This is a genomic window from Paenibacillus sp. FSL M8-0334, from assembly GCF_038000405.1.
Classification (GTDB): domain Bacteria; phylum Bacillota; class Bacilli; order Paenibacillales; family Paenibacillaceae; genus Paenibacillus_AQ; species Paenibacillus_AQ campinasensis.
In genome coordinates, this window is the sequence record NZ_JBBOCH010000001.1 from 2305461 (window position 1) to 2363131 (window position 57671).

The following is a 57671-nucleotide window of genomic DNA, read 5'->3' on the forward strand; positions in this document are numbered from 1 at the left end:
GGGGTCTCCATCCAGATGAAGAACCTTTCCAGGCACGTCAAAATAACCTTTATCCACGTTCTGGCCCCATTCATTCCGAAGGCTGGCCAGCTGACGCTCACTCTGTTCCTGCTTATGCTTCTCCAGGCGGCTTAATGACTCGCTGGCCTTAATCCGTGCCTGCTTTGTTCGTTCGCTTACAGCGGGATACGGCGCCTTGACCAGATCATCAGCCGGCGAATCAGCCAGCAGCCTGAATTCTGTCCCTTTAATGATGATGTTCTCCCGCCGTACATCCTCCACCCGGAACGTGATATCGCCGCCGTAGGATTTACGAACGACCAAATCTCCCAAGTTCATCAACATCACCCCTACCCTATGGTATGGGCATAAGCGGTGATTGGTTCATGCCGGATTCAAATTAACTGCGTTAACGGATGCCAGCCTCGTACAGAACGCGGCTAAGCCGCGCGTACTCCTCAATGCTGAGTGTCTCCCCGCGCCGGGACGGCTCGATCTCTGCTTCAGCCAGAAGCTGCTCCAGCCGCTCTCGCCCTTTCTCCGGGAAGAAGCGGCTCTTCAGATTGTTCGCAATCGTCTTGCGCCGTTGGGCGAATGAAGCCTGTACCACTTCGAAAAAGAACCCTTCATCCGGCACCGATACCGGCGGCTCCTCGCGGACTTCAAGCCGAATCACCGCTGACTCCACATTCGGCTGTGGAATGAATACGGTATGCGGAACCGTACAGACGAGCTTCGGCACGCTGTAATACTGAACCGCGATGCTCAGGCTCCCGTAATCCTTGCTTCCCGGAGAGGCAGCCATTCGCTCTGCGACCTCCTTCTGGATCATGATGACGATATTCTCCAGCGGGAGCTTCTCCTCCAGCAGCTTCATCAGAATCGGGGTAGTCACATAATACGGCAGATTGGCCACCACACTGACCTTGGCCTTGTCCGCAAAATCCGTACGAAACAGTTCGTGCAGATCCACCTTGAGCACATCGCCGTGATGGACACGAACGTTGCCGTACGGCTCCAGCACTTCCTTCAGGATCGGAATGAGACGCTGGTCGATTTCGACCGCGGTGACCGCGCCAGCGGTTTGCGCCAGCTTCTCTGTCAGCGCCCCGATCCCCGGTCCGATCTCCAGCGCCCCTTTCGTTTCATCGAGCTCGGCAGCCTCCACGATCTTGTGCAGAATGTTCTGGTCGATCAGAAAGTTCTGCCCGAGGCTCTTCTTGAAGGAAAAGCCGTGGCGCTGAATGATCTCCTTCGTTCGCCTTGGTGTTGAAATATCTTCGATTCGCGTCATGATGACTCCAAGCCTCCTTCATCCAGCTTCGCCAGCGCAGCTGCAAATTCCTCACGTGTAATCTGGAACATCCCGAGCCGCTTGTAAAACTGCTTGCTATTGCAATAGCCGATCCCCAGCAGATTGCCCATCTGCATGCGCCGCTGGGCTGCATCCGGATGAACCGTTAACCCGGCGTCAATCAGGTCGTCCATACTGATCTGGCTCTCTCTGCCTTCAAATGACGTATGCACACGTTCAAGCGCCCTTCTAATAGCCTCCGGCGATGCGTTCTCCACCCCGATGTCCCCTTTGCGGGTCGCATCTTCCTCCGGGATGAAGGCATGCTTGCAGCCAGGCACATGCCGATCTATAATCTTCCGGATTCTCTCGCCTGCATGATCGGGGTCAGTCAGAATAATGACGCCTCTCCGCTCCTTGGCAAGCGCGATCCGGCGCAGCGTATGCTGGTTAATGGCCGAGCCGCCGGTTTCAATCGTGTCGGCTTCAACCGCCCGCTTGATCGCAACCGTATCATCCCGGCCTTCCACCACGATAACTTCCTTGATCATACGATACAATCTTCCTTCCTCTTTCGCATCCGCCAGATGGCGTTCCGGCACATCGTTCATTCCAGCCGGTGCCAAGCTGTCCAAATCACAAAATAAAAGAAGAGGATGATCATCCTCTTCTTATCGTCAATGTATATTATAAGCTACATAGTATAGCATTATCATGGCAAAGTAAATTGGAATTATGGCTGGTCCAGGTTAATTGACATTCGGTTTTACCGGGCCGATGACATAGACGGTACGCCCGTTTTTGCGCCCGAAATTAATGGCTGCATTCAGCGAATCATAATAGACGTCGATTTTGTTGCCTTTGATCGCGCCGCCAGTATCTTCAGCGCGGCGGAAGCCCAGTCCTTCGATGTATACCCACCAGCCGATCGGAATGACGTTAGGGTCAACTGCAATCGTACGGCCCTCGGTCACTCGGGTTCCCGAAGCGGTACGTGTCCCGATGCCCGGCTGTTCCGAGGAATAGGCGGTCATGGATACATTGTTCAACACCTTGGTATATTTAAAATCAACACCGGCTTTGGAGACGACATTATTGTTATTCTCCGCTGCCTTGGCTTCTGGCGCCTTCTTCGCGGTGGCCAGCTTCGCAGATGTAGCCTTAACATTCACAGCAGCCGTCTGAACGGTCTGCTCCTCGACGATCTCCGGCTCCGGAGCCTTCTTGGTGCCGACTGCAATAATCTTATCCTTCGTTCTCCGTTCTACCTCTTGACCGATCTTCGTCTTGGAAACGAGCTTTCCGTCATGGTATACCTTCTCGTAATGATGAATCAGCACCCCGTTCTCGCCGCGTTGAATGACGCGGTTATCGCCTTTGACCAGAGAAGGGTCCGCCGTCTTGATCACGCGGAAGGTGCGGCTTTCCGGCTCCTGAACGGTTTGTTTCGTGACGCGGATGACACGGATATCCATGTTACCGGACAAATTCGTGTCTTCGGATGGCACAACTTTATCATCTACCCCGACCGTGATGCGAGCTTCCTTGAGCACATCAGCGACCGTATTCTGGGTGGTGAACAGCGTTTGAGTTTTGCTGTCAACTGTAATTTGGATTGGAACCGCACGCTCGATAATGATCCGGTCGCCGTCCTGAATCGCTCCATTCAGGGGCATCGACACCTGATCCTGCGGGTTCAACGTAATCGCCTGCTCATCCAGCACTTCTTGAAGCAGGGAACCACGCGTTTCGACTTTGGTCACTCGACCATCAACCACAAGATGAACTTCCTTACCCGTCTGATCATGAACAACCAGCGACACGAGCAATGAGACGGTGATGGCACCCATGGTGCCAAGCAACACCAATTGACGCAAATTTTCATGCTTCCATCGTAATGCGTAAGACATGCTGGATGATTGTGATTCATGGGTCTTCTCAGATTGAAAAACGCCCACTATTCCATCCTCCTTCATAGTCCCGCCGTCTGACAACGCATGAAATGCATTTGACGTGACTATAGCAAATTTTCCCACAGAGCGAACTGCTACTAAACGCCCTGCGTCAATCCCCGTCTTCCCGTCCATGCTTCGTCACCTCCTGTTTACCAACAGTATGACGATCACCTCTCCAATATTCAAAAACAAAAGAAGCCCTTGAAAGAGTACTAGAGGCTCTAACGTGGCTTCCTGATGACAATAATCATGGAAAAGGTGTGCACGAGAATTCCCCTCTTACTTCGCTTACGGAGTTAGCTGTCGGGTTTGGACGTAAGAGTGACGCCCTATGTCGGGAGCTTCGCTCATGGCGAAGTCCGTTCAATTCACCCCAAAGACTCGAATTACTGAAATCAAATACGGCCCGGCATCCCGCGGATGCATAAAGCTGTATCGGTTCCCCCGTTCCCCAAAAAGCAGGGATTAAGCGAGACGGTTCATGAAATGGTCCGCTGCAGATTCGAAATCTTGGCAGCTTCTTATCACTGAAAAGATGATATCCTGTTTACATGCAGGTTGTAAAGCAACAATCAACCACATTTTTCGAAGTAAATGGTTAAAATATTGTAATATCAACCTCTTTTGTATTAAAAAATCTTTAATTAATCGCAAATACTCTCTTTTTCACCGCTTTTGCTCCGGATTTTGTTTAATGGAAAATCGTTCCATAGCATTTCTCGTGGTAATCTCAGCCAGTTCTTCCACGGTAATTCCTTTCAATTCGGCAGCAGCCTCGGCCACCATCTTAACATATCCGCTCTCATTTCGCTTCCCCCGGAACGGATGCGGTGTCAAATACGGCGAATCCGTCTCGATCAATAAACGATCCATCGGAACCTGAACAAGAACCTCCTTCGGCTGCTTGGCATTCTTGAACGTAATCGGCCCGCCAAAGGAAATATGAAAGCCCATATGGAGGCACAGCTTTGCCGTTTCCCAGCTCCCTGAGAAGGAATGCATCACGCCGCCTACCTCGGACGCCTTCTCCTCCCGCAAAATCTTCACAATATCCTCATGCGCATCCCGGTTATGAATGACAATCGGCATGCCGAGTTCACGCGCAAGGCCAATCTGCCGGCGAAGCACGCGGTGCTGAACCTCCTTCGGGGAGGTGTCCCAGTGATAGTCCAGGCCGATCTCTCCGATCGCAACCACCTTCTCGTGAGCACAGAGCGAGGCGATCCAGTCCAGATCCTCGTCCTTCATCGTAATCGCGTCTACAGGATGCCAGCCAACGGCCGCATAAATAAAGTCATAGGACTCCGCCAGCTTCATCGTTGTCGGAATGGTCTCCCGGTTAAAACCGATATTGATCATTCTTGATACGCCCGCTTCAAGCGCCCGGGCAATGACGGCCTCCCGGTCCTCGTCGAATTGATGCGCATCCAGATGGGTATGTGTGTCGAACAGCATCGCGTCATTTCCACTCCTTTGGGTTGCTTTTTGTCGCAAACTTGCTTTGCCTGCCCCCGATCTGTTTAAAAGTATAAGGGGGAACGCCGAGATTTCTAGCGCAGCCAGAATCTATCTTACAAGCTTTGTCTGAAAATATCTGTGATATGTTTAGGCATGCGGTCAAGCGCATCCTTCACTTTTTCCGCCGGGAAATACAGATGATAACGCCCTTGGTGAATCCCGCTTATAGAGCGCACAATCTCCGATACCTCCGAGATTTCCCGCAATTGATCATGACGATCAAGCAGCAGGATCTGCTTCTCGCTCGAAGGCATGCCCGAATGAAACCTATCATAAGGAAGATCGGTCGGAAAATCAATGGCAAGGTCATATTCCGGATGAAGGCCTGCTTGCCGGAATGCCTCGCGAATATCGTCGATGAAAGACTCGTCCATCATGTCAAATTCCACGTATTTATACAGTTTCCGGTGCATGAATCGACCGCATAATTCGCTAAGCTGCTTGTCCTCCTCGGCGGTCCATTGCAGAAATGCCGTTTGGATCAACGCTTCATCCAATTGCAAATACTGGCGGACGGATAGCGAACCTTCAAAGAGGGACGGCAGCGGCTCGATCATGAACTTAAATCGGTATCCCTGGCTATGCAGCTCCTTCGCTCTGCGGAAGATCTGTCGCAAAATAATTTCGGAGCTTCGCGTCACCGGATGGAAGTATACCTGCCAGTACATCTGATACCGGGACATCAGGTAATCCTCTACAGCGTGCATCCCTGATTCCTTGACGACGATGCGATCACGAAACGGACGCAGCAGCCGCAAAATCCGGTCAATATCAATCGTGCCATAATTAACCCCGGTATAATACGCATCGCGGAGCAAATAATCCATACGATCCGCATCCAGCGGGCTTGTCACGAGATTCATTACGATCGGCTTGTCATACGTCTTGCGAATGACGGAGGCTACCTTCTCTGGAAAGTCATCGCCAGCCTCCCGCAACACCTCGTTCACACAAGTATCTCCGAGCACAATTCTGCATGTCCAATCTTCGTGATCCATATCAAACGCTTCTTCCACCGAGTGGGAAAAGGGACCGTGACCTAGATCATGGAGAAGAGCCGCGCATAATGCTACCATACGCTCGTCCATCGGCCAATCCGTATACCCTCTGCGCTCGAACTGCGAAATAATTTTCCGTGTAATTTCATATACCCCAAGCGAATGCGAAAATCGGCTATGCTCTGCCCCGTGAAAGGTCAGATACGACGTCCCGAGCTGACGCACCCGGCGCAGCCGCTGAAACTCCGGCGTATTGATGAGACGCCAGATCATATCATCCTGGACATGAATATAATTGTGAACCGGGTCTTTAAATACTTTTTCTTCCGATATTGGAGACAGCATCCTTCCTCAACTCCTTCTCATTTATCGTTCATTTTGGCCGATAAGCACTTTTTTTGACACTTAATGTCGAATAGTGTCGAAATAAGTAAAATCACGCCTTCCAAATCGACATCCAGGAAATCAGGCGCTTTTCAGGTCCTGTAATAGTAACTTTGTCGTAAGTACAAGGGTTCAGTACACTATATTTTCGTAAACAGGTTCCGATTTTTCAAAAATATAGGTTGACTGTTTTGGGAATCGTTGGTACTATAAATAACATAAAAGATAGAACTATGTCGAATTATGACTTTTTTAAATTATGGCGAGAGGGGCTATTATAAGTTATGATGAAATCAACAGGAATTGTAAGAAAAGTCGATGAGCTGGGACGGGTTGTTATTCCGATTGAATTGCGCCGCACACTCGGAATCGGCGAGAAGGACGCTCTTGAAATTTATGTAGACGGTGAGCGGATCATGCTCAAGAAATACGAGCCTGCTTGCATCTTCTGCGGAAATGCTGAGAACGTGACTTATTTCAAAGGAAAAATTGTATGTCACGAATGTATTTCTGAGATCCCTACACCTGTGACAAATTAAAAATAATAGTATATAATAAGTATATTCACTTTGTTAATTCTAACCTTTTTCATATCTCCTTGTGCCTTCCTCGGCTATGAACCCGGCCGCAGGAAGGTTTTTTTTGATCATGCCGGACAAACCGGCGCTTCTCCGCTTTTTCTGTCTGTTGAGCCCCTTCCACCGCTTGTTCCGGAGCCTCTGGCGCTGCCGGTTGTCAGACCCCGGAAACGAATAATATTCTTGGAAAAATTGGATTTCTTCTATTATAAATACCCCTTATGTCCTTGCGCTACGCTGCGGCCTGTTCTGCTGACCGTCCCTGCCCATGACCCATTCGTCTTCCGACTTGAGTCATGCAGCGAGACACCGCGCACGGGGAGCTGCGCGCGATGCAAAAAACGATGCCCTCCACGCTTACAACACCATGCTACAACAATGCGTTGTACACATCCCGCTTTGATACGCCCCGGTCGCCGGCAGTCCGTTTCATCGCATCCTTGCGGCTCATGCCCTCCTGCTCATAGCGGGCGACATGCTCTTCAAGCGACAGCTCCTGCCACCAGGCATTTTGTTCACGCAGCTCATCCTCGATGGATGCGCCCTGCACGACGATGCAATATTCGCCGAGCGGCGGGTGCTCCTCGAGCCATTGCTGACACTCGCTTACCGTCCCCCGGACAAATTCTTCGTAACGCTTGGTCAATTCCCGGGCCAGCGCAATGCTGCGGTCGCCCAGCGCCTCCTTAAGCAGTTCCAATGTTCGTTTGACCCGGTGCGGAGATTCATAAAAAATCAATGTCCCACTCGCGGCCCCCAGCCCCTGCAGCTGCTCCATCACATCCTTTCGTTCACGGGGCAGAAACCCGATAAACGTGAATCTTTCGGTCGGCAATCCCGATGCGATCAAAGCCGAAAGCGCAGCGTTCGCGCCGGGGATCGGAATGACCGGAATTCCGTCTGCAATCGCCAGTCTGACAAGGTCGGAACCGGGGTCGGAAATGGCTGGCAGACCGGCATCGCTGACCAGCGCCACATTTTTTCCTTCTATTATATAGCGTATGATTTCAGGACCGCTGGCAGCCTTGTTATGCTCATGATAACTGAACAGCTGCTTGGCCGGAATATCAAAATGCGTGAGCAGCTTTCGCGTCTGCCGCGTATCCTCCGCCGCAATAATATCACACTCCCGCAGCGTCCGAATCGCCCGATATGTCATATCCTCCAGATTGCCGATCGGCGTGGCCACCAAATACAGGCTGCCGCCCGGATGCTGCCCTTGATTGGCTTGAGCAAAGCTCGTTTGAACGATTGGTTTCATTCCTCTTCATCATCCTTATACGATCCAAAATAAATATCCATAAATTCGTCGCAGTATTGGCCCTCTTCGTTGTACACGATCAGCGGCGGCTTCAGTCGAACCTCCGGCTTGCCATCCCGTATGCCCTCGATCAGCACCATGTTGGCCTCCATATTCGCCCTAGGATGCACGAAGCGGATCACCTTCGGCTCAACTCGATACCGGCTCATCAGCGTAATAATCTCCGCAAGACGGAGCGGCTTGTGAACCATGCTCATTTTGCCGCCTTGCTTCAGCAGACGTGAACCTGCCTCAATCACTTCCTCCAATGTGCAGTGAATCTCATGTCTGGCTATGGCCTGGTATGGATTCAATTTCACATCACTGCCGTTCATCGGCATATAAGGCGGATTGACGGTAATCGCATCATAGGCGCCATAGCCGGTTTCCTTATACAGCTCCCTTAAATCGCCCTCGCGGATCGTAATTTGCTGCTCTAGCCCATTCATCTCCACGCTTCGCCGTGCCATATCCGCCAGCCTCGGCTGAATCTCAATGGCCTCGATCGGCGCTGAGGTGCGGGTGGAGAGCAGAATGGGAATGACCCCATTGCCTGTGCACATATCCAGGATTCGGCCGCGGCGAGGGATGCTGGCAAAGCGGGCGAGCAAAACCGCGTCCATGGAGAAGCTGAACACTTCTTCACTTTGAATGATGCCCAGCTCATGGGTGAGCAGATCGTCGATGCGCTCGGACGGCTGGAGGCTGATTTGTTTCAGTTTCATAATTTCATTCCTTTTTAGCATTGATAGTTCCGGCACCTCGGCCAGGAGGAAGGCGCTAGGTACACGCAGGTGATCTGGAGTGATGGAGCAGCTGCCTGCTTCAGCATCCATATAGCATCCATACAGTATAACCTTGCAACCTGAGAAAAAAACCGTAGGCGTTTTTCTCCTACGGCTTTCTCATTTATTCAGAAAAGACAGGCAGAACAGGCAATCCCCTTCCGTACGCAAATGCCCGTAATAGACATTGCATATATGGAAGCCTTCGTGGTACAGCCGGGCCAGGTTATCATAACCTTCCCCGACCACATCTTCCCCATGCTCCTCAGCCTTGTTCGGCTGCGGATGGTTCGGAGCAATCGGATGGGTCGCTTCTGCCGGATCAGCTTCCCTTTTTAATATCTTTCGGAGCTGTTCATTTTCAAAGCTGAGGCGATGGTTCTCTTCCAGCAGTTCCTTGATGACCAGCTTGAGTCCACCGAGTTCACTGTGCATATGTCCCATCTGTGTTTCCATCTCTTGAATGAGCGCAAAAATGTTTTTCTTCTCCAAGACTACACCCCGAAAACAAACATTGTATTTGTCTATTTGACTACAACGTCATCCATTGGAAGTTCCTTGACCTTACCGATCTCAAACAGCTGAACATGAACGGTTCGTTTATCCGCATTGAGTCCGACCACTTTGCCGTCCCCAAGCGAGGTGACAACCAATTTCCCGACGGATGGAAGCTCTTCCTTGACACTTTCATAATTATCATGCTCAAACTTCAGGCAGCACATCAATCTTCCGCATAGCCCGGAAATTTTGGTAGGGTTCAGCGACAAGCTTTGATCCTTCGCCATCTTGATCGATACCGGTTCAAAATCTCCGAGCCATGAAGAACAGCACAGTACGCGTCCACAAGGTCCAAGGCCGCCAAGCATTTTGGCCTCATCCCGTACGCCGATTTGTCGCAGCTCGATTCTTGTCCGGAATATGCTGGCCAGATCCTTGACCAGCTCACGGAAGTCCACACGGCCTTCTGCTGTGAAGTAAAAAATGATTTTGTTGCGGTCAAACGTGAACTCCACGTCCACCAGCTTCATTTTTAATCCGTGATCCCGAATTTTATTTAAACAGGTTGTAAATGCATCCTTAGCCGCCTGCTTGTTCTCTTCAACCACACGGGCATCAGAATCGCCGGCAATGCGGATGACCTTCTTCAGCGGAAGGACGACATCGGATTCACCCACCTGCTTCTTACCAATAACAACCTGACCATATTCAATGCCGCGAGCCGTCTCTACGATGACGGATTGCTCTTTCTCCACCGGAAGATCGAGTGGATCAAAGTAATATATCTTGCCCGCTTTCTTAAAGCGGACACCTACTACACTGTACAAAAATAAACCCCCTTGTGCCTGTACATCTAGGCCCGTATTCGCGCGCCTGGGGGTTTCGCTCACGCCGGAGTGTTACCGCCCAAGCCGATCAACAGCTGCTCCAAACAGAGCTGTCCATTGACATTATAGCGTAACTTCTTCTGACACTCTGCGGCCAAATCCATACAGGATACCCACTGTGCTGTGCTGCGGGCTGACGCATGACCAGAGATATACTCCGCCTGATCTATGAAAACGAGAGACTCTTTCCTTCCGTATTGGACATGGATCATGTCCTTACACCATAAATGGAACAAACTGAACATCATATCCAGATGCTCCGAGAGTTCGGTTTTGAACACCTTCTGACTCGCGGTAATGATCGCAGAGCCGCTTCGGTTCAAAGACTCCTTCCCTAATTGTAACACTACGTTTCTAATTTCTGCAAACCAATTCTCGTTCAATATTTTCCTGCACCCCTCAAGTCCGGATGCAAGCTGAACCGCGCAGCGCACAAGCGCGTGAGGGTACCCCTCGCCCACCAGCATCTGCTCCATCATTTGCGGTGGAAGCGCCCGGAAAGGCACCTTCTGTACCCGCGACTGGATGGTCGGCAGCAGTGCCTGTCCATTCTCGGCGATCAGAATGGCGACGACCGGAACCTGCGGCTCCTCCAGAAACTTCAGCAAGCTGTTGGCCGCCTGCGTTGTCATCTTCTCCGCCTGCTCAATAATATACACTTTCGGGTTGCGATGCTCCGAGCGATACGAGAATAAGCGCTGAAGCTCACGGATTTGGTCGATCTTAATGCTGGCGCCATCCGGACCGATCATCGTCAGATCGGGATGGTTGCCATGCTCGACCTTGCGGCATTCAAGACATTGCCCGCAGGCATCGTCTTCAAGCTCCGTGCAGAACAACGCTTTGGCAAAAGCGACAGCCATATCCGCCTGTCCCGCTCCCTTCGGGCCGCTGAACAGATAGGCGTGACTGACCGCCTGACGGCGAAGAGCGCTTTGCAGCAGCTGCTTGGCAGCCTCTTGACCTAATATATCATTAAAAGACATAAGTCCTCTCACTTTCTATGTTCAATACCTGTTCTTGTTTCTGATTCTAGAGCTTGTTCATATCTTTGTCCGAGCCAAGGAACGCGAACCCGGTATAATGGTTCTATCAAAATGCGTATGTTGTCAAAATACCAGATTAATCAATATGCCGCGAATTTCGCCGACCTTGTTAAGCAAATCAATTCTTCCCTGCTCCGTATCCAGAAGCTCGTCCGCCATGGAGAGCAGAACCGAATCAATCTCATCAATAATATTGTAACGCTTGCCTCGTCCTCTGCGGTCCCAGCCTCGCGTCTCTTTCATTTTGACCCCGCGACGGACGGTCTCTTCCAGGAATCGGCGCACCATTTGCTTATAAGCCTTCAGTTCCCGGACATTCATCGATTTCAGCAGGCGATCGCCCTGCAGGGCAATCTCCCGCATCTGGCGGGTCAGTTCCTCATGGGATGCCCTCTCCCCCTGCTGACGCATCATATCCGAGAAGGATTTCTGCTGCACGGGTTTAGCGGTATTATCCGGGACGGTTAATTCACTTTTGATGGGCCTGAAGCCCGGATTAATCTTCAACTCAATCCACCGCCTATATAATAAAAAATGCTATATAGACTGAACCAAAGAAAACAATCATCATGCTGGGTGCCCACCTCCCTATACAGGAGGGATGCTGTTATTCCCTAGTTCAATCTATATAGGTCGAACAACAGAACCTAAGAACTTTCTCTTAGAAGTGCTCAAATCTCTCGACAGGGAGGACAAATACTGTTGCGCCGCCCACTTGCACTTCAACCGGAAGCGGCAAGTAGGAATCTGTCGTTCCACTCATCGGGGTAACCGGCGTGACGAGCTGCTCGCGAACTTTACAGCTGGTGCGAATGACGCTCAGTACGCTTTCAACCTGGGAATCATCGACCCCGATCATAAAGGTGGTGTTGCCCGCCTTCAGGAAGCCACCTGTACTTGCGAGTTTGGTTGCCCGGAAATTCGCTTTCACCAGCGCGGCGGAAAGACGGTTGCTGTCCTTATCCTGTACAATCGCAACAATTAATTTCATTGCAAATCCTCCTTATCGTTTTTTGGCAGCTTAAAGCGCCATGCCTTATTATTTGACAAACACCCTCAAAAATCCTTTAAAAACGCGTCCAGATGTCTAATCATCTCCCGTTCGACCTGCTCTGGAGGTCTGGAAGCATCAATCAAACGAATTCGGTCCTTAAACCGCTCGGCCAGCTGAAGATAACCTTCCCTGACCTTTTCATGAAACGCCAGACTCTCCATATCCAGCCGATTCACTTCGCGCTCGGCATTCATCAGAATCCGGGACATGCCTGCCCTTGGCTCGATATCCAGCAGCAGCGTCAAGTCGGGCATCCGCTGATTGATAGCAAAGGCGTTAATGCTCCATACTTCTTCTATACCCAATTCCCGGGCATATCCTTGATATACGAGACTGCTGTCCACAAACCGGTCGCACAGCACCGTGACTCCCTGCTCCAATGCGGGCTCGACTTTCTCTACGAGATGCTGACGCCTGGCTGCAGCATACAACAGGGCCTCCGTCCGTGCGTCCATCGCGGTATGTTCCGGATCTAGGATAATCGATCGGATCTTCTCGGCGATGTCGATGCCGCCCGGCTCGCGGGTAATCAGATACGGCATGGATCGGTTCTGCATATACGCAGACAATCTGCCGATCATCGTCGTTTTTCCTGATCCTTCTCCACCCTCGATGGTGATAAATAACGGTCTGTGCTTGTTCATCGACAATCCTGCTTTCATGATGATTTAGGCTTGAAATGTTAGTCAAGGTGTCTTACGTGACTAGGAATATCTCATCTTAAGGGGCACGCTTAGATGCCTTCTTGGGCGCTTATCCCTCTCTGTGTCTCTGTGTATGCTTCGGTATCTTTTCTATATCTTTCTGACTCTCTACTGTCTCAATGGCTGGTGCTGTCATGTCGAGGGCTTCCCTCCCGGTCTAATCCTTATAGACAACGATCGTGTCCATGTCCGGGTCGGCCGTACCCTGACACTTGACGCCGGCATCTCGAAGACGGATTAATCGCGAGGCCATCGGCCCTGTGATTACCTCGCCCGGATACAGGACCGGGATGCCCGGCGGATAAGGGATGACCATCTCGCCAGCCACGCGTCCTGCGCTTTCTTCCACGCGGATAGCTTCAAGTTTCTGCGGATCGGCAGGCTGGAGAGAGAACGAGACGGGCGATGAATACGAACGCTCGCCGCTTGAAATGTTCCACGTGGAAACATCGGGAGCGGCAGGTGCGGCTCGATCGATGTCATCCAGGTTTAGCTCGGGCTCCTGCTTTACAATATGCACAAGAGCCCATAAGAGGTGATTGACATCTTCCAGTGTCGATCCCAGGGAGAAGAGCAGGACGACGCGCCGCTCGTCGCTCATCTCCGGCACACAGCCGCGCGCTTCGAGTGCGCGCTGGAGTGCGTACCCGCTAAGGGCCCCGGTGCGGTCATATATGACCGCTTTGAAGGGGTCCTGGCGGGTATACGCCGCCGCCCGGGCGCTGCTGGGCCCCGGCGGCGGGGCTGCTCCGCCGGCTGCGGCCGTGCCGGCGGCGGGGGTTGCGGGCTGCGGCGGCTGCAGCAGCCCGAAGCGCGGCAGCTGCGCGAGCCCGCGCTGGAAGGCGTCCACGGCGGCCAGGCCGGCCGTGAAGGCGTCCTGGCCCTGCGCGTGCAGCTGGCGGCGGGCCAGATCCAGCGAGGCCATGAGCGGGTAGGAGGGGCTTGAGCTTTGCACCATGGCCAGCCGCTGCCGCAGCAGCTTGCGGTCCAGCAGCTCGCCCTGCACATGCAGCATCGCCCCCATCGTCATGGCCCCCAGCATTTTGTGCGTGGACTGTACGACAGCGTCAGCGCCGCAGGAGAGCGCACTATCCGGCAGCATCGGATGCAGTCCGAAATGCGCGCCGTGGGCTTCATCCACGAGCAGCGGAACCCCATGCTGATGACAGGCTGCCGCCAGAGGCTTCAAGTCGCTTCCCATGCCGTAATAGTTCGGCATCGTCACCAGCACGCCCTTGGCCTCCGGATAAGCCTCCAGAGCTTGTCTCACCGTCTCCTCCGAAGGAGCCACCGCAAGGCCGCTGCCTGCATCTGTCTCCGGCTGGAGAAATACGACCTGTGCTCCGGCGAGCATCAATCCGTTCAATACCGATTTATGAACATTCCGCTGCACCAGCAGAAGATCCCCCGGTGCTGTGCACACGGTCAGGATCATCGCCAGATTGCCTGACGTGCTGCCGCCTACGAGGAAATAACTCTCCTCAGCCCCAAAGCAATCCGCAGCAAGCTGCTGTGCCTGCCGAATGACACCTTCCGGATGATGCAAATCATCCGTCCCTGTAATTTCCGTAACATCAATCCGCATGACCTCGCGGAGCAGATCCGCCTCTTGTACGCCTGCGTAGGCCTTGCCGTTTTTATGTCCGGGAACATGCAGCGAGACATTCCCTTCTTCTCTATAACGCAGCAGCGCTTCTAGGAGCGGTGCCTGATGCTTGTTCATACTCCCCATTGCGTTTCCCTTCGGATTATAATATCTACCCTATTTTATCGCAAATTGGCATCTGCGCCTATGGCAAAGACCGCAAATGACCCATAGACAGCAAAAAAGGCCTCTTCATCAGGGGCCTATGCACAGGGTCTCACTATTAAACATTTTTCGGAATGACGATTTGCTTTAATTGCCGAATAAAAAAATGATATTTTGCATCGTCCGCACTGGTATGCACAATCTCGGATTCGCAGTCCTCACATACGAATTGCGAAACAATCGTAATGCCTTCCGCTTTAGGTTGGTTGCAAACGATGCAGACTTGTTCGGTCAGCTCTTCCATTGATAACCACCCCACCTTGTTCCTTTTCCTATTAGTATGGCACAGTTTCTATTATTTTAAACCTTTTCATAGGATTTCTTTGTTACGCTTTATGTATATGTCGGTGACATTTCGCTTGTGTCTGTACCTTTTTTGGTGCTTAATAATAATATCGCTTCTACCGATAAAATACATAAAAGCAATGTTTCAAACTAGCTCTACCGGATCATCATAGACAAAGGAGGACAGCTACGCCCGATGGCAGAACAACCGCACGGTCAAGCCACCTTTTATCAATACCGATTATTAAAAAAAATTCCGATGACCAAGACCCTGCTGGCCCTCTATCTGATGCTACCCTTGATCGCGGCTGTGGCAGGGATTATTGCTGTGTCCTGGAGCACGATCCCGTACATGCTGATGGCCATCCCCATCGTATTGTGGATTCAATACTTCATAGGTCACTCGGCGCTGCTTCTGATGGGACGCAATTATACGAAAAGGTGGCGGTTCCAGCTCCGGCTTCCTTGGCCGGGCTATATGCCGGACCAGCACATCAGCCGGCGGGTGTTCCTCACCGTACAGCAGCATACAAGCTGGATTGGCTTGTGCCTGTACGCCCTGGTGGCCCTGTGGACGCCTCCGTTATTTACGCTATCTCTGGTATTCTGGCATCTGTGGCTTCTTTTGCCGCGTTTCTACTTCCTCGTTCGCTTAAGCATGAAGTATAAGGACGGTATGTTAAAATTCAATGCGGAGGATGTTTCCTATTACAAGCAATAGGTCGCTGTCTTCCAACCTTTGAAAACCATGTTGCTCATCTTACAACATATATCCCGGCGAACGCCGGAAGATAAGCCGCATTTCTGAAAACAGCAAAGGGAACTCCTCACCGCGCGGGAGCTCCCTTTTTCATTCTCCGAATGAATCATGAACATAGAAAAAGACCTCATTTCGAAGCCCGAAAGAGGTCTTTTATTTCTTGCTCTCCAAGCCTTGGATGGCTTGCTTCTTCGTCTGACTGGGTACCATGATGATCAGATACCCGTCATGAACCGTGAGATGAACGATACTGTTTCCTTTCTCAAAAACGAGGGAGGCGCCAGAATCATCCTTCCGCTGCTTCCAGCCCCAGGACTCGATTTCGTTCAAATAGGGTTCTGGTATATCGTCTCCTTCCTTTATGCCAGGAAGTGCGTAACGTACGTAATCCAACTCGGTATTGCCTGACGTCTGTTCCGTCTTGTTAGCTTCTCTCGGGACGGGGAACGATTTGACGTTAGCCGCGCCATTGAAGGAATTCCAGCTGGGTTCAGCATGGGTTCCACAGGCAGAGCTGGTCAATAATATCGTACCAGCGCATATAAGACCAGCTACGTGCCGCCGGCTTTTAAGCATCGCAATTTTTCCTCCTCTCCTCATTATACCGTGTGCTGCGTGTAGTTCTTAGGTAATGGTATAAGGAGAATCTCTGCATTCAGGCTACATACCTACTGCTTTTCGCAAACAGGTAAAATACATCAGCCCGCATATGCCCGAATATAACTAATTCTATTATACTGATTTCCTTTGTTATATCGGTAACAAAATCTTCATCTGTTCACACCTTTTGAAGAGCCATGTTATATAACAGTTCGGCTGAATAAATGAAAGTACGGTGATCAAACATATCTTAATAAAAAAATAAAAACCACCGTCGACTACTTCGACAGTGGTTCTTCGCCTGGCAACGTCCTACTCTCCCGGGACCCTTCGGTCCAAGTACCATCGGCGCTGGAGGGCTTAACGGTCGTGTTCGGTATGGGTACGCGTGGAACCCCTCCGCTATCGCCACCAGACATGATTTTTCGAAGCTTCCGCTTCTCAAAATCGCTGCGAGAAAATATCAATCCTTATAAAGGACATGCAGCTTGATTTCAGATGTTTTGATCACCTGAAAACTAGATACGAAACGATTTGCGTTATATTATCCGTAGCATTGCCCCCAAAGTACTCCTCCGATGCAAAGCGTATCGCTTCCGAAGTGAGTTTTCCTCTGGAAAACTTAGCATTTGCTTCCGTAGCGAGCTTTCTTTCAGAAAGCTTTTAGGATAAGCCCTCGACCGATTAGTATTGGTCAGCTCCATGCATTGCTGCACTTCCACCTCCAACCTATCTACCTCGTCGTCTTCAAGGGGTCTTACGAATTGGGAAATCTCATCTTGAGGGGGGCTTCACGCTTAGATGCTTTCAGCGCTTATCCCTTCCGTACGTAGCTACCCAGCCGTGCTCCTGGCGGAACAACTGGTGCACCAGCGGTACGTCCATCCCGGTCCTCTCGTACTAAGGACAGCTCCTCTCAAATTTCCTACGCCCACGACAGATAGGGACCGAACTGTCTCACGACGTTCTGAACCCAGCTCGCGTACCGCTTTAATGGGCGAACAGCCCAACCCTTGGGACCTACTTCAGCCCCAGGATGCGATGAGCCGACATCGAGGTGCCAAACCTCCCCGTCGATGTGGACTCTTGGGGGAGATAAGCCTGTTATCCCCAGGGTAGCTTTTATCCGTTGAGCGATGGCCCTTCCATGCGGTACCACCGGATCACTAAGCCCGACTTTCGTCCCTGCTCGACTTGTGGGTCTCGCAGTCAAGCTCCCTTATGCCTTTGCACTCTTCGAATGATTTCCAACCATTCTGAGGGAACCTTGGGGCGCCTCCGTTACTCTTTAGGAGGCGACCGCCCCAGTCAAACTGCCCACCTGACACGGTCCCTGTACCCGATAAGGGCACCAGGTTAGAACCTAGATACGATCAGGGTGGTATCCCAACGGCGCCTCCACCCAAGCTGGCGCTCAGGTTTCCTAGGCTCCCACCTATCCTGTACAGATCGTACCCAAATTCAATATCAAGCTGCAGTAAAGCTCCATGGGGTCTTTCCGTCTTGTCGCGGGTAACCTGCATCTTCACAGGTATTAAAATTTCACCGGATCTCTCGTTGAGACAGCGCCCAAGTCGTTACGCCATTCGTGCGGGTCAGAATTTACCTGACAAGGAATTTCGCTACCTTAGGACCGTTATAGTTACGGCCGCCGTTTACTGGGGCTTCGGTTCACAGCTTCGGATTGCTCCTAACCGCTCCCCTTAACCTTCCAGCACCGGGCAGGCGTCAGCCCGTATACTTCGCCTTACGGCTTCGCACAGACCTGTGTTTTTGCTAAACAGTCGCTTGGGCCTTTTCACTGCGGCCCCCTCGGGCTATTCACCCTACCGAGGCACCCCTTCTCCCGAAGTTACGGGGTCATTTTGCCGAGTTCCTTAACGAGAGTTCTTCCGCGCGCCTTAGAATTCTCTTCTCGCCTACCTGTGTCGGTTTGCGGTACGGGCACCTTCACCTGACTAGAGGCTTTTCTTGGCAGTGTGAGATCATGACCTTCGCTACTGTAATTTTCACTCCCCATCACAGCCCAGCCTTAACGATGTGCGGATTTGCCTACACATCAGCCTCACTGCTTGGACGGACATCCATCAGTCCGCGTCACTACCCTCCTGCGTCCCCCCATCGTTCATAACGGTTTATGGTGGTACAGGAATTTCAACCTGTTGTCCTTCGACTACGCCTTTCGGCCTCGCCTTAGGTCCCGACTTACCCTGAGCGGACGAGCCTTCCTCAGGAAACCTTGGGCTTTCGGCGGATCAGATTCTCACTGATCTTTTCGTTACTCATACCGGCATTCTCACTTGTATACGCTCCAGCACTCCTTACGGTACACCTTCAATGCTGTATACAACGCTCCCCTACCCCTGATGCAAGCATCAAGCCATAGCTTCGGTGGTGTGTTTAGCCCCGTTACATTTTCGGCGCAGAGTCACTCGACCAGTGAGCTATTACGCACTCTTTAAATGGTGGCTGCTTCTAAGCCAACATCCTGGTTGTCTGTGCAACTCCACATCCTTTCCCACTTAACACACACTTGGGGACCTTAGCTGATGGTCTGGGCTGTTTCCCTTTTGACAATGGATCTTAGCACTCACTGTCTGACTCCCGGACATAAGTCGATGGCATTCGGAGTTTGACTGAGCTTGGTAACCCTTGCGGGCCCCGCACCCAATCAGTGCTCTACCTCCATGACTCTTCATTCCGAGGCTAGCCCTAAAGCTATTTCGGGGAGAACCAGCTATCTCCGAGTTCGATTGGAATTTCTCCGCTACCCCCACCTCATCCCCGCACTTTTCAACGTACGTGGGTTCGGGCCTCCAGTGCGTGTTACCGCACCTTCACCCTGGACAGGGGTAGATCACACGGTTTCGGGTCTACGCCCACATACTCATTCGCCCTATTCAGACTCGCTTTCGCTGCGGCTACGGCTTCTCGCCTTAACCTTGCATGGGAACGTAACTCGCCGGTTCATTCTACAAAAGGCACGCCATCACCCATTGAACGGGCTCTGACTTCTTGTAAGCACACGGTTTCAGGTTCTATTTCACTCCCCTCCCGGGGTGCTTTTCACCTTTCCCTCACGGTACTGCTTCACTATCGGTCGCTAGGGAGTATTTAGCCTTACCAGATGGTCCTGGCAGATTCATACGGGGTTTCACGTGCCCCGCACTACTCGGGATCCGTCTCGGAGGGTTCACATTTTCGACTACAGGGCTTTTACCTTCTATGGCCGGCCTTTCCAGACCTGTTCAACTAATCTAAACCTTTGTAACTCCATGTGAGACGTCCCACAACCCCGAAGAGCAAGCTCTTCGGTTTAGGCTGTTCCGCGTTCGCTCGCCGCTACTGACGGAATCACTCTTGTTTTCTCTTCCTCCAGGTACTTAGATGTTTCAGTTCCCTGGGTATGCCTCTTCACAGCCTATGTATTCAGCTGTGAGTGACTGGTTATTACACCAGCCGGGTTTCCCCATTCGGACATCCCCGGATCAAAGCTTGCTTACAGCTCCCCGAGGCCATTTCGTCGTTCGCCACGTCCTTCATCGGCTCCTAGCGCCTAGGCATCCTCCGTGTGCTCTTAGTAGCTTAACCTTCACTTCATGTTTGCCTGATTCTCTTCCCTTGTTGCCAAAAGTCGTTCATCATGCAAACATTCCGTTCTACTACTTTAGTAACTTGTTGTGACACAAGTTCAGCTAAAAGGATATTTCTAAAACGCAAATTCGTTTCGTTATCTAGTTTTCAAGGATCAACGCAGTTACAATGCAACTGCTGTTTGAGAGTTGAACTCTCAAAACTGATCAACGAGTGGGTGGTGACTTTACGATGTAAAGTCGATCCGGCAGCTTGCGCTGACCGTGTGTTTGAATGCTCTCGTTGCAGAGAGCGATTCTCCATAGAAAGGAGGTGATCCAGCCGCACCTTCCGATACGGCTACCTTGTTACGACTTCACCCCAATCATCTACCCCACCTTCGGCGGCTGGCTCCTTGCGGTTACCCCACCGACTTCGGGTGTTGTAAACTCTCGTGGTGTGACGGGCGGTGTGTACAAGACCCGGGAACGTATTCACCGCGGCATGCTGATCCGCGATTACTAGCAATTCCGACTTCATGCAGGCGAGTTGCAGCCTGCAATCCGAACTGAGACTGGCTTTTTAGGATTGGCTCCACCTCGCGGCTTCGCTTCCCGTTGTACCAGCCATTGTAGTACGTGTGTAGCCCAGGTCATAAGGGGCATGATGATTTGACGTCATCCCCACCTTCCTCCGGTTTGTCACCGGCAGTCACCTTAGAGTGCCCACCATTACGTGCTGGCAACTAAGATCAAGGGTTGCGCTCGTTGCGGGACTTAACCCAACATCTCACGACACGAGCTGACGACAACCATGCACCACCTGTCTCCTCTGTCCCGAAGGAAACCTCTATCTCTAGAGGGGTCAAAGGGATGTCAAGACCTGGTAAGGTTCTTCGCGTTGCTTCGAATTAAACCACATACTCCACTGCTTGTGCGGGTCCCCGTCAATTCCTTTGAGTTTCAGTCTTGCGACCGTACTCCCCAGGCGGAATGCTTAATGTGTTAACTTCGGCACCAAGGGTATCGAAACCCCTAACACCTAGCATTCATCGTTTACGGCGTGGACTACCAGGGTATCTAATCCTGTTTGCTCCCCACGCTTTCGCGCCTCAGCGTCAGTTACAGCCCAGAGAGTCGCCTTCGCCACTGGTGTTCCTCCACATATCTACGCATTTCACCGCTACACGTGGAATTCCACTCTCCTCTTCTGCACTCAAGTTCCCCAGTTTCCAGTGCGTCCCGAAGTTAAGCTCCGGGTTTAAACACCAGACTTAAAGAACCGCCTGCGCGCGCTTTACGCCCAATAATTCCGGACAACGCTTGCCCCCTACGTATTACCGCGGCTGCTGGCACGTAGTTAGCCGGGGCTTTCTTCTCAGGTACCGTCACCCAAAGAGCAGTTACTCTCTCTGGCGTTCTTCCCTGGCAACAGAGCTTTACGATCCGAAAACCTTCATCACTCACGCGGCGTTGCTCCGTCAGACTTTCGTCCATTGCGGAAGATTCCCTACTGCTGCCTCCCGTAGGAGTCTGGGCCGTGTCTCAGTCCCAGTGTGGCCGTTCACCCTCTCAGGTCGGCTACGCATCGTCGCCTTGGTAGGCCATTACCCCACCAACTAGCTAATGCGCCGCAGGCCCATCCTCAAGTGACAGATTGCTCCGCCTTTCCATATTCAGCCATGCAGCCAAATATCCTATCTGGTATTAGCTACCGTTTCCGGTAGTTATCCCAGTCTTGAGGGCAGGTTGCCTACGTGTTACTCACCCGTCCGCCGCTAAATCTCAGGAGTGCAAGCACTCCATCGATTCCGCTCGACTTGCATGTATTAGGCACGCCGCCAGCGTTCGTCCTGAGCCAGGATCAAACTCTCCAATAAAGATCGAACATTTCTGGATTGCTCCAAGAAAGCATTCAACCGATGAGTTTGTAGCTCATTTCAAAACTGACGAGAATTTGTTCAATTCTCTATTCATAACTCCCCGCCGAAGCGGTTCGTTTTACCCACTCGTTGTTCAGTTTTCAAAGATCAACTGCTTCGTTACCGGCGAATCTCGTTCGCATCAGCAACTCTTATAATATATCACAACCAGATTCACATTGCAAGCTTTTTTTTTGAACATTTATTCTGGCGATGATTGCTGCCGTTTAAAGCGGCAAGAAATAATATAACATAGCATTTCCTTCAGGTCAATTCATAAACACTAGTAAATAACTTCCTGTATGAAAAGATGACGCTGCTGAGCCAGATTCACGATCTCCCCGTGTACGGAAACCATCGGTCTTGTTGGATGCTTGCTATCCGTAAATACGATCTCGCCCAGGCTTCCATTGCTGAGGCGTACCCTCATGCCGTGATGGAACGAGGTCAGTCTTTGAATAAAGGTCTGCACCAGCATCGGATCAAGCTTGCCGAAGGATTCAAGATGGAGCTGCTCGAGCACGGCGTAAGATGACTGTGCGTTGCGGTGGAACTTATCGAGAGTCATCGCATGGAACACATCGGTTACGGCGACGATTTTGGCATACATATGAATTCGGCTTCCCTCCAGTTTAAGGGGATAGCCTGTTCCGTCGACTTTCTCATGATGCTGCAGCGCTGCAAGCCGAACTCCTTCATTTACAGCCGCTACATTTTTCAAAATCTGATAACCGTACGTCGTATGCCTGCGCACCTCTTCCTGCTCCTCCTGTGTCAGCTTGGATGGCTTGTTCAGGATAATCGGGTCAATCCTCACGTTCCCGATGTCATGCAGCAGTCCTGCAAATGCAACCTGCATCCATTCCTTCTCCGGAAGACCAACCCACTGCGCCAGCTTGTACGAGGAGAGCGCACATAGAACGGCATGGTGATACCGGTAATCGTGCCTGTTCGTCACGCGGGGAATGAACTTGAGCGCATAATAGTCCTTCTGATGCTCAAGAAGCTGCTGCATTTGTCGCCGTACTTCATACATATGAAGCTCGCCGGTAATGGCAGACTGATAGCATCGTTTAATGAGGGCCAGCATCTTGTCATATTCCTCATGCAGAGATTGTTCCTTCCGGGCTGACGACTCTTCCTCGGCACTCGCTTGAGGCTGCTCACTGAACAGCAAGGACGGCTTCTGTCCCGCTGATTTCACAGTAGGCACTCTCGTGCTGTCCCCTTCGACAGATTCCACCGTCACTTGCTCCACCATAAAAGCTTTAAGCACCTCAATATCACGGGGAAGAAGAACCTTTCCTTTTTGCATTAAAAGGCCGCCCAAAGGCGTGTATACGTCTTCAGCCAGCTTGATACCGATCTGTAAATCACTAACGGTTATGATCGTCATGATTCATTGCCCTCTCCATCTTCTTCGGACTGCCGCGCAGCCTTCATCACCTTATTCCTATTCCATATTATAGTTCTTGTCCCTCGGCCTGCACAATATCGGTTTCCAAGATAGTATCTCGATATCACAATTCCCGAGCTGCTCTTGAGCGAAATCCATCCAGTACGAGAATCCTGCAAAATGCAGCAGCATCCCGGTCATATCTGCCTTGGCACATGACCGGGATGCTGTCTTATGACTGATTGTAACTTCCTCTATTCTCTTCTGAGCCACCCTACAATCGCTTCGGCTTCTATCATCGTTAAGCGTCGAGAAGAAGCTGTCGTTTCACTGAACAGGTTCAGCCCCACATCCTTATGGCTGAACGGAGATGGTGACAACCGACATCGGCGGAAGCTGGACCGCAAGCGCTCCTTGTTCAACTGCAACGCCGGTGAACGGCGCCGGTTGCACAGCATTCGGATGCTCGAACGTATTATGCGCATCCATCCGGTCTGCGGTAATGATGCTGCCCGACACTACCGCTGAATGCAGGGCATCCATGCCGCGGAGCTCCAGCTTCAGGTCCGCCTTCTGTTGATGATCAATATTGCACAAGCTGATATGAATAGCACCTGCGGAATTTCGTGATGCGGATACGGTGACCTGTGGCAGACGGTGCCCCTCATATTCATAGGTGCCGAAGGAAGATGCGACTGGCAGCAGTTCTGCATCCTGATGCACTTTAAACATATTGAACACATGATAGGTAGGCGTCAGCAGCATATCCTGCCCTTCCGTCAGGATCATTGCCTGCAGCACATTGACGGTCTGCGCGATATTGGTCATCTGTACACGATCCGCGTGGTGATGGAAGATGTTCAGATGCAGGCCGGCCACCAGCGCATCGCGGATCGTATTCTGCTGATACAGGAAGCCCGGATTGGTGCCTGGCTCCACATCATACCAGGTTCCCCATTCATCGATAATGAGACCGACCCGCTTCTCCGGATCATACTTGTCCATAATCTCGCTGTGCTTCGTAATCAGCTCATCCATATACAGCGCTTTCTTCATCGTCATGAACCATTCGTCCTCCGGAAACCCTAACGCAGAGCCTTTGCCGAGGAAAAAATCGCCCGGAACCGTGTAATAATGCAAGCTGAGTCCGTCCATATACGCACCGGCATTGCTCATCAGCACTTCCGTCCAGTTGTAATCGTCGGTATTGGCTCCACCGGCGATTTTGTACACCTTGTTGTCCCCGTAGTTCCTTACGTATGTCTGATATTGACGGTACAGATCTGCATAATATTCCGGCCGCATATTGCCGCCGCAGCCCCAGTTCTCGTTGCCTACCCCGAAATATTTCAGCTTCCACGGCTCTGCTCTGCCGTTATCGCGCCGCCAGTCCGCCATCGGAGACTCGCCGTCAAACGTCATATACTCAACCCACTCGGACATTTCCTGCACGGTCCCACTGCCGACATTGCCGCAGATGTAAGGTTCACATTCCAGCAGCTCACACAGCAGCATGAACTCATGCGTACCGAAGTGATTGTTCTCGATCACGCCGCCCCAGTTGGTGTTCACCATCCGTTTGCGCTCATCTCTTGGACCGATGCCGTCCTTCCAGTGATATTCATCAGCGAAACAGCCGCCCGGCCACCGCAATACCGGAATCTGAAGCTGTTTCAGAGCAGCCAGGACATCGTTCCTTATTCCCTTCGTATTGGAGATTGGTGAATCCTCCCCTACCCATATTCCTTCATAAATGCATCTGCCAAGATGTTCGGCAAAATGACCATATATATTTCGATTAATGATGCCTTTAGGCATATCTACATTAATTATTGCTTGATGGGCCATTCTATCAACAACCTCCTAATATGGATACCTGCACAGATGCCCGTCTCCACCAGCCTTGTGGAGACGGGCATGGCCTAACAGTCACTTATCCTTTGACCGCTCCGCCAACGATACCTTTCACGATCTGCTTCTGCATGAAGATGAAGAAGATGAATACCGGGATCAGCGTAATGACCGTCATTGTCATGAACATCGGCCAGTTAACGGTAAACTCTCCCTTGGCTCTGTAAATTTCCAGAACAAGCGTTGTATTCTCCCGAGTGCTGAGAAACAGCATCGGGGACAAGAAGTCGTTCCAGATCCACATGGTTTGAAATACGGCACTGGTTACCGTGATCGGTTTAAGCAGCGGCAGAATAATTCGCCAGAAGATGCCCTGAATGGAGCATCCGTCGATCGTCGCTGCCTCCGACAGATCCTTCGGAATCGTCCTCATGTAACCAAGTATCAGGAAGAAGACGAATACCGAGCCTCCCAGATACAACGTGACAAGCCCATACAATCTGTCGATCAGCCGAAACTGGGTCATGAGCTGGAATAATGGCACCAGCAGAGTTTGAAAAGGAACCATGAACCCGAGCAGCAGGTATACCATAATCATCCGGTTCAAGCGGGTGCGGTTGTATACCATGGGGTATGCCGCCATTGCTCCGATCAGAACCATCAGGACGACGGAGGTTACAGTGAGGAACAAGCTGTTGCCGAAGCTGCGCAGGATTGGCGTCTCCTCAAACACTCTGGCATAGTTCGAGAACACCCACTCCGTAGGCAAGCTTAGCGGACTTCTCAGTGTCTCCATCTCTGTCTTGAAGGTGTTGACAATAATGATGTAGAAGGGGAAGAACATCAGCAACCCGATCGGCAGCATGAGGACGTCAAGCAGCCAATGGTTCCGGTTTGATTGTCTCATTGCATGCGTTCCTCCCTTCGTTGCATCAGATTGAACTGCAGGAAGCCTATCACAAGCACGATCAGGAAGAAGACGACGGAGATGGCCGAAGCCAGACCAAACTGGGCTTCCGAGATCCCTCGCAGCACAATAACGTGTGTAATGGTGTGCGTTTCGAATCCAGGACCTCCATTCGTCAAAGCAAACGGAATTTCGTATACCTTCAGTCCGTTCGTAATCAGCAGCAGAATGCTGACCGTCATGGCTGGGGCAAGCAGTGGTATCGTCAGATACCGGATTTGCTGCCATCTGCTGGCCCCGTCAATGGATGCCGCCTCATAGAAATCACGAGGAATGGACTGCAGAAAGGCCAGATAAATGATGGCATGCCAACCCGTCACCGCCCATACAGCAACCACAATCGTCGATATTTTGGCCAATACAGGATCCGATAACCAAGGCTGCGGTCCGCTGCCGAACAGCTCGCGCAGGATGGTATTCAAGATTCCCGAAGGAACCGGGGCAAAGATAAAGCCCCAGACGAAGGCCAACAGCAATCCGCTCGGTATCGACGGGAAGAAGAATACCGCTCTGAGCACATTTTTACTCAGAAATTTCTGGTCCAGGATGAGCGCCAGCGGAATCGCCAGCAGCGTTACCAGCACTGTCGTTGCTACCGCAAACAGTACGGTGAAGGAAATCCCGGACATAATCGCCGGATCGGCAAACAGTCTGGCATAATTTCTTAATCCGATAAAATCGTAATTGTTCGAATACCCGTTGAAATTCGTCAGGCTCAGTGTAAATGAACGGATGAGCGGATAGATCGTGAACAATGTGTAGATTACCAGAATCGGAATCAGAAACACCTGGTATTGCAGCTGACGCATAAATTTACCCATGTTCATCTTCCTTTCAGGCGCGTTACCCCTTAGTAGTTCTCCATTTCTTCAAATTTTCTATCTATGGCTTGAATGGCTTCATCCACTGAAATCTTGCCTACAGCCACATCTTGCGTGGAGACCACGAACTGGTTTCTTAACGCTTCCTGATATCTTGGCCATGTCACCATCGGAAGATAGATATTGCCCTCGATCAATCCTTCTTCATAAGCCTGCTGCAGCGCAGGATGAACTTCCGCTTCAAATCCTTCGGCTGTCATAATCAATCCGGTGCCTTCATAGAACAGCTGCAGCCCCTCTTCACTGCTCAAGTATTCCAGGAATAACAGAGCTTCCTCTTGGCGCGGTGTTTTGCTGTTTACTGCGAAGCCGACACCCGGCGCACCTACATAATAGCGCTGACCCTCTTCGAATCCTGGCAGCCCCATAACACCATAGTCGAGGTCCGGCGTTTGATCCAGCTTATCAAGCACCCAAGGTCCGCTGAAGAACATCGCCACATTGCCGAGGGCAAATTCACTTTCGACCTGCTCACCCGTCAGACCGATCATATCCGGCGTCAGGATCCCTGTATCAATAAGGTCCCGCTTCCATACGTTGAACACTTCCGTCCATCCGTCGGCGAATGTTTTCTCTCCGGCGAAGATTTTGTCATCGAATTCAGGATCCTGGGACAATACCATATTTCCGTACAAAGCAGAGTGCACTTGCGTTAAATCCTGCATATTGTCGTACAGTGGAATAATGCCCGCCTCTTTCAGCTTGAGGCATACTTCCACGAACTCATCCCAGGTCTGCGGGAGTTCTGTAATGCCCGCTTGCTCAAACAGCGCCTTGTTATAGAACCATCCGCCTACCCAGCCGTTTTGGGTGAAGGCGTACGTTCTTCCGTCCTTGCTCAACATCGGTTTGTTGCTGTCGAGCATTACCTCCATAAACGGATAATCCGTCAGATCAAGCGCATGCCCTCCATCGATAATCTCATTCCGATTCTCTGCCGCAATCATAAAAATATCGGTAGCCGAATCTGACAGCAGCATCGTCTGCAGCTTGGATATATAGTCTCTTACTGGAGGAGCGAACTGGAAGTCAAAGGTAATATGCGGATACTTCTCCTGGAAGCCTTGCAGAACAGGCTTCATTTCTGACTCATTGTTCCACGCCAGAATACTCAATTTCACTTGATTGGGTTCGGAAGCGCTTCCGTTATTGCCCGTAGCCGAGTCATTATTACTCCCGCACGCCCCCAAAATGACCGATACCAGCATAACCACCACGAACAGCAGTGACTTTCTTTTCACTTGTAACGTCCCCCTCTTTGGATTGTTGTAAGCACTTTCATCGACTACAAGCTTACCTCTATTCCGTGACTGGTTGAATTCATATTGTTGCGCAATTTCTTGTATTTCGTTGCGCAGCTTAATGATCATTCTGACGGGACTGGCGGTACTGTTTAGGGGACATCCCGTAGTACTTCTTAAACGTTCGGCTGAAATGACTCTCGTCCACAAAACCGGTAACGGAAGCGATCAGGCTGTTCTTCTCATCCGTGCGTATCAGCAAGTCAGCAGCCTTCTCTACTCTGACCTGAAGGACATAGTTCCAATAATTGATGTCCATCTCCTGTTTAAATAAGCGGCTGAGCTGGAACTTGTCAATCCCGAACCGGTCGGCGATGACCTGCAAGGACAGATCCTCGCCATAATTCAGATCGATATACTGCTTGATCCGCATCATTAAGTCTACCGCCGGATTCACACCCTTGATGCTGTCCGCAATGCTGGTAAGAAACTCGTTGAACAGCTGCTCCAGTTGTGTCACATGGCGGCATTGCCTCAGATCCTCCATAGCCATCGTATGCCGTCCGCTTGTCGTTCCCGCCATGCGGGGGCTGGATTGGGCGATCGCGTAGAGCATATGCAGCACGATGGAATATACGCCTTCCGGGTGGATCTGCAAACTGCGGATTTGACGGAACAGATCTGCACTCAGCTTCTTGGCCGCTTCAAGATTGAAATCATGGACGACCATCTCCCGGAAAGCCTGTTCGACTGGCTGGAAGTCCGCCATCCGCCATTCTTGCGAAACAACCACCTCTCCGTATACGTTGACCGGATCATCGGTATAGAAGCCTGCCATAAGCGCTTCTTCACTTCTCTTCACCAGCTCTAGCAATCTGTGAGCGGAATCACCGGTAACTGCCATCAGCGGGCTGACGCCGATCATAACCGGGATATCTTGTAGGCACTGCGCTAATTCCTGTGTCTGACCCCGTCCGCTGGCACCAACCAGCCGGGAGAGCTCCTTCAGTTGATCCATGTCCATCATGCTGTCCAGTCCAACCAGAACACTGTAATAATCCTGGCTTCTCCGATAGATGATCGGTGGAATTACTGAGCTCGTCCAGAGCAACTGTTCCCGGAGCTGAGATTCGCTTACATCCGCGGCATTCAACAGATCAAGGACAGCGATATACTGAATTTGCAGCAGATTTAAGGCCCGTTTGACCTTAGCGATGCTTGCCGATTCCAGCGTCCTGGTATGCACAAGCTTCCCGAACTCCCGGGACAGCTTAGATATCTCTTCTTCTTGAATGGTGCTCAGCAGCTCTTGAATGGTGGCTGTCAGTGACACGATATCTACCGGCTTAAGCAAATATTGATACACTTCGAGCCTCAGAGCGTCCCGTGCATAACTGAATTCGTCATGAGCGCTCAGAATAATCGTTTTAGGCTTCTTAACCGTCTCATCCAGCTGCCGCAACGTCTCGATACCGGTCATATAGGGCATCTGAATATCAAGAATGACCACGTCCGGCAGAAATTCCTCTAGTAGCTGTAAGGTTTCCCGACCGTCATAAGCATGCTTCTTCTCGGTAATGCCAAGCGCAGTCCAGTCCATCGTTTTGTCCAAAAAAGTATGCAGAGACTTCTGATCATCCGCAATCAGTAATTTCATTCCGTTCTCCCCCCTTCTCTGCTTCGGGCAGGCACGACGAGATATACCCAGGTGCCGGCTTGCCTGCGGCTGCGAATCCGAAGACCATAATCGCTGCCATAGTTCAGCTTGATGCGGTGATTGACATTGTACAAGCCAATGTTTCCAACGTCTTGATCAGGCTTCTCAATCTGCTGCCTGAGGGCTCTCAGCTCCTGTCTGTCCATCCCCTCGCCCGTGTCGCCAATGGCAATCAGGAGCCCCTTCTTCACCTTGACAGCGCTGATGCATATCGTCCCCTCTCTGCGATCTTCGCCAAATCCATGCCGGATGCAGTTCTCTACAATTGGCTGGAGCAGGAGCTTCGGAATGTTCACCTGCAGCACGTCCTCATCCGGAATATGCTGCTTCACGGTTATACGGTCATCGTATTTCTTGTTCATGATGTATAAATAGTCATTCAACTGCTTCAGTTCGGTATGAAGCGTTACCAGTTCGCCGGTCTGCCGCAGCGAATACCGGAACAGGTTGCTGAGCGACAGCACAATCCGGTTGGAGGACTCAATGTTACCGCATACAATCTCGGTTTGCAGAAGCTGTAGCGTATTAAACAGAAAGTGCGGGTTGATCTGTGCCTGCAGCGCCTTCAGCTCTTCTTCCTTCAAAGCAATTTGTGTTAAATAGTTCTGCTGGATCAGAAGGTCGATCCGGTCCATTAATTCTTTGAATTTGGTGCCAATGATGTTGATCTCCCGGTACTGATAGTTTTTGTTTCGGATGTACAGCATGTCATCGGTTCCGATTTTGTTCAGCGTCCGCAGCAGTCCCTGCAGCGGACGGGATATCCGGAAGGTTACCGCCAGACTGATCAGCACGTTCAGCACAAGGCACAGATATAAAATGCGGTTCAGATTGGATTTGAGCGGAGCCGACTGGCTCGTAATTTCCGTCATGGGGATCGCAGAGATCATCATCCATCCTTCAATCACAGTAGGCTGGTAAATGATCAGATGTTCCTCCCCAAATAGCTGTTCGCGGAAATTGCCTGATTTCTCAAGATAGATGTTATCGATGCCTGCAAAATGCATCGTTTGGCCAATTTCTGCACTATCCTGATGTACGATAATCCGCCGGTGCTCGTCGATCATAAAGATGTTCGCCTGACTCTGGTACATGCTGCGTTCAAACATGCTGTTCACTTTCTGCAAGTCCAGATTCGCGATAACCGAGCCAAGTACCTCCCGGCGGTATCCTTTCACCTGCATCGCCACAGATAACGTGGGCTTTCCGTAACGGGAAATGTCCGAGTTCATGTAGTAGTCCTGGTTATGAATCCCGAGGCTGAAGAAATAGTCCCCCTGCCGGGACTCGAACGACTCCAGGGCCCAAGTCTGTTCGGTAAAGGGATAATCCCACCAGAGTGAGCTGCGCGCATTCAAATTATTCACATAGCCGTTCTTGCCCAGAATCAGCACATCGCTGATGAGCGACTGGTAGGTGTTGATACTCTGCATGATCTCCGAGATGTTCCGTTCATGTTGAAGCAGATAAGCCATGTCGGGAATCTCGTCCTGCCTGAGAATGGCTCCCACCGACTGATTGCTTGCCAGAACAAGCAGCGACCGCTTGGTCTCCTCCAGATAGAAGCTGATTCCCTGGGCCGCCTGCTCCATCACCTTATTGCTTGAACGTATGACCTCTTCGGTAATCATACGGGTGGAATCGCGAATCGACAGAATGCCGAGCAGCAGAAGCAGCAGCATGTTGCCAAGCAGATAATAGATCAGGAAGGTCCGGTAAATCGTTTTTTCCAGAACAAAATTACGTATAAAGTGCATCATCTTCTTCATGCCATAAACCCCGATTTCGTCATAATCTCTCCAAGAGAAAGTAAACGCTATCAATATACCATAAGTAAAGCCTATCAAGACAAACCATTGTCATTCAATATAAAAATAAAAGAGCACAGATGCTGGGCGCATCCATGCTCTCTATGCTCTAGATAAAACGAAGGCTTATTCAGACTCTGGCGTTTCCATCTCGTCATGATGGTCTCCGCCATCCTCATCTTCGTGATCCGGTTCATCACTCTTATCTGCATGACATACCGTGCCGACCGAGTCGTCCTCACGGATATTAATCAGCTTGACGCCCTGAGCATACCGGCCCATGGAGGAGATGCCCTCGATGCTGGTCCGGATCAGGGTGCCCGTCGCTGTAATGATCATCAGATCCTGCTCCGATTTTACCACCTTCAGAGCAACGACAGGGCCGTTCTTCTCGGTGATGCTGATCGTTTTGATCCCTTTACCACCGCGGGTCTGCACACGATAATCACCTGCTGGTGTCCGTTTGCCGTAGCCCTTGGTCGTGACGATCAGGATATCCAGCTCCGGATCGACAACGTCCATGCCGATGACGCTGTCGCCCTCGTCCAGGGTGATCCCCTTCACACCGGTCGCGCTGCGTCCCATAGAACGCACATCGCTCTCCTCGAAGCGGATCGACATGCCGTGGGCTGTACCCATGATGATCTCCTGCTGGCCGTCGGTCAGCTTCACATCGATCAAGGAATCGTCTTCGCGCAGATTAATCGCGATCAGACCGCCCTTGCGGATATTGACGTAATCCTCAAGCGGCGTTTTCTTCACGACACCCTGACGGGTAGCGAAGAACAGGAACTTATCCATATCGAAGCTTTCCACCGGAATGACGGCATTGACCGTTTCTCCCTGCTCAATCTGGATCAGGTTGATGATCGGCGTGCCGCGAGCGGTCCGGCTTAGCTCTGGAATCTCGTAGGCCTTCAGGCGATAAGCCTTACCCTTGTCCGTGAAGAACATCAGGTAATGATGGGAGTTCGTGACGAAGAGATGCTCAACGAAATCCTCGCTCTTCGTTTCCATCCCGACAACCCCGCGGCCGCCCCGCTTCTGGCTTCGATACGTATTGACCGGCAGACGTTTCACATAACCGGTATGCGTAATCGTAATGACCACTTCCTCGCGAGGAATCAGGTCCTCGTCCAGAATGCTGTCCTCACCCACCGTAATTTCAGTGCGGCGCTCGTCAGCGAAACGCTCCTTGATCTCCTGCAGCTCGTCGTTGATAATCTGGAGAACAAGCTGTTCGTTCGACAGAATCTCACGCAGCTCTGCGATGCGCAGCAGCAGCTCCTGATATTCGCTCTCGATCTTCTCGCGTTCGAGTCCGGTCAGACGCTGCAGGCGCATATCCAGGATGGCCTGGGCCTGCTCTTGGCTAAGGCCGAATCGTTCCATCAGGCCATCGCGTGCGGCTTCCGTCGTCTGCGATCCGCGGATCAGGGCGATGACTTCGTCCAGATGATCCAGCGCGATCCGCAAACCTTCCAGAATGTGCGCGCGGGCCTCGGCTTTTTTCAGCTCGAATTCAGTACGGCGGCGAATAACCGATACCTGATGCTCCAAATAATAATGCAGAACATCGCGCAAATTCAGGATTTTAGGCTCGTTGTTCACGATCGCCAGCATGTTGATCCCGAAGTTGGACTGCATCGCCGTATGCTTATACAGGTTATTCAGCACAACGTTCGGATTGACGTCCCGGCGCAGCTCGATGACAATCCGCATGCCGTTACGGTCAGATTCATCACGCAGATCGGTAATGCCGTCTATGCGCTTCTCCCGAACGAGCTCAGCGATTTTCTCCACCAAGCGCGCCTTGTTCACTTGATACGGAATCTCGTGCACAACGATACGCGCTTTGTTGTTGTTCTCTTCGATGGTTGCCTTGGCGCGCATCGTGACAGAGCCGCGGCCCGTACGATAAGCTTGACGGATGCCTTCGCGTCCCAGAATGTAACCCGCAGTCGGGAAGTCCGGGCCCTGAATGTATTCCATGAGCTCCATCGGTGTAATATCCGGATTACGAATCATCGCCTGAACGCCATCGATAACCTCACCGAGGTTATGCGGCGGGATATTGGTGGCCATCCCGACCGCGATCCCTGAGACCCCGTTAACAAGCAGGTTCGGGAAGCGGGCAGGCAGAACGACAGGCTCATGCTCCTCACCGTCATAGTTGGGTGCAAAATCAATCGTCTCTTTATTAATATCACGCAGCATTTCCATCGCAATTTTTGATAAACGGGCTTCCGTGTACCGCATTGCCGCTGCCATATCTCCGTCAATGGAACCGAAGTTACCATGACCGTCAACGAGCATGTAACGCATGGAGAAGTCCTGCGCCATCCGGACCATGGATTCATACACCGCGGAATCACCGTGCGGATGGTACTTACCGATAACCTCGCCAACGATCCTTGCCGATTTCTTGTACGGTTTGTCCGGGGCCATGCCGAGTTCCGACATCGCATAAAGAATACGACGGTGAACCGGCTTCATTCCGTCCCGCACATCTGGCAAAGCCCGGCTGACAATGATGCTCATCGCATAATCCATAAAGGATTCGCGCATCTCCTCACCAATGTCCCGATCTTTGATTTGGGAGAAATTTTCTTCCGCCATGCTGGACCTCCTTCATTTTCAATCAACCAAGCCTTGCTCTATATGAAAAAAGCAGAATAATGATCAGAAAACTATAAATGCACCATTTTCTATTATATTACTTTCACAAACCGTTCACAATTAAACCCAGCGCTTGGCTGTGTGAATGTATGTTTTTGTACCGGAAGTCGGGATATACGCCCTGTCCTCCGTGCTTCCTTTCACATACAATGCAGTGCAAAGTATTTCGAATCATCACATCTGTATATTATACCACTATTTGTTTTTCTTGTCCTATGTTTTCACGCGGCAGGACTTGCCGGAGGCGCGATAAGACCTTATATCGGCTGATGAAGCCGCGCCCGGGAGTACTTCCTGTCACGAGTATACACTTAGGTTCGTTTGAGCATCGGAACAGCTGGAGCACGAAATCAACGGAAAGGATGAAGATCATTGGCTATACAGCGCGTAGCAAGCAAGTGGGCGAAAACGAAAATACTTCTCCAGAACAAAGGGATTGCCGCTTACATTCCTACAACCCGCCGCTATTCCATAGAGGCCCTTAGAGAACTGCTCGCCGCACATACGGTGGTATACATCAAGCCCGACCGTGGAACCTACGGGATTGGCGTTATGTCCGTTGAGATCGTTCCGCCGGAGAAATCCTCCGAGAACAGTGATCTTCAGGACAGCCAGAGCATCGCGGAATCCGCTTCCCCTTCCTACAGGCTTCGTTACGAACAGAAGAAGGAGACCTTCTCCTCCATCGAAGCCTTGCACAAAACGCTAAAGTCGCTGATCAACAAGCGCGAATATCTTGCTCAGCAGGGCATAGACCTGCTGAGGTTCGAGGGCCGGCCATTCGACCTCCGGGTGCTGACGCAGAAAACGCCGACGGGGCAATGGGCAACCACGGGCATCATCGGCCGCGTCGCAGCCAAGAACAAAATTGTGACTAACCATCACAGCGGCGGCATCGTCAAGCATTTCAAAACGCTGATGTCGGAGCATATGAACGCGGAGGAGATTGAGAACATCCGTCAGGAGCTGAAAATACTGGGGGTGAACGTCGCAGCCCAGCTGCAAAAATCATATCCCCGTCTCAAGGAGATCGGACTCGACGTGGCGATTGACAGCCGCTGGAACATTTGGATTCTCGAGGTAAATACTAGACCGGCTCTGTTTCCGTTCAAGAAATTCTTCAAAGACCCCAGCATCTACAACACGGTCAGAAAATATGCGCAGGCCTACGGCCGCAAGCTGCCTGACGCCAAAAAGGCCCGCTAGCACAAAAAAATCCCTTACTGCTTGAGGGCAGTAAGGGACAGGGCATATTTACACGTCCAGATTGCGCACCGACTTGGCATGCTCCTGGATAAAGTCACGCCGTGGTTCCACGTTGTCACCCATCAGCGTGTCGAACAACGTATCTGCGAGCATCGCGTCCTCGATGGTAACCTGGAGCATCGTCCGGCTCTCAGGGTCCATCGTCGTTTCCCACAGCTGCGTGGCGTTCATCTCACCCAAACCTTTGTAACGCTGGATATTCAGCTTCACATTCTCGCCGAACTCCTTAATGATCTCATCCCGCTCTTTCTCGCTGCCTGCATACCGCACCACTTTGTTGCGTTCGATCTTGAAGAGCGGCGGCTGGGCAATATACACGTATCCCGCTTCCAGCAGCTTGCGCATGTAGCGGTAGAAGAACGTCAGCAGCAGCGTGCGGATATGGGCACCGTCCACGTCGGCATCGGTCATGATGATGATTTTGTGATAACGGGCCTTGGACAGATCGAAATCATCGGCAATGCCGGTGCCAAGCGCGGTGATGATCGCCCGGATCTCCGCATTGGACAAAATGCGGTCCAGACGCGCCTTCTCGACGTTCAGGATTTTCCCCCGCAGCGGCAGGATCGCCTGGAAATGCCGATCCCGGCCCTGCTTCGCAGATCCGCCGGCGGAGTCCCCTTCGACGATGTACAGCTCACTGATCGAGGCATCCTTCGAGGAGCAGTCTGCCAGCTTGCCCGGCAGGGCGCTCACTTCGAGGGCGCTCTTACGCCGCGTCATCTCGCGCGCTTTACGGGCGGCTTCCCGGGCGCGGGAGGCCTGAAGCGCCTTGTCAAGAATGCGGCGGGACACCGACGGGTTCTCCTGCAGGAACTCCTGCAGCTTCTCGGCGAACAAGGATTCAACGATCCCGCGCACCTCGCTGTTGCCGAGCTTGGTCTTCGTCTGACCTTCGAATTGCGGCTCCGGCACCTTCACCGAGATGATCGCCGTCAATCCTTCACGCACATCGTCCCCGGACAGGTTGCCGTTGTTGTCCTTGATCGCGCCGGTCTTGCGGGCGTAATCGTTAATGATCCGCGTCAACGCACTCTTGAAGCCGGATTCATGCGTACCGCCCTCGTGCGTGTTAATGTTGTTGGCAAACGAGTAAATATTCTCGGTGTAGCTGTCGTTGTATTGCAGCGCAATTTCAACCTGAATATTGTCACGCGCGCCTTCCACATAGATCGGCTCCTCATGCAGAGCCTCCTTCTTGTCGTTCAAAAATCGGACGTACTCGATAATTCCGCCGTCGTATTTAAACGAATCGAAGGCACCGGTGCGCTCATCCTTCAAGGTCAGCTTGATGCCCTTGTTGAGGAAGGCCAGCTCCCGGATGCGCGTCAGCAGCGTATTGTAATCAAAAACGGTCGTTTCCGTAAAAATCTCCGGATCCGGCAGGAACGTCACGGTTGTGCCATGCTCCTCCGTGTCGCCGATGACTTTGATATCGTATTGCGGAACACCGCGGCGATATTCCTGTTGATAAATATGGCCGTCGCGTTTAACCTGAACGACAACCTGGGTCGACAAAGCATTCACAACCGATACGCCAACCCCGTGCAGACCGCCGGACACTTTGTATCCGCCGCCGCCGAATTTACCGCCGGCATGAAGCACGGTCATGACGACTTCAAGCGTCGATTTCTTAAGCTTGGCGTTCTCGCCGACCGGGATGCCGCGACCATTGTCAATCACCGTGACACTGTTATCCTCGTGCACAATAATCTCGATCGTATCGCATACGCCAGCCATCGCTTCGTCGATACTATTGTCCACTACTTCCCATACCAAATGATGCAGACCCTTGGCGCTGGTGGAGCCGATATACATCCCCGGCCGTTTCCGGACGGCTTCGAGTCCTTCCAGCACCTGAATCTGATTCTCATCATAAGTTGGTTGATTCATAGACATGCCTTCACCTACTTCTACAGATTCTGTTATGCCTGAGCTACAAACTGGCTAGCTCGCTTCTTAAGTGTCGCAGAGGAGATCGGAGAGTAATAAACGATCTGCTTCGTGACCACAATCGACTTGGGGTCTTCTTCGCCAATCCGCTCCACCACCTTATGCTGCTGGGCATGCGTGACGAACTGCTTGGAAATCTTCGAGGACTTCTCAATCGAGATGTCAAAGATCCCAACCAGCTCGGACGAACGAATGATCTTCTCACCGCCCAAATGAATATACATATGGCAACCACTCCCTTAAGAGCCCACCTGCCCGTCATGGACATGAAAAATGCTGGCACCCTTCAATTTGTCGGTATTCAAACTTTCGATTCCCGTTGCCGTGATGAATGTCTGCACTTTGCTCTGGAATGTCTCAATCAGCTGTGTCTGACGGTACGGGTCCAGTTCGGACAGCACATCGTCCAGAAGCAGGACCGGATATTCCCCGATCTCCTCCTGGATGAGTTCGATCTCCGCGAGCTTCAGCGATAATGCCGTCGTCCGCTGCTGGCCCTGCGATCCGTACGTTTGGACCTCTTTGCCGTTAATATAAAAAGCCAGATCATCTCGATGAGGACCTGCCAATGTCATACCACGCCGTATTTCTTGTTCTTTCATTTGTGATAATTTTATCATAAATCGGTCAAATAAGACAGCTTCATCTTCTTCCTCCGCGTCCGCAAAGGACGGAAGGTAGTGTAGAGACAGCTCCTCAAGGCCGTTTGTAATCCCCTGATGTATCGTTTCAGCCCATTTTTGCAATTTTTTTATAAATTGTTTCCTCTTCTTGACGATTTTAACACCATGCTCCACCAATTGGGTATCCCAGATGTCTAGCATCGCCTGCTGCGCCGCATCTTTCCCCCACAGCTGCTTGAGCAGATTGTTGCGCTGAACGAGCACCTTCTGGTACTGCTGGAGGTGGAACAGGTAGCTCGGCGCCACCTGGCCGATCTCCATGTCAAGAAACCGGCGGCGTACCCCCGGCGTTCCTTTGACAATTTCCAGATCCTCAGGTGCAAACATGACCACATTCAGCGTACCGATAAAATCGCTCAGCTTCCGCTGCTCCAGCCCGTTGATTTTGGCTTTTTTCCCCTGCTGCGACAAGGACAGCTCCAGCCTGACAGCTCCGTACTTCTTCTCTACCTCAGCCGAGATATGCGCGCTTGGCTGCTCGAAGGCGATGAGCTCCCGATCCTTGGAGGTGCGGTGGCTCTTCGTTAAGGCGAGCACGAAGAGCGCCTCCATCAGATTGGTCTTGCCCTGGGCGTTGCGCCCGATAATCAGGTTGACATCGCCGAAGGCTTCGAGCTGCAGAGCCTCATAGTTGCGGTAATGCTGCAGACTGACATTTTTGACAAACATGATATCCTCTCCCTCGTCTTCCGCTCCTTTAAGCAAGCGGCTGCGGGAGGCTGTCTATTGCGCGGCGACCTGAAAGGTCCCGCAGCCTTCCACCTTGATGATGTCGCCTGGATACAACTTGCGCCCGCGCCGGTCTTCCTTCTCATCATTGACCAAAACCGCATCCTCCGCAAGCAGCGCCTTGGCCATGCCGCCTGTGGATACGCAATCGGCCAGCTTCAGAAACTGATCCAGCTTGATATATTCACTGTGGATAAAAATTTGTTTCATGTGACTTCCTTTCGCCCCTGTGGATTGGGGATAACTTTAATGGCAATGGCGTGTTCCTGGGAACAGGATCTTCTTAGTTCGCCGTCCGGTATGGCAGGATGATGTACTGGCTCTTGCTGTCATCCAGCGGCTTCAAAATAATCGGGCTCATCACGCCGACAAACGCGATCATGAGCTGCTCGCTCTCTACCACCTTCAGCACATCGAGCATATATTTCGAGTTGAACGAGATGCGCAGCGGCTCTCCCTTGAACTCGACCAGGTCCAGTTCCTCGCGGACCTTGCCAAGCTCGGAGGAGCTGGAGGAAATCTCGATGCCGCCATTTTCCATCGTCTGCAGCAGCACGATATTCGTTTTCTCCTCTCGGGAGAGCAGATAAGCGCGGTCGATCGACTCGGTTAGTTTCTTTGTATCCAAAATGAGTTCTGTTTTATGCGTGTCCGGAATAATTCTAGAAGTATCAGGATAAATGCCGTCCAAAATGCGGGAATAGAAAAGAACCCGGTCGATCTTGAACAGCACCTGATTGTCCGATACGACGATGTCCACCAGCGTATTCTGGTCCGGAATGATTTTGCTCAGCTCGTTGAGCGTTTTGCCTGCAATCACCACGTTGTTGAAACTGATATCATCCGTGCCTTCCAGGTGAATGGAGCGCGTGGCCAGACGGTGGCGGTCGGTCGCCGTAAATTTCAGCTCATTGTCAGACAGCGTCCACAGCACCCCGGTCAGAATCGGCGTCGTTTCGTTGCTGGAGATGGAGAATACCGTTTGTTTGATCATATTCTTCAGCAGGTCGCCCGGAAGGGATATCGTCTGGTTGCCTTCAATGCTTGGCAGGACAGGGAATTCCTCGGGATCAAGCCCGACCATCTGAATTTCGGTAGCGCCGGCGGAGATAAAAGTGTGGAAGTTCTCCTTCACCTCCATTTGGACATCCTGGGAAGGAAGCTTCTTGATAATCTCGACAAAAAACTTCGCAGGAAGCACGACGCTGCCCGGTTGTTCCACCTCCACGATCGTCTGTTTATCATCCTCGGCAGGAATAAACGATTGAATTGAAATATCGGTATCGCTTGCGGTCAGCGTCACGCCGGAATACGTCACGTCCAGTTTGATCCCGCTCAGAATCGGAATGGTCGTCCGGCTCGATATCGCTTTGGAAACATGCTGGATGGATTCGTTTAATGCGTTTTTCAATATGCTGATTTTCATATTTTCACTCCTTGCGGATAGATAGGGGAGGATGTTCTGCTGCAGGCGAAGCCGGTTAAGACACCCTCTTTATGGATAATATATTTATTAATTATTAATAGTATCAGTAGTAGGGACACTGAATATGTGGATAAGCCCAAGAAAGGGCATAAAATTAAGCCTATCCACATGTGTACAGATTGTGCATAGGCTTTGAACTTGTTCAGGTAGGATTTTTGATTTTCTCCGTAATGTTATTGACCACTTTGAACAGCTCCTGGTCGGTTTTCAGCGACTGGCTGATCTTCTCGTGGGCATGGATCACGGTCGTATGATCCCGTCCTCCAAATGCCTCGCCGATCTTCGGCAGGGAATAGTCGGTCAATTCACGGGACAAGTACATCGCAATCTGTCTTGGGAAGGCTACGGCTTTCGTTCTTTTGCGCGCCTTGAAGTCCTCAAGCTTCAGATTGTAGTATTCTCCGACCTTCTGCTGAATGTCCTGGATCGTGATCATTCGTGGCCGGCTGGAAGGGATAATATCCTTCAGCGCTTCGGCTGCCAGATGGGTGGTTACATCCTGATTGGTTAATGAGGAGTAGGCCACAACGCGAATCAGTGCGCCTTCGAGCTCGCGAATGTTCGTATCGATCTGATTGGCGATATACATCATCGCTTCGTTCGGTATGTCCAGGTTCTCAGCCTTCGCTTTCTTGCGAAGAATGGCGATCCGCGTCTCCAGATCCGGTGGCTGAATATCGGTGATCAGGCCCCACTCAAAGCGGGAACGAAGCCGCTCTTCAAGCGTCGGAATTTCCTTCGGCGGACGGTCACTGGAGATGATAATCTGCTTCCGTTCCTCATGCAGCGCATTGAAGGTATGGAAAAACTCCTCCTGGGTCGATTCCTTGCCGGCCAAAAACTGAATATCGTCAATGAGCAGAATGTCTACATTGCGGTATTTGTTCCGGAAACTTTCGGCACGGTTGTCTCGAATGGAGTTGATGAACTCGTTGGTGAATTTTTCTGAGGAAATATAAACGACCTTGCTGCTCGGATTATGCTCCAAAATATAATGGCCTATCGCATGCATCAAATGCGTCTTCCCTAGTCCCACGCCTCCATACAGAAACAGCGGATTGTACGCCTTGGCTGGCGCCTCCGCTACGGCAAGCGACGCCGCATGGGCAAACCGGTTGCCTGACCCGATGACAAAGGTGTCGAAGGTGTACTTCGGGTTCAGCATATGCGACTGAATCTCGTCGCTGCTGACCTCCGATACGGGGGCTGGCTGCTGGGGAACCGGATCCGCAGGCTTAGGCTCTTCAATGACAAAACGAACATCAACCTGTTTGCCGAGCACTTCATATACGGTGGAGCTCACCAGCTTCGTATATCGGCTCTCCAGCCATTCCACCGCAAAGGTGGTCGGCGCGGATATGACAACGGAATGATCGTTCAGCGTCAATGCTTTTGTAGCTTTAAACCAAGTATCAAAGCTGGGTTTGCTCAGCTTGGTCTGTATTATCGATAAAATTTCCTGCCATAATTCGGAAGTATGGCTATCCAAAACTGTCACTCCTTTAAATCTTCCAAACGTGGCCCAGAGCCAAGTTGAAAATGTCGAAAGAAAATGAATGATGTAGAATTATCCCCAGAGTTCCACCCCTGTGGAAACAAAAAAATATGGATAAATTGAAATTGTTCACAACTTTATCCACAGGCTGTTGATAATATTATCCGTTCATTCACATATTCACATCCAAAAGTAATATCATCATAGCAAAAGAAGGGCTTATTTTCAATGTATGTCGCTAATTTATCCACAAATTCAATACGTTGTGCATAAATCTTATTCACACCACTATATATTGTTTATAAGCTGTTCAACTTTCGACAGGATCACCTTGGATCCGAAAAAAAATATACACAGGTTGTGCGTATAGAGGCAATATTTACTTCCAAAACCATGTGAATAACCGCTTGGCTGGTTGCCCGGATCATCGGTTTGGATTCTACCAAAGGTAAAATGGGGGAACTAGGAGAGTGCCTGGAAGAAAAAACAGCCCGTTCCGCCGCGGAATCTTTCCGCAGCCGGACGGGCTGTTTCTACTTTCACAGGCGATTACAATACGCGGTCTGGTCCATTATGCTCGAATTTGCGCTGAAACTCGGCGATTGCTTCGTAATCTTCTTCCAGCTTGCGCGAGATGCGTATGTAGATCGGGAGGAGCGAGCGGTAGATTTCGGCATGCTCTGTCTTCGGCTGATGCTCATGAGTTCCGCCGACCATCGACGAGACAATCTCCAGCGAGTCGGTCCGGCCGATGGCATACAGTCCGAGGACGGCAGCGCCGAGACAGGAGCTCTCATAGCTTTCCGGCACGATCACCTGCTGATCGAAGATGTCGGCCATCATCTGCCGCCAGATCGGGGATCGGGCGAAGCCGCCGGTGGCGTGGATCTTCGCGGGACGGCCGATCTGTTCCTCCATTGCCAGCAGCACGGTGTACATGTTGAAGATAACGCCTTCGAGCACGGCGCGGATCATATGCTCCTTCTGATGGTTCAGCGTCAGTCCGAAGAAAGAACCGCGGGCGTTCGGGTCCCATAGAGGAGCCCGTTCTCCGGTTAAGTAAGGATGGAAGAGCAGGCCGTCGGAGCCGGGACGAACACGGTCGGCAATTTGGGTTAGCACATCATAAGGATTAATGCCGAGCCGCTTCGCTGTCTCAATCTCCGAAGCGGCCAACTGGTCCCTTACCCAGCGGAAAATCATCCCGCCATTGTTGACCGCACCGCCAATGACCCAATGCTTCTCGGTTAACGCATAGCAGAATATCCGCCCCTTCGGGTCGGTCATGGGCTTGTCGACCACGGTCCGGATCGCACCGCTCGTACCGATCGTAGCGGCAACGACTCCCGGCTGGATCGCATTCACGCCGAGATTCGACAGCACGCCGTCGGCGGCACCGAGCACGAACGGGGTGGAGGGGAGCAGCCCCATGATACGGGCATAATCCGCATTCAAGCCGGTTAGCGCATGGGTGGTCGGCACTAGCTCGGACAGATGCTCCTCTGTAATTCCCGCAAGCCTTAGCGCCTCTTGATCCCAGGCCAGCTCTCTTAAATTCATCATGCCGGTGCTGGAGGCGATAGAGTGATCGACCACGTAGCGGCCGAACAGCTTGAAATAGACGTATTCCTTAATTGATATAAATTTGGCCGTCTGCTTAAAAATGTCCTCATGTTCATGGCGGAGCCACATCAGCTTCGTCACAGGGGACATCGGGTGGATCGGCGTGCCGGTGCGCATGTAGAGCTCCATGCCGCCCATTTCCTTCTTCAGTCGGTTCGACCATGATGCACTGCGATTATCCGCCCAGGTGATACAGCGCGTTAGGGGCTTTCCATCGTCGTCGACGGCAATGACACTGTGCATGGCGGCACTGAAGGAGACGAATAGCAGCTGTGCCGGGTCGATGCCGCTCTGGTGCATCACGCTTTGGACTGCAGCAAGGACGGTTTGAAATATTTGCTCCGGGTCCTGCTCCGCGGTTGACGGAGTGGGGGTGAGCAGGGGATATTCGCCGCCGGCCTTGGTCACGACTTCACCGTTTTCTTTGAACAGAACGGCCTTGGTGCTGGTCGTTCCGATGTCTACACCGATCATGTAATGGAGCGTACTCACAAGACATACCTTCTTTCGTTCAAGGCCATACTAACGGCCCCTTTATACTTATATAATCCATAAACCGAATTTGTAATTGTGTATACTTGTCGACAATAAAAGGCGAAGCAAAGGTGGGCAGCCCGCCCATGAATGCTGTGTCGAGTCAGGCCCTATCCTTATCATCTCCGAGCCGCACACCGCTGCTCCGGAGGGGGAGAGGGAGGATGAACGGATCTACTCTCCTTCCGAGAAACTGAGATGCAGCGTCTCTCGGGAATCGTCAAAATACTGCTGTGCCGCGTTCTGAATCCGGACAGGATCCGAGGATTCCAGGTCGCGAATGAGCTGATGGTGCTTGCTTAGCACCGCTTCAATTCTGGATTCGCCTTCACTGAATACTTGCCGGGTGGTGATCAGAATGACGGTGATCACGATTTGGCGGATGCTGCGCCACAGATGAAGTATGCGCTTATGGTCGGCTTCGGCCACGATGCGCTCGTGAAAGGACAAGTCCTGGAGCGAGAACTCTTCCGGATCGCCATGCTTTGCGGCCAGCTCCATCCGGTCCACGATTTGCTTCAAATGCTGGATCAAGGCAGGCTGTGGCTTCGCAAACACATGGGTTTGCACGAAGCTTTCGATCAGGTAACGCACATCGTACAGCTCTTCGACTTCCTTGAGCGATAAGCCAATGACGACCGCGCCCATGCGCTCCAATTGGATCAACCCTTCACTGGACAGCGTTTTCAATGCTTCGCGTACCGGAGACCGGCTCGTTCCGAATTCACCTGCAATCCGGTTTTCCGACAGAATTTCTCCTTTCTTGATCGCGCCGCTAATGATTTGCAGACGCAATTCGTTGGCAATCGCTTCCCCGAGGGAAGCGCCCTGAAGCCAAGAGGCAGGATATTTCATACACTGATTCCCCTATCCGAGTATGTAATCTCATGATACTAAGTTGATAATGATTGTAACATACGGGATGTCTTGGTTCCATCAGCAAAGTGCCGCTGTGTCAGGCCTCAGAGCCGGTCATGCCAGGGAGAATTTACTCCGACTTTTCCACAGCATGGCCGCCGAATTCGTTGCGGAGCGCCGCAACTACCTTACCATGGAACGTATCGTCTTCCAGAGAGCGGTAGCGCATGAACAGCGACATCGCGATGACTGGGGCATTGGCCTGCAGATCAAGCGCCGTTTCGACGGTCCATTTTCCTTCGCCGGACGATTTCATGACCCCTTTGATGCTGTCCAGCTTCGGATCCTTGGAGAAAGCATTTTGCATCAGCTCCATCAGCCAGCCGCGAATAACGGAACCATTGGACCAGACGCGGGCCACATCCTCATAGCTATAATTGAACGCGCTTTTCTCCAGCACTTCGAAACCCTCAGCAATCGATTGCATCATGCCGTATTCAATACCGTTATGAACCATCTTCAGAAAATGTCCGCTGCCGATATCTCCGGCGTACAGGTATCCGTTCTCCACAGCCATGTCTTGAAATAGAGGCTCAATGCTGGCGAATACTTCGCGATTGCCGCCGATCATGAAGCAGCCGCCATGCTGGGCGCCTTCCATCCCGCCGGAGGTGCCTACATCAAAGTAATGGATGTCTTGCTCGGCCAGCCGTGCTGCGCGTGCAATCGAATCTTTATAGTGCGAGTTTCCGCCGTCGATGAGAATATCTCCAGGCTGAAGAAGCGGGGAGAGGGAATCAATAACCGAGTCCACAACGGCGCCGGCAGGCACCATCATCCATATGATGCGCGGGCTCTCCAGTCTGACTGTCATTTCTTCCAAAGCGTGCACCCCTTCAGCACCAAAGCCCGCTGCCAATTGGACTGAATCGGCGTTCAGGTCATAAGCGACCACTTGATGTTGATGATGCCGTAAATTTTGCACCAGATTAAGCCCCATTTTGCCGAGGCCGATCATCCCTATTTTCATATAAGTACAGCTCCTTTTAACAATGTATACTTGTATACAAGTATATTACCAATTATCATACTACTCTTAAATAAGTCATCTGTAAATAAGGGTTGTTCCGTTCGTGTCGTTTCATTAGGTTATCCCCATGTGGATAAATGCACTCCAAGTAAAAAAGAGTAGTTGTGGAGAACTTATACGGGGGCAAACGTGGAAGTTTGGTTTGACTTTTGGGCCAGGACGTGATTAAATGTATAAAGGCATTTTCTGTGAAGATGTAAATGATGTTCGAACATTGAAGATAGGACAGTACTTGAATCTGTCTATCAAAATGCGTCGCAAACCGGCGTTTATTTTTTGAATATGGCAAGTCAAAGATTTCTGTAAGGGGGTGCATTAAATCATGAGACCGACTTTTAAACCGAACGTGAGCAAGCGCAAGAAAGTACACGGCTTCCGTCAAAGAATGAGCACAAAGAACGGACGTAAGGTATTGGCCAGACGCCGTCTTAAAGGAAGAAAAGTATTGAGCGCTTAATACTGTCGCCACGAAGACCACCGAGGTGGTCTTTTTTTCGTAATAGGCTCCGATTATGTGTGTCCAGCAGGTCATGTGCCCGGAGCTGTCGGCAGCATAAGCTATAAATGGACCGCATTCGTGTGACATCTTGCGTTTAACTTGCTTGGGCATGACTATACTATATTAATATAGGAAGAGATGCCGGATGCAATGAGTGTAAAGACATGGATTAACGGCAGGCAGGGAGATACTCGTGCATAGAAAACTTCGATTACGAAACCGCGCTGACTTTAGCCGGGTATATCGCCACGGAAAGTCTTTCGCCAATCATCAGTTTGTAGTGTATTGGTCACGCAAAAAAGAGGTAGAGCAGTTTCGGGTAGGCGTGTCGTGCAGCAAAAAGATCGGCAATGCCGTTGTGCGCAACCGGATGCGTCGTCTCGTCAAGGAGATCGTCCGGCGGCACAAGGATGAGATTGCTGAGCATACGGATCTGATCTTTATTGTGCGCAAAGGCGCACTGGACAAGTCCTACCGGGAACTGGAGAAAAGCGTGCTGCATGTGCTGCGCAAATCATCTCTTTTGAAGGCGAAGAAGGGCTAGTGGGTTGTGTTTATTTGTTCATATAAATATGTTATGATTTACCGTGGAATGGCAATGGCGAAGAGAGGGGTTATGAAGTGTCGCAAATGATGACAAGACGAGGAAAATGGTTCCTCCTCACCGCTGTATTACTTGCAGTGGCCGTGATTTCAGGCTGTGCGACTGGCGAAGAGCAGATGCGTACGATTGAAGACCTGAAGAACGGGGGCTTTTGGCAAAGTAACGTAGTTTATTACTTCACACTGGCGCTTGATACATTTGCTCAATGGTTTGACGGTGAATATGGATTATCCGTACTGGTGATGGTGTTGATCGTCCGTACGTTAATATTGCCGTTAACGCTGAAGCAGGTTCGAAGCTCCAAGGCAATGCAGGCGATTCAACCTGAAATTCAGAAGGTTCGTGAGAAGTATAAGGATAATCCGGAAAAGATGCAGATGGAAACGATGAAGCTGTTCCAAGAGCACAAAGTCAACCCGATGGCTGGCTGTTTCCCGCTGCTGCTACAAATGCCGATATTTATCGCACTCTATCATTCGATTTACTATAACGGAGAATTGCGCGGCCATGAATTTTTGTGGATGCAGCTCGGACAGCCGGACAAGCTGTTCATCCTTCCGCTGCTCGCTGCAATAACGACGTATCTTCAGACCAAGATGATGATGAAGATGAATCCTTCGCCGCAGATGGGCATGATGCAGTTCATGCTGTTTGTGTACCCGATTCTGATCTTTGTCATGTCCTTTCAATTTCCTTCAGCACTTCCGCTGTACTGGTTCTACAGCAACCTGTATACGATCGTGCAGAACTACTTCTTGTACCGCAACAATGACACGGCCGCTGTTCAGGCTAACGTAGCCGCTAGCACTAGCGCGAGTCAAGGTCAGAGAAAAGGAAACAAAAGTAGGAAAAAAGGTTCGAAAGGAGCCAAGAAGTCGAAATGAGCAAGATCGTCGCAACAGGAAAAACCATTGAAGATGCTGTCGCACAAGGGCTTGCCAAGTGGGGCGTAAGTCGGGACCGCGTGTCGGTTCAAGTATTGAGTCAGCCGTCAAGAGGATTCCTGGGCCTGTTCGGGGTCAAGGAAGCGAAAGTGGAACTTGAGCTCCTGCCTGAACGAGCTGGCGGCGAATTGCAATCTGAGACTCCGCTCGCGAAGCAGGAGGTATCGATCAAAGCAAACCAGACGGAAACGGCAGCGACCGTATCCATGCCGGCTGAAGAAGCTGTCGAATCGACGCCTGCGGACGTGAATTCCACTGGCCATGAAGGCAAAGACCCATATCACGAAGCGATTTCCTTTCTACAGGAAACCGGCCGTGCTATGGGGATTGAAGTAACGATTGAAATGGAGAAGGGTAAGGATTACACCACCCTTCATATATCAGGTTCAGGCCTGGGCTTGATGATTGGACGCCGGGGGCAGACGCTTGATGCGCTTCAATATTTAGCCAACATTGTGGCGAACCGGTATTCCGACAGCTATTTGCGCATTGTGCTGGACGCGGAGAATTTCCGCGAACGGCGCAAGAAGACGCTGGAGGATCTTGCCGACCGTCTGGCCGCACGCGTGCTGAAGACGCGCAAGGAGATCGTGCTCGAGCCGATGTCGGCGCCGGAGCGCAAGGTCATTCACGCCCGGCTTCAGGCCAAGGGCGGCGTGAAGACGTACAGCAAGGGCGATGAACCGAACCGGCGCGTTGTCATTACACCGAAGATGTAGCATTAGAGTTGAACAGAGCCGTATATCGTACAATGACTCCTTAGGATGACAGGGAGTCATTGTTTTTTAGAGTTGGGATTTTGGATGATCCTGTGAATATAGAGAAACGTATAGGTTTCAAGCTTGCTTGCTTAGTGAAGGACAGAAAGAGGTGACAGGTTGTGTATAGTGATACAATTGCTGCGATTTCCACAGCGGTAGGTGAGGGTGGAATCGCGATCATTCGGGTTAGCGGACCGGATTCGATCAAGGAAGTTGAGAACATATTCAAGAGCAAGATCCGCTTAAGCGAAGCGGCTTCCCATACGGTGCATTACGGACATATCATCGACCCGAGAACGAAGGAAAACCTGGAGGAAGTGCTGGTGACGGTGATGCGGGCACCGCGTTCTTTTACAACAGAGGATGTAGTCGAAATCAGCGCCCATGGCGGGGTCATTTCGGTTAAGCGGGTAATGGACATTCTGCTTCAGCAGCAAGTGCGGCTTGCAGAGCCTGGGGAGTTCACCAAACGGGCCTTCTTGAATGGGCGGATTGACCTGTCGCAGGCTGAGGCTGTCATTGACCTCATTCGTTCGAAATCGGACCGTGCGTTCTCGGTGGCATTGAAGCAGGTGGAAGGCACCCTGTCCCGCAAAATTAAGGATCTCCGCCATACGTTGGTGGAGACACTGGCCCACATAGAGGTCAACATCGATTATCCGGAGCATGATGTGGAGTCCCTGACTGCTGATTTTATTAAGGATAAAAGCCGGCTGGTTATGGATGAAATCGACAAGCTGCTGAAGACGGCGGAGGAAGGCAAAATTCTGCGCGAAGGGATCACCACCGCGATTGTCGGGCGTCCGAACGTCGGCAAATCGTCGCTGCTCAACACGCTTGCCCATGATAACAAGGCGATTGTGACCGATATTCCAGGGACAACCCGGGATGTTATTGAGGAATTTGTCACAATTAACAATATCCCGTTGAAGCTGCTCGACACGGCCGGAATCCGGGAAACGATGGACGTGGTGGAGCAGATTGGGGTAGAGCGCTCGAAGCATGCGGTCAATGAAGCGGATCTGATTCTGCTGGTGCTGAACGCCAGTGAGCCGCTGCATCCGGATGAACTGGAATTGATGGAACAAATACGCGGTAGACAATGCATTGTGATTATGAATAAAATGGACTTACCGACACAATTGGATATGGAGATTCTGCATCGATATTATCCGCCTGAACTGATCGTGCCGATGTCTGTTATAGCACAGGAAGGCATTGATAAGCTGGAGGAGGCCATCTCGAATCTGTTCTTCAGCGGACGGATTGAGGGCGGAGATTTGACCTATGTCAGCAATGTGCGGCATATTGCTCTTTTGAAGAAAGCGAAGGCGTCGCTTGAAGATGCTTATGAGGCTGCAGAGCAGCTTATACCGATTGATATGATCCAGATCGATGTTCGTCTGGCTTGGGAGCAGCTGGGTGAGATTCTGGGCGAGGCGGTCGGCGATTCGCTCATTGACCAGATTTTCTCACAATTCTGCCTGGGCAAATAAGGCGTGCATAATATCTGTACTTGCCGTTGTTGTCGATTCGTAGCTAAGGTTGTCAATTAGGCGGCACTTCCCGGCAGGCTCGCCTGAGAAGCGGGTCTGCCTTGGAGTGTTTGCCTTCAGGATATAGATCGTTCGTCTCTATATATTCATAAATATGAACAACAAGGAGGGTTTGCCATGAGTTACATGGGAGGCACCTATGACGTGATCGTTGTTGGTGCGGGTCATGCCGGCTGTGAGGCTGCACTTGCTGCAGCTCGGATGGGGTCGGAGACATTGATGATTACGATTAACCTGGATATGGTTGCTTTTATGCCTTGTAACCCGTCCATCGGAGGACCTGCCAAAGGTCATGTGGTGCGCGAAATTGATGCACTGGGCGGGGAAATGGGCCGCAATATCGATAAAACCTTCATTCAAATGCGGATGCTGAATACAGGGAAGGGGCCTGCGGTTCACGCGCTGCGTGCCCAAGCTGACAAATTCCAGTATCAGCACACGATGAAGGAAACGCTGGAGAAGGAAGAGAAGCTGACGCTGCGTCAAGGCATGGTCGATCAGTTGATCGTCGAGGACGGCGTCTGTGTTGGGGTTGTGACGCAGACGGGCACGGAATACCGGGCGAAAGCGGTTGTGCTCACAACAGGCACCTATCTGCGTGGAAAAGTGATCATGGGCGAGCTGATGTACGAGAGCGGACCGAACAATCAGCAGCCGTCGGTGAAGCTGGCGGAGAATCTGCGTGAGCTTGGATTTGATCTCGTCCGCTTCAAAACCGGCACACCTCCGCGTGTGCATAAGGACACGATTGATTTTTCGAAGACGGAAATTCAGCCTGGGGATGAAAAGCCGAAATTCTTCTCTTATGAGACGAAGTCCTCGGATAATGAACAGCTGCCATGCTGGCTGACGTATACGTCTGTGGATACACATCAAATTATTAACGATAATCTCCATCGCGCACCGATGTTCTCGGGGGTAATTGAAGGCACCGGTCCTCGCTATTGCCCGTCGATTGAGGATAAAATCGTTCGTTTCGCAGATAAGCCAAAACATCAAATATTCCTGGAGCCAGAAGGCAAAAATACAAAGGAATATTATGTGCAAGGCCTTTCCACCAGTCTGCCAGAGGATGTGCAGCTGGCGGTGCTGCGCTCCATTCCTGGAATGGAGAAAGTGGAAATGATGCGCAACGGCTATGCCATTGAGTATGATGCAATTGTTCCAACCCAGCTGTGGCCTTCGCTGGAGACCAAGAAATTGCCTGGCCTGTTCACCGCTGGGCAAATTAACGGAACCTCCGGTTATGAGGAAGCAGCAGGGCAAGGGATCATGGCTGGCATTAATGCGGCACGCAAAGTGCAAGGCAAAGAGCCAGTCATTCTGGATCGTTCGCAGGGCTATATCGGCGTATTGATTGATGATCTGGTTACAAAGGGCACGAATGAGCCTTATCGCTTGCTGACCTCGCGTGCGGAATATCGCCTGTTGCTTCGCCATGACAATGCCGATCTGCGCCTGACCGAAATCGGTCATGAGATTGGCCTGATCTCGGAAGAGCGCTATGCACAGTTCCTTCGTAAGAAAGAGCTGGTCGAGCAAGAGATCGAACGTCTGCGTCAAGCGAAGGTGAAGCCGGTTGAGGTGAATTCGATGCTGGAGGCTGCCGGTTCGGCCCCTATCCAGGATGGAAGCACGCTGCTGACGATTCTGCGGCGTCCGGAAGTGACGTTTGCCATGATTGAGCAATTGTCGCCATCTCCGTTTGATCTGGATGAAGAAATGAAGGAGCAAGTGGAGATCCAAATCAAATATGCCGGTTATATTGAGAAACAGCTTGGGCATGTGGAACGTCTGCAAAAAATGGAGAAGAAACGGATTCCGGAGGATATCAACTATGATGATGTTCATGGTCTGGCGATGGAAGCACGGCAGAAGCTGAACAGAATCCGTCCGATTTCCATCGGGCAGGCGTCTCGGATCAGCGGCGTTACACCAGCTGACATTTCGATACTTCTGGTGTACCTGGAGCATTACAACCGGGTGACCGCGGCGAAAGGATAAGGTATGGACGTGATTCAGAAGGATTTTGCAGAACGGCTGCAGGAGCATGGTATTCATGTCGATCAGAAGCAGCTGGATCAGTTTGAGACGTATTACGAGACGCTGGTAGAGTGGAATGAAAAAATGAACCTGACAGGTATTACCGAGCGGGATCAGGTGTATACGAAGCATTTTTATGATTCAGTGACACTTGCGTTTTATGTAGATATGTCGCAGGTCGGCACCTTGGCTGATATTGGCTCCGGCGCTGGCTTCCCGGGCATTCCGCTTAAGATCTGCTTTCCACATATCAAGCTGACGATTGTAGATTCGCTGAACAAGCGGATTAATTTCCTCAAGTTTGTGGTGGATACGCTTGGCCTATCGGATGTGGAGCTAATTCATGGCCGGGCGGAGGAAGTTGCCCGCAAGCGCGAATACCGTGATCATTTCGATCTGGTGACGGCAAGAGCGGTTGCCCGGATGGCGCTGCTGAATGAATTTTGTCTTCCATTCACGAAGGTAGGCGGCCAATTCGCTGCCATGAAAGGGAGCAATCCGGCTGAGGAAATTGAAGAGTCGAAGCGCAGCTTGAAAGAGCTGCGGGGGAGACTTGATCAGGTTCATTCGTTCTCATTGCCGATTGAGCAGTCTGATCGTCATATCGTCGTAGTCGACAAGGTGGGAAGTACGCCAGGCAAATATCCACGCAAGCCGGGGATGGCGGCTAAGTCGCCTCTGGTGTAGAACACATTGGTGCAGCAATAGGATGCCGGTGGAGTGAAATGGGCAAGGCGGAGGCATGCTAACATCATTATTTGTTGGGTGAAAATGCGACCTGGTTCATTTTTCTTCTATTATATAGGTGGTAAGAGCAACAATGTGATCGATAGAACTTAGCAGATGATTCGATACGGTGGAGAGGGGATGTTTCACGTGGAACATTCCCTCTCCTTTTCTATGGAAACTTGAGGCAATTATATTCTGTACTTGTTATGAAGAGTAGGGACACGAAAATCGAGCAAAAAAGGTTAATTTGAAGAATAGAGTTATAGAACAAAAAGTGGTAGAATAGAGACAAGCATACTGTAAGAGTCCGGTTTATTTACCGGCTTTTTAGAGAACAACGCCTTGTCATGTAATTGCACAGTAGACAAACTGCATGTGAAGGTTGTTTTTCTTGTGGTATCAGATCGTGATCCAGCTGTATGCATTCATTTTCTGATATCTCGATCAGGTTATAAGACCATCCACATCATGATTGATCCTATTCTCTATCGTGTCGACAGCGACGATGACAGATGAACGCAGGGTTAATGTGAAGGAGTTAGTTTTTGCAGGGATATGCCTGGCTGCTTTCGTTGTACATACAAGCTGCCCTGAATACGGTGGATTCTGTATTCTGCCGTTCAAGAGAGAGAGTGGGCGGGCGACAGCATCCATGCTGATCTGAGTGTTCTCAGATCGGGAACCCAAGCCGGGACATGATCCATGCTATCATGAAATTAGGTGGTAATATACGGAATGAAAGAACAATTTTCGAAGTTGTTTGGATTGGCGGCGGAACGAAATCAGGGAGATGAAGTAAAGCATATTCCGGTACATGAGGTCGTCAGCAGCCCTTATCAACCACGGACCATATTTGATGATGACAAAATCGATGAACTGCTGCAAACGATCAAGACACATGGTGTGATTCAGCCGATTGTGGTCAGGGTTCGCAATGGCGGCTACGAGATTATCGCCGGGGAGCGCCGCTGGCGAGCCGTCAAGAAGCTGGGACTCGATACGATTCCGGCTATCATTCGTGAGTTTAATGATTCGCAGGCGGCTTCGATTGCACTTATTGAGAACTTGCAGCGTGAAGGACTGACATCGATTGAAGAGGCCGTCGCTTATCAGAAGTTAATTGATCTGCATCAATTGACTCAGGAGAGTCTGGCACAGCGGCTTGGCAAGAGCCAGTCCACGATTGCGAACAAGATCCGGTTGCTGCAGCTGCCGGAACAAGTGAAGACAGCGCTCATGGAACGGAAAATTACGGAGCGTCATGCTCGTGCATTGCTGTCCCTGGATAATGAGGAGACCCAGCTCAAAGTGCTGGATGAGATTATTGCCAAGGAACTGAATGTGAAGCAGACGGAAGCGCGGATTGCCTTTTATAAGGAAGTCTCCACCGTGAAAAAATCTAAACGCATCTCTTACAGTAAGGACGTTCGTCTTGCACTGAATACGATCCGTCAATCCATTGACATGGTATCGGGCTCGGGCATGGCTATCAAGACAACCGAGAACGACCATGAGGATCATTACGAGATTGTGATTAAAATACCTAAACGATAAGATTAAGCGTGAAAGCGGTATTCTTCGTGCCGCTTTTTCTTTTGATCAGGAATACGGGATTGTTCCTGGATCGGTCGAGGCTGCTTACTGACGGGTATCTATTGGGGCAGAGGGGACTTATGGCCATGTATTTATGCGGATTCAAGAACGCTGCGCCTCATAACCAAAGTAGCGTAGCCATAACGGTGAACGGAACATTTATATTTGTGAGGCCCCAGCGGCTGACTGTGGATTTGTTAGCATAATCTACCTCGATAGAGGTTTTCTTTTATTTATATTCAGACTGACTGAATGAACATCATTGCGTCATACTTACTAGAGTCTACCTACATTGAGGTGAAATGAGTGTCAAAAATTATTGCCATAGCAAATCAAAAAGGCGGTGTCGGCAAAACGACGACGTCCGTCAATCTGGGGGCTGGACTGGCTTCGCTAGGCAAACGGGTGCTGCTCGTGGATATCGATCCTCAGGGCAATACAACGAGCGGGGTAGGGATCAATAAAGCCGATGTCTCGAACTGTATATATGATGTCATTATTAATGAAGTGCATCCGAAGGATGCAATTTGTGGAACCGTCGTTGAAGGCCTGGACATCATTCCGGCTACGATTCAGCTGGCAGGGGCGGAGATTGAACTTGTACCAACCATCTCTCGCGAAGTTCGCTTGAAGAAATCACTCCAGCTCATTAAGTCATCCTATGATTACATTTTGATTGATTGCCCGCCTTCACTTGGAATCCTAACGATTAATTCCTTGACGGCTGCAGATTCGGTCATCATTCCAATCCAGTGTGAATATTACGCGCTGGAGGGACTCAGTCAGCTGCTGAATACGGTCCGCCTGGTTCAGAAGCACCTGAACACTTCGCTTAAGATTGAAGGTGTTCTGCTCACAATGCTGGATGCAAGAACGAATCTTGGCATTCAAGTAATCGAAGAAGTGAAGAAGTATTTTCAGGAGAAAGTATATAAGACCATCATCCCTAGAAATGTTCGGTTAAGTGAAGCACCGTCCCACGGACAGTCGATCATCACCTATGATCCGCGTTCTAAGGGTGCGGAAGTATACTTGGAGCTGGCAAAGGAAGTGATCTCTTATGAGTAAACGATTGGGAAAAGGATTGGATGCACTTATTCCTTCTTTGTCGATTAACGAGGATGACAAGGTCGTGGAAATTCCGCTAAGTCAATTGCGTGCGAACCCGTATCAGCCTCGTAAAAATTTTAACGAGGAAGCCATTCAGGAGTTAGCGGAGTCCATTCGTCAGCATGGTGTCATTCAGCCGATTATCGTGCGCAGCGTTCTGAAGGGCTATGAGATTATTGCCGGGGAACGTCGTTTCAGAGCATCTCAATATTGCGGTAAAGCTGCGATTCCAGCGGTTGTTCGTTCTTTCAGCGACCAGCAAGTCATGGAAATCGCTCTGATCGAAAACTTGCAGCGTGAAAATCTGAATGCCATTGAAATCGCTGTTGCGTATCAAGGGCTAATGGAACAATTTTCCTTGACCCAGGAAGAGCTGTCGCTGAAGGTAGGAAAGTCGCGTTCGCATATCGCTAACTTTTTAAGGTTGCTGTCATTGCCGGAGGAAGTCAAAGAAAATGTTTCACGTGGAACATTGTCCATGGGACATGCCCGGGCAATTGTTGGCTTGAAGGACCCGGCACTTGTGAAACAATTGGCGAAGCAATGTGTGGAACAGGAGTGGAGCGTTCGCGAGCTTGAAGAAGCGGTGAAGAATCTGGATCGCAAGCCGGAAGAGAAGACGAAGGTCAAAACGAAGAAAAAAGATCCATACATTGACCACCTGGAGGAAAGCCTGCGGGAACGATTCAAAACCACGGTCAAAATCAAGCACAACAAGGATAAAGGAAAAATTGAATTGAACTACTACAGCAAGCAGGATTTAGAACGGTTGTTGGAATTGCTGCAGTAGGTTGAGTATGAGGCGAGCTCGGATATCGAGTCCGGGTTCGTATGTTGGATGTCGAGTTCGTGTTCATAGGTGTGGAACTATAACGACCTATTGTGGTGATATAAGTGGGTCGCGAATAAGCTCGAAGGCAAAATGAAATGATGATATCGATGGAGTCACTGTTGCGTCACTGTGAATATTCATCAGCTATAGTGCTGTTTTATCATTATAAAATCAAAGACATGTCAGTAATTCCTGCGGGAAGGGTAAGGGATGTCTTTCTTAAACTGAGGGAGAGACGATATGGACACTATCGTTTATCTGGATCATGCAGCGACCTCGTGGCCCAAGCCGCCTGAGGTGATGGAGGCAATGAGGCTTGCGATGGAGGAGGCGGCAGCCAATCCGGGGCGAGGTAGTCACCGAATGGCTGTGAAGGCTTCCAGGGTTCTATATGAGACACGAAAGTCGTTGGCCCAGTTGTTCGGTGTGAACAACCCGAATGACATTGCACTAACTACCAATACAACCGAAGCGTTGAATTTGGCGCTTAAAGGCTATTTACGGCAAGGAGATCATGTGATCGCGACGATGATCGAGCATAACTCGGTCCGGCGTCCGCTTGAATACTTGAGAAGGACGAGGGGAGTCGAGGTTGATTATATTCCGGTGGATGAAGAGGGTCGCCTGGACATGCACCGGATGAAGGAAGCTTTTCGCCGTAATACGAGAATGGTCGTGTGCAGTCACAGCTCCAATCTGCTTGGCTCCATCCTTCCAGTGGCTGAGATTGGGGAACTCGCCAAACGACATGGCGCTGTATTGCTTGTAGATGCAGCGCAAAGTGCAGGCATGC

Annotated in this window: 48 protein-coding genes, 3 rRNA genes and 1 riboswitch (2 of these 52 cut by a window edge); of the genes, 14 read left to right on the top strand and 37 right to left on the bottom strand. The window is 51.0% G+C overall.

The window, feature by feature from the left end; all coding sequences use genetic code 11:
- The 6 genes from yabG to MKX64_RS10090 form a co-directional block, all read right to left on the bottom strand.
- Nucleotides 1-339, bottom strand: the start of a protein-coding gene (gene yabG, locus MKX64_RS10065; protein ID WP_095267675.1) for a sporulation peptidase YabG. It extends 558 nt beyond the left edge of the window; 339 of the gene's 897 nt are visible here — the first part of the coding sequence; the start codon lies at nt 337-339; its stop codon lies off the left edge, out of view.
- Nucleotides 340-409: 70 nt separating this feature from the next.
- Entirely contained in the window at nt 410-1294 is an 885-nt protein-coding gene (gene rsmA, locus MKX64_RS10070; RefSeq protein ID WP_095267674.1) for a 16S rRNA (adenine(1518)-N(6)/adenine(1519)-N(6))-dimethyltransferase RsmA, read from the bottom strand.
- On the bottom strand, nt 1291-1845 hold the full coding sequence (rnmV, locus tag MKX64_RS10075; protein ID WP_095267715.1) for a ribonuclease M5: 555 nt from the start codon (nt 1843-1845) through the stop codon (nt 1291-1293). The genes rsmA and rnmV overlap by 4 nt, the downstream gene beginning before the upstream one ends.
- Nucleotides 1846-2043: 198 nt before the next feature.
- On the bottom strand, nt 2044-3252 hold the full coding sequence (locus MKX64_RS10080; protein WP_095267673.1) for a 3D domain-containing protein: 1209 nt from the start codon (nt 3250-3252) through the stop codon (nt 2044-2046).
- A 266-nt stretch (nt 3253-3518) separates the two neighbouring features.
- Nucleotides 3519-3731, bottom strand: a riboswitch (cyclic di-AMP (ydaO/yuaA leader).
- Nucleotides 3732-3915: 184 nt separating this feature from the next.
- On the bottom strand, nt 3916-4704 hold the full coding sequence (locus MKX64_RS10085) for a TatD family hydrolase (RefSeq protein ID WP_095267672.1): 789 nt from the start codon (nt 4702-4704) through the stop codon (nt 3916-3918).
- Between the two features lie 116 nt (nt 4705-4820).
- Nucleotides 4821-6110, bottom strand: coding sequence for an HD domain-containing protein (locus MKX64_RS10090; RefSeq protein WP_095267671.1), 1290 nt, complete (start codon nt 6108-6110; stop codon nt 4821-4823).
- Between the two features lie 323 nt (nt 6111-6433).
- On the opposite strand from MKX64_RS10090, the gene MKX64_RS10095 reads away from it, so the two are divergent.
- Nucleotides 6434-6688 carry an AbrB/MazE/SpoVT family DNA-binding domain-containing protein gene (locus MKX64_RS10095; protein WP_006207408.1) on the top strand — a complete coding sequence of 85 codons (255 nt, stop codon included), beginning with the start codon at nt 6434-6436 and terminating at the stop codon, nt 6686-6688.
- 409 nt (nt 6689-7097) lie between these two features.
- On the opposite strand, the gene rsmI is transcribed toward MKX64_RS10095, so the two are convergent.
- The 10 genes from rsmI to MKX64_RS10145 form a co-directional block, all read right to left on the bottom strand.
- A complete protein-coding gene (gene rsmI, locus MKX64_RS10100; protein WP_095267668.1) occupies nt 7098-7988 on the bottom strand; it encodes a 16S rRNA (cytidine(1402)-2'-O)-methyltransferase in 891 nt (296 codons plus the stop codon).
- Entirely contained in the window at nt 7985-8752 is a 768-nt protein-coding gene (locus MKX64_RS10105) for a tRNA1(Val) (adenine(37)-N6)-methyltransferase (protein WP_095267667.1), read from the bottom strand. The genes rsmI and MKX64_RS10105 overlap by 4 nt, the downstream gene beginning before the upstream one ends.
- 180 nt (nt 8753-8932) lie before the next feature.
- Complete coding sequence (gene yabA / locus MKX64_RS10110; protein ID WP_095267666.1) at nt 8933-9304, bottom strand: DNA replication initiation control protein YabA; 372 nt, start codon at nt 9302-9304, stop codon at nt 8933-8935.
- 32 nt (nt 9305-9336) lie between these two features.
- On the bottom strand, nt 9337-10137 hold the full coding sequence (locus MKX64_RS10115; RefSeq protein WP_095267665.1) for a PSP1 domain-containing protein: 801 nt from the start codon (nt 10135-10137) through the stop codon (nt 9337-9339).
- Nucleotides 10138-10196: 59 nt separating this feature from the next.
- Complete coding sequence (gene holB / locus MKX64_RS10120; protein WP_341035719.1) at nt 10197-11183, bottom strand: DNA polymerase III subunit delta'; 987 nt, start codon at nt 11181-11183, stop codon at nt 10197-10199.
- Nucleotides 11184-11306: 123 nt separating this feature from the next.
- Nucleotides 11307-11750 (bottom strand): YaaR family protein, encoded by a 444-nt coding sequence (locus MKX64_RS10125; protein WP_095399168.1) that lies wholly within the window; start codon nt 11748-11750, stop codon nt 11307-11309.
- Nucleotides 11751-11904: 154 nt separating this feature from the next.
- A complete protein-coding gene (locus MKX64_RS10130) occupies nt 11905-12234 on the bottom strand; it encodes a cyclic-di-AMP receptor (protein WP_006207400.1) in 330 nt (109 codons plus the stop codon).
- 65 nt (nt 12235-12299) lie between these two features.
- Nucleotides 12300-12941, bottom strand: a complete 642-nt coding sequence (gene tmk, locus MKX64_RS10135; RefSeq protein WP_095267662.1) for a dTMP kinase — start codon at nt 12939-12941, stop codon at nt 12300-12302.
- Between the two features lie 217 nt (nt 12942-13158).
- Nucleotides 13159-14733, bottom strand: coding sequence for an aminotransferase class I/II-fold pyridoxal phosphate-dependent enzyme (locus MKX64_RS10140; RefSeq protein WP_445670819.1), 1575 nt, complete (start codon nt 14731-14733; stop codon nt 13159-13161).
- Between the two features lie 136 nt (nt 14734-14869).
- A complete protein-coding gene (locus tag MKX64_RS10145) occupies nt 14870-15055 on the bottom strand; it encodes a sigma factor G inhibitor Gin (RefSeq protein ID WP_095267661.1) in 186 nt (61 codons plus the stop codon).
- A gap of 237 nt (nt 15056-15292) precedes the next feature.
- Here MKX64_RS10145 and MKX64_RS10150 point away from each other — a divergent pair, with 237 nt between their 5' ends.
- Nucleotides 15293-15817, top strand: a complete 525-nt coding sequence (locus tag MKX64_RS10150; protein WP_095267660.1) for a hypothetical protein — start codon at nt 15293-15295, stop codon at nt 15815-15817.
- Between the two features lie 192 nt (nt 15818-16009).
- On the opposite strand, the gene MKX64_RS10155 is transcribed toward MKX64_RS10150, so the two are convergent.
- The 12 genes from MKX64_RS10155 to gyrA form a co-directional block, all read right to left on the bottom strand.
- Nucleotides 16010-16432 carry a hypothetical protein gene (locus MKX64_RS10155; RefSeq protein ID WP_095267659.1) on the bottom strand — a complete coding sequence of 141 codons (423 nt, stop codon included), beginning with the start codon at nt 16430-16432 and terminating at the stop codon, nt 16010-16012.
- Between the two features lie 323 nt (nt 16433-16755).
- Nucleotides 16756-16872 (bottom strand): 5S ribosomal RNA (gene rrf / locus MKX64_RS10160).
- A 248-nt stretch (nt 16873-17120) separates the two neighbouring features.
- Nucleotides 17121-20047, bottom strand: a 23S ribosomal RNA gene (locus tag MKX64_RS10165).
- Nucleotides 20048-20355: 308 nt separating this feature from the next.
- Nucleotides 20356-21908, bottom strand: a 16S ribosomal RNA gene (locus tag MKX64_RS10170).
- The 16S, 23S and 5S rRNA genes sit together here, the layout of an rRNA operon.
- Before the next feature lie 325 nt (nt 21909-22233).
- Nucleotides 22234-23346: an HD-GYP domain-containing protein gene (locus MKX64_RS10175; RefSeq protein ID WP_341035721.1), complete on the bottom strand. Its 1113-nt coding sequence runs from the start codon at nt 23344-23346 to the stop codon at nt 22234-22236.
- A gap of 354 nt (nt 23347-23700) precedes the next feature.
- Nucleotides 23701-25194 (bottom strand): alpha-N-arabinofuranosidase, encoded by a 1494-nt coding sequence (locus MKX64_RS10180; protein ID WP_341035722.1) that lies wholly within the window; start codon nt 25192-25194, stop codon nt 23701-23703.
- Between the two features lie 85 nt (nt 25195-25279).
- Nucleotides 25280-26104 (bottom strand): carbohydrate ABC transporter permease, encoded by an 825-nt coding sequence (locus tag MKX64_RS10185; RefSeq protein ID WP_095266635.1) that lies wholly within the window; start codon nt 26102-26104, stop codon nt 25280-25282.
- Complete coding sequence (locus tag MKX64_RS10190; protein WP_095266636.1) at nt 26101-26985, bottom strand: carbohydrate ABC transporter permease; 885 nt, start codon at nt 26983-26985, stop codon at nt 26101-26103. Before MKX64_RS10190 ends, MKX64_RS10185 begins: the two co-directional genes overlap by 4 nt.
- A gap of 29 nt (nt 26986-27014) precedes the next feature.
- Nucleotides 27015-28286, bottom strand: coding sequence for an ABC transporter substrate-binding protein (locus MKX64_RS10195; protein ID WP_095266637.1), 1272 nt, complete (start codon nt 28284-28286; stop codon nt 27015-27017).
- Nucleotides 28287-28404: 118 nt separating this feature from the next.
- Nucleotides 28405-29943: a helix-turn-helix domain-containing protein gene (locus MKX64_RS10200; RefSeq protein ID WP_341035723.1), complete on the bottom strand. Its 1539-nt coding sequence runs from the start codon at nt 29941-29943 to the stop codon at nt 28405-28407.
- Nucleotides 29940-31772: a cache domain-containing sensor histidine kinase gene (locus MKX64_RS10205; RefSeq protein WP_095266639.1), complete on the bottom strand. Its 1833-nt coding sequence runs from the start codon at nt 31770-31772 to the stop codon at nt 29940-29942. Before MKX64_RS10205 ends, MKX64_RS10200 begins: the two co-directional genes overlap by 4 nt.
- A 165-nt stretch (nt 31773-31937) precedes the next feature.
- Nucleotides 31938-34430: a DNA gyrase subunit A gene (gene gyrA, locus MKX64_RS10210; protein WP_095266640.1), complete on the bottom strand. Its 2493-nt coding sequence runs from the start codon at nt 34428-34430 to the stop codon at nt 31938-31940.
- Nucleotides 34431-34862: 432 nt separating this feature from the next.
- On the opposite strand from gyrA, the gene MKX64_RS10215 reads away from it, so the two are divergent.
- On the top strand, nt 34863-35696 hold the full coding sequence (locus MKX64_RS10215) for a YheC/YheD family protein (protein WP_095266641.1): 834 nt from the start codon (nt 34863-34865) through the stop codon (nt 35694-35696).
- Between the two features lie 48 nt (nt 35697-35744).
- Here the strand turns inward: MKX64_RS10215 and gyrB are convergent, their stop codons facing one another.
- The 9 genes from gyrB to gnd all read right to left on the bottom strand — a co-directional run bounded on the left by gyrB (nt 35745) and on the right by gnd (nt 46147).
- Complete coding sequence (gyrB, locus tag MKX64_RS10220) at nt 35745-37655, bottom strand: DNA topoisomerase (ATP-hydrolyzing) subunit B (RefSeq protein ID WP_095266642.1); 1911 nt, start codon at nt 37653-37655, stop codon at nt 35745-35747.
- Between the two features lie 26 nt (nt 37656-37681).
- On the bottom strand, nt 37682-37933 hold the full coding sequence (gene remB / locus MKX64_RS10225) for an extracellular matrix regulator RemB (protein WP_095266643.1): 252 nt from the start codon (nt 37931-37933) through the stop codon (nt 37682-37684).
- Between the two features lie 15 nt (nt 37934-37948).
- Nucleotides 37949-39061, bottom strand: a complete 1113-nt coding sequence (gene recF, locus MKX64_RS10230) for a DNA replication/repair protein RecF (RefSeq protein ID WP_095266644.1) — start codon at nt 39059-39061, stop codon at nt 37949-37951.
- Between the two features lie 54 nt (nt 39062-39115).
- Entirely contained in the window at nt 39116-39331 is a 216-nt protein-coding gene (gene yaaA, locus MKX64_RS10235) for a S4 domain-containing protein YaaA (protein ID WP_095266645.1), read from the bottom strand.
- Nucleotides 39332-39404: 73 nt separating this feature from the next.
- On the bottom strand, nt 39405-40547 hold the full coding sequence (gene dnaN, locus MKX64_RS10240) for a DNA polymerase III subunit beta (RefSeq protein WP_095266646.1): 1143 nt from the start codon (nt 40545-40547) through the stop codon (nt 39405-39407).
- Nucleotides 40548-40749: 202 nt separating this feature from the next.
- Nucleotides 40750-42096 carry a chromosomal replication initiator protein DnaA gene (gene dnaA, locus MKX64_RS10245; RefSeq protein ID WP_095266647.1) on the bottom strand — a complete coding sequence of 449 codons (1347 nt, stop codon included), beginning with the start codon at nt 42094-42096 and terminating at the stop codon, nt 40750-40752.
- A 555-nt stretch (nt 42097-42651) separates the two neighbouring features.
- Complete coding sequence (gntK, locus tag MKX64_RS10250) at nt 42652-44199, bottom strand: gluconokinase (RefSeq protein WP_095266738.1); 1548 nt, start codon at nt 44197-44199, stop codon at nt 42652-42654.
- Between the two features lie 234 nt (nt 44200-44433).
- On the bottom strand, nt 44434-45114 hold the full coding sequence (locus MKX64_RS10255; protein WP_095398717.1) for a GntR family transcriptional regulator: 681 nt from the start codon (nt 45112-45114) through the stop codon (nt 44434-44436).
- Nucleotides 45115-45247: 133 nt separating this feature from the next.
- A complete protein-coding gene (gene gnd / locus MKX64_RS10260) occupies nt 45248-46147 on the bottom strand; it encodes a phosphogluconate dehydrogenase (NAD(+)-dependent, decarboxylating) (RefSeq protein ID WP_095398718.1) in 900 nt (299 codons plus the stop codon).
- 382 nt (nt 46148-46529) lie between these two features.
- Between gnd and rpmH the strand changes: the two genes are divergently transcribed.
- The 11 genes from rpmH to MKX64_RS10315 all read left to right on the top strand — a co-directional run.
- A complete protein-coding gene (gene rpmH / locus MKX64_RS10265; protein ID WP_095266650.1) occupies nt 46530-46664 on the top strand; it encodes a 50S ribosomal protein L34 in 135 nt (44 codons plus the stop codon).
- 235 nt (nt 46665-46899) lie between these two features.
- On the top strand, nt 46900-47250 hold the full coding sequence (gene rnpA / locus MKX64_RS10270) for a ribonuclease P protein component (protein ID WP_095266651.1): 351 nt from the start codon (nt 46900-46902) through the stop codon (nt 47248-47250).
- A 77-nt stretch (nt 47251-47327) separates the two neighbouring features.
- Nucleotides 47328-48194 (top strand): YidC/Oxa1 family membrane protein insertase, encoded by an 867-nt coding sequence (locus tag MKX64_RS10275; RefSeq protein WP_095266652.1) that lies wholly within the window; start codon nt 47328-47330, stop codon nt 48192-48194.
- Complete coding sequence (gene jag, locus MKX64_RS10280) at nt 48191-48973, top strand: RNA-binding cell elongation regulator Jag/EloR (protein ID WP_095266653.1); 783 nt, start codon at nt 48191-48193, stop codon at nt 48971-48973. Before MKX64_RS10275 ends, jag begins: the two co-directional genes overlap by 4 nt.
- A 161-nt stretch (nt 48974-49134) precedes the next feature.
- Nucleotides 49135-50511, top strand: a complete 1377-nt coding sequence (gene mnmE, locus MKX64_RS10285) for a tRNA uridine-5-carboxymethylaminomethyl(34) synthesis GTPase MnmE (protein WP_330164067.1) — start codon at nt 49135-49137, stop codon at nt 50509-50511.
- A 177-nt stretch (nt 50512-50688) separates the two neighbouring features.
- The gene (mnmG, locus tag MKX64_RS10290) at nt 50689-52575 is read left to right on the top strand and encodes a tRNA uridine-5-carboxymethylaminomethyl(34) synthesis enzyme MnmG (RefSeq protein WP_155618985.1); all 1887 of its coding nucleotides are present in this window, start codon (nt 50689-50691) and stop codon (nt 52573-52575) included.
- Between the two features lie 3 nt (nt 52576-52578).
- A complete protein-coding gene (gene rsmG / locus MKX64_RS10295; protein WP_095266656.1) occupies nt 52579-53301 on the top strand; it encodes a 16S rRNA (guanine(527)-N(7))-methyltransferase RsmG in 723 nt (240 codons plus the stop codon).
- A 777-nt stretch (nt 53302-54078) separates the two neighbouring features.
- Nucleotides 54079-54897 carry a nucleoid occlusion protein gene (gene noc / locus MKX64_RS10300; protein ID WP_095266657.1) on the top strand — a complete coding sequence of 273 codons (819 nt, stop codon included), beginning with the start codon at nt 54079-54081 and terminating at the stop codon, nt 54895-54897.
- A gap of 345 nt (nt 54898-55242) precedes the next feature.
- On the top strand, nt 55243-56004 hold the full coding sequence (locus tag MKX64_RS10305) for a ParA family protein (RefSeq protein WP_095266658.1): 762 nt from the start codon (nt 55243-55245) through the stop codon (nt 56002-56004).
- Entirely contained in the window at nt 55997-56836 is an 840-nt protein-coding gene (locus MKX64_RS10310) for a ParB/RepB/Spo0J family partition protein (RefSeq protein ID WP_341035724.1), read from the top strand. Before MKX64_RS10305 ends, MKX64_RS10310 begins: the two co-directional genes overlap by 8 nt.
- A 282-nt stretch (nt 56837-57118) precedes the next feature.
- Nucleotides 57119-57671, top strand: partial view of an aminotransferase class V-fold PLP-dependent enzyme gene (locus tag MKX64_RS10315; protein ID WP_155618986.1) — the start only. Its footprint extends 596 nt past the window's final position; the window shows 553 of its 1149 coding nt (coding positions 1-553); its start codon is at nt 57119-57121; the stop codon falls past the right edge of the window.

What these genes read in the sequence shown, in the direction of transcription:
- MKX64_RS10200 (WP_341035723.1), bottom strand. Translation starts at nt 29,943, where the DNA reads ATGAAATTACTGATTGCGGATGATCAGAAGTCTCTGCATACTTTTTTG.
- MKX64_RS10190 (WP_095266636.1), bottom strand. Translation starts at nt 26,985, where the DNA reads ATGGGTAAATTTATGCGTCAGCTGCAATACCAGGTGTTTCTGATTCCG.
- MKX64_RS10150 (WP_095267660.1), top strand. Translation starts at nt 15,293, where the DNA reads ATGGCAGAACAACCGCACGGTCAAGCCACCTTTTATCAATACCGATTA.
- MKX64_RS10105 (WP_095267667.1), bottom strand. Translation starts at nt 8,752, where the DNA reads ATGAAACTGAAACAAATCAGCCTCCAGCCGTCCGAGCGCATCGACGAT.
- gnd (WP_095398718.1), bottom strand. Translation starts at nt 46,147, where the DNA reads ATGAAAATAGGGATGATCGGCCTCGGCAAAATGGGGCTTAATCTGGTG.
- dnaN (WP_095266646.1), bottom strand. Translation starts at nt 40,547, where the DNA reads ATGAAAATCAGCATATTGAAAAACGCATTAAACGAATCCATCCAGCAT.
- rnmV (WP_095267715.1), bottom strand. Translation starts at nt 1,845, where the DNA reads ATGATCAAGGAAGTTATCGTGGTGGAAGGCCGGGATGATACGGTTGCG.
- remB (WP_095266643.1), bottom strand. Translation starts at nt 37,933, where the DNA reads ATGTATATTCATTTGGGCGGTGAGAAGATCATTCGTTCGTCCGAGCTG.
- holB (WP_341035719.1), bottom strand. Translation starts at nt 11,183, where the DNA reads ATGTCTTTTAATGATATATTAGGTCAAGAGGCTGCCAAGCAGCTGCTG.
- MKX64_RS10130 (WP_006207400.1), bottom strand. Translation starts at nt 12,234, where the DNA reads ATGAAATTAATTGTTGCGATTGTACAGGATAAGGACAGCAACCGTCTT.
- noc (WP_095266657.1), top strand. Translation starts at nt 54,079, where the DNA reads ATGAAAGAACAATTTTCGAAGTTGTTTGGATTGGCGGCGGAACGAAAT.
- rsmA (WP_095267674.1), bottom strand. Translation starts at nt 1,294, where the DNA reads ATGACGCGAATCGAAGATATTTCAACACCAAGGCGAACGAAGGAGATC.
- yaaA (WP_095266645.1), bottom strand. Translation starts at nt 39,331, where the DNA reads ATGAAACAAATTTTTATCCACAGTGAATATATCAAGCTGGATCAGTTT.
- MKX64_RS10140 (WP_445670819.1), bottom strand. Translation starts at nt 14,733, where the DNA reads ATGGGGAGTATGAACAAGCATCAGGCACCGCTCCTAGAAGCGCTGCTG.
- gyrB (WP_095266642.1), bottom strand. Translation starts at nt 37,655, where the DNA reads ATGTCTATGAATCAACCAACTTATGATGAGAATCAGATTCAGGTGCTG.
- rpmH (WP_095266650.1), top strand. Translation starts at nt 46,530, where the DNA reads ATGAGACCGACTTTTAAACCGAACGTGAGCAAGCGCAAGAAAGTACAC.
- MKX64_RS10310 (WP_341035724.1), top strand. Translation starts at nt 55,997, where the DNA reads ATGAGTAAACGATTGGGAAAAGGATTGGATGCACTTATTCCTTCTTTG.
- jag (WP_095266653.1), top strand. Translation starts at nt 48,191, where the DNA reads ATGAGCAAGATCGTCGCAACAGGAAAAACCATTGAAGATGCTGTCGCA.
- MKX64_RS10175 (WP_341035721.1), bottom strand. Translation starts at nt 23,346, where the DNA reads ATGACGATCATAACCGTTAGTGATTTACAGATCGGTATCAAGCTGGCT.
- MKX64_RS10205 (WP_095266639.1), bottom strand. Translation starts at nt 31,772, where the DNA reads ATGAAGAAGATGATGCACTTTATACGTAATTTTGTTCTGGAAAAAACG.
- MKX64_RS10095 (WP_006207408.1), top strand. Translation starts at nt 6,434, where the DNA reads ATGATGAAATCAACAGGAATTGTAAGAAAAGTCGATGAGCTGGGACGG.
- MKX64_RS10155 (WP_095267659.1), bottom strand. Translation starts at nt 16,432, where the DNA reads ATGCTTAAAAGCCGGCGGCACGTAGCTGGTCTTATATGCGCTGGTACG.
- tmk (WP_095267662.1), bottom strand. Translation starts at nt 12,941, where the DNA reads ATGAACAAGCACAGACCGTTATTTATCACCATCGAGGGTGGAGAAGGA.
- gntK (WP_095266738.1), bottom strand. Translation starts at nt 44,199, where the DNA reads ATGATCGGTGTAGACATCGGAACGACCAGCACCAAGGCCGTTCTGTTC.
- gyrA (WP_095266640.1), bottom strand. Translation starts at nt 34,430, where the DNA reads ATGGCGGAAGAAAATTTCTCCCAAATCAAAGATCGGGACATTGGTGAG.
- rsmI (WP_095267668.1), bottom strand. Translation starts at nt 7,988, where the DNA reads ATGAAACCAATCGTTCAAACGAGCTTTGCTCAAGCCAATCAAGGGCAG.
- MKX64_RS10255 (WP_095398717.1), bottom strand. Translation starts at nt 45,114, where the DNA reads ATGAAATATCCTGCCTCTTGGCTTCAGGGCGCTTCCCTCGGGGAAGCG.
- MKX64_RS10145 (WP_095267661.1), bottom strand. Translation starts at nt 15,055, where the DNA reads ATGGAAGAGCTGACCGAACAAGTCTGCATCGTTTGCAACCAACCTAAA.
- MKX64_RS10185 (WP_095266635.1), bottom strand. Translation starts at nt 26,104, where the DNA reads ATGAGACAATCAAACCGGAACCATTGGCTGCTTGACGTCCTCATGCTG.
- MKX64_RS10180 (WP_341035722.1), bottom strand. Translation starts at nt 25,194, where the DNA reads ATGGCCCATCAAGCAATAATTAATGTAGATATGCCTAAAGGCATCATT.
- recF (WP_095266644.1), bottom strand. Translation starts at nt 39,061, where the DNA reads ATGTTTGTCAAAAATGTCAGTCTGCAGCATTACCGCAACTATGAGGCT.
- rsmG (WP_095266656.1), top strand. Translation starts at nt 52,579, where the DNA reads ATGGACGTGATTCAGAAGGATTTTGCAGAACGGCTGCAGGAGCATGGT.
- MKX64_RS10085 (WP_095267672.1), bottom strand. Translation starts at nt 4,704, where the DNA reads ATGCTGTTCGACACACATACCCATCTGGATGCGCATCAATTCGACGAG.
- MKX64_RS10090 (WP_095267671.1), bottom strand. Translation starts at nt 6,110, where the DNA reads ATGCTGTCTCCAATATCGGAAGAAAAAGTATTTAAAGACCCGGTTCAC.
- mnmG (WP_155618985.1), top strand. Translation starts at nt 50,689, where the DNA reads ATGAGTTACATGGGAGGCACCTATGACGTGATCGTTGTTGGTGCGGGT.